At 36.8% G+C, this 57,671-nt stretch carries 61 protein-coding genes (1 of these 61 running past the window's edge); 26 read left to right on the top strand and 35 right to left on the bottom strand.

What is annotated here, in order from left to right; all coding sequences use genetic code 11:
• Positions 1–313: 313 nt before the first annotated feature.
• From AQF98_RS14240 to AQF98_RS14250, 3 genes are read right to left on the bottom strand one after another with little or no spacing between them, the layout of a single operon-like run.
• The gene (locus tag AQF98_RS14240) at positions 314–673 is read right to left on the bottom strand and encodes a CoA-binding protein (protein WP_055132638.1); all 360 of its coding nucleotides are present in this window, start codon (positions 671–673) and stop codon (positions 314–316) included.
• Between the two features lie 43 nt (positions 674–716).
• The gene (locus AQF98_RS14245) at positions 717–1,184 is read right to left on the bottom strand and encodes a DinB family protein (protein WP_055132639.1); all 468 of its coding nucleotides are present in this window, start codon (positions 1,182–1,184) and stop codon (positions 717–719) included.
• A 37-nt stretch (positions 1,185–1,221) separates the two neighbouring features.
• Entirely contained in the window at positions 1,222–2,760 is a 1,539-nt protein-coding gene (locus AQF98_RS14250) for an NAD(P)/FAD-dependent oxidoreductase (RefSeq protein ID WP_055132640.1), read from the bottom strand.
• Between the two features lie 208 nt (positions 2,761–2,968).
• Here AQF98_RS14250 and AQF98_RS14255 point away from each other — a divergent pair, with 208 nt between their 5' ends.
• The 5 genes from AQF98_RS14255 (at position 2,969) to AQF98_RS14275 (ending at position 5,880) form a co-directional block, all read left to right on the top strand.
• A complete protein-coding gene (locus AQF98_RS14255; RefSeq protein WP_055132641.1) occupies positions 2,969–3,553 on the top strand; it encodes a LemA family protein in 585 nt (194 codons plus the stop codon).
• Between the two features lie 77 nt (positions 3,554–3,630).
• Positions 3,631–4,074, top strand: coding sequence for a TPM domain-containing protein (locus AQF98_RS14260; protein WP_055132642.1), 444 nt, complete (start codon positions 3,631–3,633; stop codon positions 4,072–4,074).
• A 3-nt stretch (positions 4,075–4,077) separates the two neighbouring features.
• Positions 4,078–4,857, top strand: a complete 780-nt coding sequence (locus AQF98_RS14265) for a YgcG family protein (protein ID WP_055132643.1) — start codon at positions 4,078–4,080, stop codon at positions 4,855–4,857.
• An 85-nt stretch (positions 4,858–4,942) separates the two neighbouring features.
• On the top strand, positions 4,943–5,329 hold the full coding sequence (locus tag AQF98_RS14270) for a hypothetical protein (protein WP_055132644.1): 387 nt from the start codon (positions 4,943–4,945) through the stop codon (positions 5,327–5,329).
• Positions 5,330–5,337: 8 nt separating this feature from the next.
• Entirely contained in the window at positions 5,338–5,880 is a 543-nt protein-coding gene (locus AQF98_RS14275; RefSeq protein WP_082435082.1) for an NUDIX hydrolase, read from the top strand.
• On the opposite strand, the gene AQF98_RS14280 is transcribed toward AQF98_RS14275, so the two are convergent.
• Complete coding sequence (locus AQF98_RS14280; protein WP_055132645.1) at positions 5,877–6,935, bottom strand: DUF4932 domain-containing protein; 1,059 nt, start codon at positions 6,933–6,935, stop codon at positions 5,877–5,879. The genes AQF98_RS14275 and AQF98_RS14280 overlap by 4 nt on opposite strands.
• 205 nt (positions 6,936–7,140) lie before the next feature.
• Here AQF98_RS14280 and AQF98_RS14285 point away from each other — a divergent pair, with 205 nt between their 5' ends.
• Together AQF98_RS14285 and AQF98_RS14290 are read left to right on the top strand one after the other, a co-directional pair.
• Positions 7,141–8,193, top strand: coding sequence for a sensor histidine kinase (locus AQF98_RS14285; protein ID WP_055132646.1), 1,053 nt, complete (start codon positions 7,141–7,143; stop codon positions 8,191–8,193).
• On the top strand, positions 8,190–8,909 hold the full coding sequence (locus AQF98_RS14290; RefSeq protein ID WP_055132984.1) for a LytTR family DNA-binding domain-containing protein: 720 nt from the start codon (positions 8,190–8,192) through the stop codon (positions 8,907–8,909). Before AQF98_RS14285 ends, AQF98_RS14290 begins: the two co-directional genes overlap by 4 nt.
• A 55-nt stretch (positions 8,910–8,964) precedes the next feature.
• Here the strand turns inward: AQF98_RS14290 and dnaA are convergent, their stop codons facing one another.
• From dnaA to AQF98_RS14305, 3 genes are all read right to left on the bottom strand, one after another.
• Positions 8,965–10,395 (bottom strand): chromosomal replication initiator protein DnaA, encoded by a 1,431-nt coding sequence (gene dnaA, locus AQF98_RS14295; protein WP_055132647.1) that lies wholly within the window; start codon positions 10,393–10,395, stop codon positions 8,965–8,967.
• 194 nt (positions 10,396–10,589) lie between these two features.
• Positions 10,590–12,137: a methylmalonyl-CoA mutase gene (locus AQF98_RS14300; RefSeq protein ID WP_055132648.1), complete on the bottom strand. Its 1,548-nt coding sequence runs from the start codon at positions 12,135–12,137 to the stop codon at positions 10,590–10,592.
• Between the two features lie 116 nt (positions 12,138–12,253).
• Positions 12,254–12,784, bottom strand: a complete 531-nt coding sequence (locus AQF98_RS14305; protein WP_055132649.1) for a hypothetical protein — start codon at positions 12,782–12,784, stop codon at positions 12,254–12,256.
• Positions 12,785–12,874: 90 nt separating this feature from the next.
• Between AQF98_RS14305 and AQF98_RS14310 the strand changes: the two genes are divergently transcribed.
• Entirely contained in the window at positions 12,875–13,228 is a 354-nt protein-coding gene (locus AQF98_RS14310; protein WP_055132650.1) for an iron-sulfur cluster assembly accessory protein, read from the top strand.
• A gap of 90 nt (positions 13,229–13,318) precedes the next feature.
• Complete coding sequence (locus tag AQF98_RS14315) at positions 13,319–14,551, top strand: ABC transporter permease (protein ID WP_152969724.1); 1,233 nt, start codon at positions 13,319–13,321, stop codon at positions 14,549–14,551.
• 329 nt (positions 14,552–14,880) lie between these two features.
• On the opposite strand, the gene AQF98_RS14320 is transcribed toward AQF98_RS14315, so the two are convergent.
• From AQF98_RS14320 to AQF98_RS14345, 6 genes are read right to left on the bottom strand one after another with little or no spacing between them, the layout of a single operon-like run.
• Complete coding sequence (locus AQF98_RS14320) at positions 14,881–15,615, bottom strand: tyrosine-protein phosphatase (RefSeq protein ID WP_055132652.1); 735 nt, start codon at positions 15,613–15,615, stop codon at positions 14,881–14,883.
• A gap of 2 nt (positions 15,616–15,617) precedes the next feature.
• Positions 15,618–16,670 (bottom strand): dTDP-glucose 4,6-dehydratase, encoded by a 1,053-nt coding sequence (rfbB, locus tag AQF98_RS14325; RefSeq protein ID WP_055132653.1) that lies wholly within the window; start codon positions 16,668–16,670, stop codon positions 15,618–15,620.
• Between the two features lie 3 nt (positions 16,671–16,673).
• On the bottom strand, positions 16,674–17,240 hold the full coding sequence (locus tag AQF98_RS14330) for a hypothetical protein (RefSeq protein ID WP_055132654.1): 567 nt from the start codon (positions 17,238–17,240) through the stop codon (positions 16,674–16,676).
• Positions 17,241–18,260 (bottom strand): UDP-glucose 4-epimerase GalE, encoded by a 1,020-nt coding sequence (gene galE / locus AQF98_RS14335; RefSeq protein ID WP_055132655.1) that lies wholly within the window; start codon positions 18,258–18,260, stop codon positions 17,241–17,243. It lies immediately after the preceding gene.
• Positions 18,260–19,249: a UDP-glucuronic acid decarboxylase family protein gene (locus tag AQF98_RS14340; protein WP_055132656.1), complete on the bottom strand. Its 990-nt coding sequence runs from the start codon at positions 19,247–19,249 to the stop codon at positions 18,260–18,262. Before AQF98_RS14340 ends, galE begins: the two co-directional genes overlap by 1 nt.
• Positions 19,250–19,252: 3 nt before the next feature.
• Positions 19,253–20,563, bottom strand: a complete 1,311-nt coding sequence (locus tag AQF98_RS14345; RefSeq protein ID WP_055132657.1) for a UDP-glucose/GDP-mannose dehydrogenase family protein — start codon at positions 20,561–20,563, stop codon at positions 19,253–19,255.
• A 64-nt stretch (positions 20,564–20,627) separates the two neighbouring features.
• Here AQF98_RS14345 and AQF98_RS14350 point away from each other — a divergent pair, with 64 nt between their 5' ends.
• Positions 20,628–21,863: a 3-deoxy-D-manno-octulosonic acid transferase gene (locus AQF98_RS14350; RefSeq protein WP_055132658.1), complete on the top strand. Its 1,236-nt coding sequence runs from the start codon at positions 20,628–20,630 to the stop codon at positions 21,861–21,863.
• On the opposite strand, the gene hemH is transcribed toward AQF98_RS14350, so the two are convergent.
• From hemH to AQF98_RS14380, 6 genes are all read right to left on the bottom strand, one after another.
• The gene (gene hemH, locus AQF98_RS14355; RefSeq protein ID WP_055132659.1) at positions 21,860–22,873 is read right to left on the bottom strand and encodes a ferrochelatase; all 1,014 of its coding nucleotides are present in this window, start codon (positions 22,871–22,873) and stop codon (positions 21,860–21,862) included. The two genes, AQF98_RS14350 and hemH, sit on opposite strands and share 4 nt — an antisense overlap.
• A gap of 155 nt (positions 22,874–23,028) precedes the next feature.
• Positions 23,029–23,877, bottom strand: a complete 849-nt coding sequence (locus AQF98_RS14360) for a 4-hydroxy-3-methylbut-2-enyl diphosphate reductase (RefSeq protein WP_055132660.1) — start codon at positions 23,875–23,877, stop codon at positions 23,029–23,031.
• A 58-nt stretch (positions 23,878–23,935) separates the two neighbouring features.
• Positions 23,936–24,559 (bottom strand): 1-acyl-sn-glycerol-3-phosphate acyltransferase, encoded by a 624-nt coding sequence (locus tag AQF98_RS14365; RefSeq protein WP_055132661.1) that lies wholly within the window; start codon positions 24,557–24,559, stop codon positions 23,936–23,938.
• Positions 24,560–25,022: 463 nt separating this feature from the next.
• Positions 25,023–25,235: a hypothetical protein gene (locus AQF98_RS14370; RefSeq protein ID WP_152969725.1), complete on the bottom strand. Its 213-nt coding sequence runs from the start codon at positions 25,233–25,235 to the stop codon at positions 25,023–25,025.
• A gap of 83 nt (positions 25,236–25,318) precedes the next feature.
• Positions 25,319–25,531 carry a hypothetical protein gene (locus AQF98_RS22050; protein ID WP_152969726.1) on the bottom strand — a complete coding sequence of 71 codons (213 nt, stop codon included), beginning with the start codon at positions 25,529–25,531 and terminating at the stop codon, positions 25,319–25,321.
• Positions 25,532–25,594: 63 nt separating this feature from the next.
• Entirely contained in the window at positions 25,595–26,104 is a 510-nt protein-coding gene (locus AQF98_RS14380) for a phosphoribosyltransferase family protein (protein WP_055132664.1), read from the bottom strand.
• A gap of 137 nt (positions 26,105–26,241) precedes the next feature.
• On the opposite strand from AQF98_RS14380, the gene AQF98_RS14385 reads away from it, so the two are divergent.
• Complete coding sequence (locus AQF98_RS14385; protein ID WP_152969727.1) at positions 26,242–26,958, top strand: head GIN domain-containing protein; 717 nt, start codon at positions 26,242–26,244, stop codon at positions 26,956–26,958.
• A gap of 84 nt (positions 26,959–27,042) precedes the next feature.
• Here the strand turns inward: AQF98_RS14385 and AQF98_RS14390 are convergent, their stop codons facing one another.
• The 3 genes from AQF98_RS14390 to AQF98_RS14400 form a co-directional block, all read right to left on the bottom strand.
• Positions 27,043–28,494, bottom strand: coding sequence for a M28 family peptidase (locus tag AQF98_RS14390; protein WP_055132665.1), 1,452 nt, complete (start codon positions 28,492–28,494; stop codon positions 27,043–27,045).
• A gap of 112 nt (positions 28,495–28,606) precedes the next feature.
• Complete coding sequence (locus AQF98_RS14395; protein ID WP_055132666.1) at positions 28,607–29,662, bottom strand: TerC/Alx family metal homeostasis membrane protein; 1,056 nt, start codon at positions 29,660–29,662, stop codon at positions 28,607–28,609.
• The gene (locus AQF98_RS14400) at positions 29,662–30,633 is read right to left on the bottom strand and encodes a polyprenyl synthetase family protein (RefSeq protein WP_055132667.1); all 972 of its coding nucleotides are present in this window, start codon (positions 30,631–30,633) and stop codon (positions 29,662–29,664) included. Before AQF98_RS14400 ends, AQF98_RS14395 begins: the two co-directional genes overlap by 1 nt.
• Before the next feature lie 69 nt (positions 30,634–30,702).
• Between AQF98_RS14400 and AQF98_RS14405 the strand changes: the two genes are divergently transcribed.
• Both AQF98_RS14405 and AQF98_RS14410 read left to right on the top strand, forming a co-directional pair.
• Positions 30,703–31,692 carry a carboxylesterase gene (locus AQF98_RS14405; RefSeq protein WP_055132668.1) on the top strand — a complete coding sequence of 330 codons (990 nt, stop codon included), beginning with the start codon at positions 30,703–30,705 and terminating at the stop codon, positions 31,690–31,692.
• Between the two features lie 4 nt (positions 31,693–31,696).
• Complete coding sequence (locus AQF98_RS14410) at positions 31,697–32,170, top strand: DUF1905 domain-containing protein (RefSeq protein WP_055132669.1); 474 nt, start codon at positions 31,697–31,699, stop codon at positions 32,168–32,170.
• A 13-nt stretch (positions 32,171–32,183) separates the two neighbouring features.
• Here the strand turns inward: AQF98_RS14410 and AQF98_RS14415 are convergent, their stop codons facing one another.
• Positions 32,184–32,867 (bottom strand): LytTR family DNA-binding domain-containing protein, encoded by a 684-nt coding sequence (locus AQF98_RS14415; protein ID WP_055132670.1) that lies wholly within the window; start codon positions 32,865–32,867, stop codon positions 32,184–32,186.
• The gene (locus tag AQF98_RS14420) at positions 32,864–33,940 is read right to left on the bottom strand and encodes a sensor histidine kinase (protein ID WP_055132671.1); all 1,077 of its coding nucleotides are present in this window, start codon (positions 33,938–33,940) and stop codon (positions 32,864–32,866) included. Before AQF98_RS14420 ends, AQF98_RS14415 begins: the two co-directional genes overlap by 4 nt.
• Positions 33,941–34,123: 183 nt before the next feature.
• On the opposite strand from AQF98_RS14420, the gene AQF98_RS14425 reads away from it, so the two are divergent.
• On the top strand, positions 34,124–35,290 hold the full coding sequence (locus AQF98_RS14425; protein WP_055132672.1) for a TlpA disulfide reductase family protein: 1,167 nt from the start codon (positions 34,124–34,126) through the stop codon (positions 35,288–35,290).
• Between the two features lie 66 nt (positions 35,291–35,356).
• On the opposite strand, the gene AQF98_RS14430 is transcribed toward AQF98_RS14425, so the two are convergent.
• The 6 genes from AQF98_RS14430 to AQF98_RS14455 form a co-directional block, all read right to left on the bottom strand.
• On the bottom strand, positions 35,357–36,772 hold the full coding sequence (locus AQF98_RS14430; RefSeq protein ID WP_055132673.1) for a rhodanese-like domain-containing protein: 1,416 nt from the start codon (positions 36,770–36,772) through the stop codon (positions 35,357–35,359).
• Between the two features lie 180 nt (positions 36,773–36,952).
• Positions 36,953–37,969, bottom strand: a complete 1,017-nt coding sequence (locus AQF98_RS14435) for an asparaginase (RefSeq protein ID WP_055132986.1) — start codon at positions 37,967–37,969, stop codon at positions 36,953–36,955.
• Between the two features lie 13 nt (positions 37,970–37,982).
• Positions 37,983–38,750, bottom strand: a complete 768-nt coding sequence (locus AQF98_RS14440; RefSeq protein WP_200911893.1) for a TatD family hydrolase — start codon at positions 38,748–38,750, stop codon at positions 37,983–37,985.
• Between the two features lie 100 nt (positions 38,751–38,850).
• The gene (locus AQF98_RS14445; protein WP_055132988.1) at positions 38,851–39,840 is read right to left on the bottom strand and encodes an FKBP-type peptidyl-prolyl cis-trans isomerase; all 990 of its coding nucleotides are present in this window, start codon (positions 39,838–39,840) and stop codon (positions 38,851–38,853) included.
• Positions 39,841–40,047: 207 nt separating this feature from the next.
• Complete coding sequence (locus AQF98_RS14450) at positions 40,048–41,034, bottom strand: FKBP-type peptidyl-prolyl cis-trans isomerase (protein ID WP_055132674.1); 987 nt, start codon at positions 41,032–41,034, stop codon at positions 40,048–40,050.
• 31 nt (positions 41,035–41,065) lie between these two features.
• Positions 41,066–42,076 carry a bifunctional oligoribonuclease/PAP phosphatase NrnA gene (locus tag AQF98_RS14455; RefSeq protein WP_055132675.1) on the bottom strand — a complete coding sequence of 337 codons (1,011 nt, stop codon included), beginning with the start codon at positions 42,074–42,076 and terminating at the stop codon, positions 41,066–41,068.
• 118 nt (positions 42,077–42,194) lie between these two features.
• Between AQF98_RS14455 and AQF98_RS14460 the strand changes: the two genes are divergently transcribed.
• From AQF98_RS14460 to AQF98_RS22235, 3 genes are all read left to right on the top strand, one after another.
• A complete protein-coding gene (locus tag AQF98_RS14460) occupies positions 42,195–42,614 on the top strand; it encodes a nucleoside-diphosphate kinase (protein WP_055132676.1) in 420 nt (139 codons plus the stop codon).
• Between the two features lie 134 nt (positions 42,615–42,748).
• Positions 42,749–43,519, top strand: a complete 771-nt coding sequence (locus AQF98_RS14465) for an FKBP-type peptidyl-prolyl cis-trans isomerase (RefSeq protein WP_055132677.1) — start codon at positions 42,749–42,751, stop codon at positions 43,517–43,519.
• A gap of 55 nt (positions 43,520–43,574) precedes the next feature.
• Entirely contained in the window at positions 43,575–43,748 is a 174-nt protein-coding gene (locus AQF98_RS22235) for a hypothetical protein (protein WP_200911895.1), read from the top strand.
• 35 nt (positions 43,749–43,783) lie between these two features.
• Here the strand turns inward: AQF98_RS22235 and AQF98_RS14470 are convergent, their stop codons facing one another.
• Together AQF98_RS14470 and AQF98_RS14475 are read right to left on the bottom strand one after the other, a co-directional pair.
• Complete coding sequence (locus tag AQF98_RS14470; protein ID WP_055132678.1) at positions 43,784–44,074, bottom strand: DUF721 domain-containing protein; 291 nt, start codon at positions 44,072–44,074, stop codon at positions 43,784–43,786.
• On the bottom strand, positions 44,067–45,170 hold the full coding sequence (locus AQF98_RS14475) for a DNA replication/repair protein RecF (protein WP_055132679.1): 1,104 nt from the start codon (positions 45,168–45,170) through the stop codon (positions 44,067–44,069). Before AQF98_RS14475 ends, AQF98_RS14470 begins: the two co-directional genes overlap by 8 nt.
• A gap of 125 nt (positions 45,171–45,295) precedes the next feature.
• Between AQF98_RS14475 and AQF98_RS14480 the strand changes: the two genes are divergently transcribed.
• The 3 genes from AQF98_RS14480 to ytxJ all read left to right on the top strand — a co-directional run bounded on the left by AQF98_RS14480 (position 45,296) and on the right by ytxJ (position 47,104).
• Positions 45,296–45,964, top strand: coding sequence for a tol-pal system YbgF family protein (locus AQF98_RS14480; protein WP_055132680.1), 669 nt, complete (start codon positions 45,296–45,298; stop codon positions 45,962–45,964).
• Positions 45,965–46,087: 123 nt separating this feature from the next.
• A complete protein-coding gene (gene ribH, locus AQF98_RS14485) occupies positions 46,088–46,579 on the top strand; it encodes a 6,7-dimethyl-8-ribityllumazine synthase (RefSeq protein ID WP_055132681.1) in 492 nt (163 codons plus the stop codon).
• 192 nt (positions 46,580–46,771) lie between these two features.
• Complete coding sequence (gene ytxJ / locus AQF98_RS14490) at positions 46,772–47,104, top strand: bacillithiol system redox-active protein YtxJ (RefSeq protein WP_055132682.1); 333 nt, start codon at positions 46,772–46,774, stop codon at positions 47,102–47,104.
• Between the two features lie 76 nt (positions 47,105–47,180).
• On the opposite strand, the gene AQF98_RS14495 is transcribed toward ytxJ, so the two are convergent.
• Positions 47,181–48,698, bottom strand: coding sequence for a malate:quinone oxidoreductase (locus AQF98_RS14495; protein WP_055132683.1), 1,518 nt, complete (start codon positions 48,696–48,698; stop codon positions 47,181–47,183).
• Positions 48,699–48,970: 272 nt separating this feature from the next.
• On the opposite strand from AQF98_RS14495, the gene AQF98_RS14500 reads away from it, so the two are divergent.
• The 4 genes from AQF98_RS14500 (at position 48,971) to AQF98_RS14515 (ending at position 51,828) form a co-directional block, all read left to right on the top strand.
• The gene (locus AQF98_RS14500; protein WP_055132684.1) at positions 48,971–49,405 is read left to right on the top strand and encodes a GNAT family N-acetyltransferase; all 435 of its coding nucleotides are present in this window, start codon (positions 48,971–48,973) and stop codon (positions 49,403–49,405) included.
• Positions 49,406–49,484: 79 nt separating this feature from the next.
• Positions 49,485–50,366, top strand: a complete 882-nt coding sequence (gene lipA, locus AQF98_RS14505) for a lipoyl synthase (RefSeq protein ID WP_055132685.1) — start codon at positions 49,485–49,487, stop codon at positions 50,364–50,366.
• Between the two features lie 63 nt (positions 50,367–50,429).
• A complete protein-coding gene (locus AQF98_RS14510) occupies positions 50,430–50,981 on the top strand; it encodes an RNA polymerase sigma factor (RefSeq protein ID WP_055132686.1) in 552 nt (183 codons plus the stop codon).
• Between the two features lies 1 nt (position 50,982).
• Complete coding sequence (locus AQF98_RS14515; RefSeq protein ID WP_235524233.1) at positions 50,983–51,828, top strand: anti-sigma factor domain-containing protein; 846 nt, start codon at positions 50,983–50,985, stop codon at positions 51,826–51,828.
• On the opposite strand, the gene AQF98_RS14520 is transcribed toward AQF98_RS14515, so the two are convergent.
• Positions 51,825–53,318: a bifunctional ADP-dependent NAD(P)H-hydrate dehydratase/NAD(P)H-hydrate epimerase gene (locus tag AQF98_RS14520; protein WP_055132687.1), complete on the bottom strand. Its 1,494-nt coding sequence runs from the start codon at positions 53,316–53,318 to the stop codon at positions 51,825–51,827. The two genes, AQF98_RS14515 and AQF98_RS14520, sit on opposite strands and share 4 nt — an antisense overlap.
• 125 nt (positions 53,319–53,443) lie before the next feature.
• On the opposite strand from AQF98_RS14520, the gene yiaA reads away from it, so the two are divergent.
• A complete protein-coding gene (gene yiaA / locus AQF98_RS14525) occupies positions 53,444–53,851 on the top strand; it encodes an inner membrane protein YiaA (RefSeq protein ID WP_055132688.1) in 408 nt (135 codons plus the stop codon).
• Between the two features lie 87 nt (positions 53,852–53,938).
• Here yiaA and uvrA read toward each other — a convergent pair whose 3' ends face one another.
• Complete coding sequence (gene uvrA / locus AQF98_RS14530) at positions 53,939–56,782, bottom strand: excinuclease ABC subunit UvrA (RefSeq protein ID WP_055132689.1); 2,844 nt, start codon at positions 56,780–56,782, stop codon at positions 53,939–53,941.
• Positions 56,783–57,433: 651 nt separating this feature from the next.
• On the opposite strand from uvrA, the gene fabV reads away from it, so the two are divergent.
• Positions 57,434–57,671, top strand: partial view of an enoyl-ACP reductase FabV gene (gene fabV, locus AQF98_RS14535; RefSeq protein WP_055132690.1) — the 5' portion only. 977 nt of this gene lie beyond the right edge of the window; 238 of the gene's 1,215 nt are visible here — the first part of the coding sequence; its start codon is at positions 57,434–57,436; its stop codon lies off the right edge, out of view.

Consider the following 57,671-nt stretch of genomic DNA (forward strand, 5'->3'; position numbering starts at 1 on the left):
GAAGTTTTTTTCTGCTTTCCCGTAAACCGCTGATGCTCAGCTAATCTATCCTTTTTACCCCTTTTCAATATCCTAAACTCACTTTCCGACTGCCCCCATACTTCCTCCGAAGCGGGATGCAAAGGTAGCAATCATTCCCATAATCACAAACACTAACCACCTTTTTTATACTACAAATAACCTAACTCTATGATCATCAATAAGAAAAAGTTCAAAAGAAATGATGAAAGGGGAGAAATAGCCAATCTATATCGTTATTTACAGTTATAGATGAACTGCTTTTACCCCTCTATTTAAGGAAAAACCTAACTGATTAGAATTGACCCGTACTTAATAAAACCAATGTGCAAGCCTCTATAGGTTCAATATTATTCTTTTCAAGCATTTGTTCGAAGACCGGATTCTCCGTACCTGGATTAAAAATAACTCGTTTGGGCTGAGTTGCTATTATATAATCGTAGTAATTTGATTGTAGATCTGTACCTATATATAAGGTAATGGTATCGATATCGTGGTAAGGAGTACCTGGCTTTTCAATTTTCACACCAGCAACCTCTCCTTGTTTAATTCCAATATTAACAATAGGATGTCCTTTGGTGGTAAGCATATGCGCAGCTTTATAAGCATAACGCTCTGGGTTTGGGCTTGCGCCTATAATTAATGTCTTTTTCATATTCATTTAATTACACCAATCTAAATGATCTGGCCGCTTGGCTTTAAAATTTCAGGAGCAAGGCAATTTGCCCAGCATGATAAGCATGATGCTGTATCAACCCATTAATCAATTGAGCATTGTTTACACCTGTTCCCAATTCACGGTTTCGTTCATCCTTAACCTCGTTCAACCAACCAGAAGATTCGAAATCATCAATCATTTCAATTAATTTTTCATTAACCAGTTTAAAGTCTGCTACCAACCTATGCCATTCTTCTGCCGTTTTTTCTATTGGTAAAGGCCAATCTCCTCTTGAGGGTTCTTTAGCCGTTTGTCCTGCTATCCTATCTATCACCTCTTCGGTCCACGCTGTTAAGTGTAACACCAGTTCTGCAATTGAATGTGCATTCGGAATGGGGTGTGTAAATACCTTTTGAGGATTTGCCGCTTGTATGAGGCTTAATACATTACCTCCATGCCAGGTATCCCCATTGTATGCTTTATTCAGTTCGTCTCCTAAATTGATCATAAAAGAAATATATACTTATGATAACATTTCGATTTTCTTAATTGTTTAGAATTGCATTGGCACAATTCGCACCATCAATGGCTGCCGAAACAATGCCCCCTGCGTAACCTGCTCCTTCGGCACAAGGATACAAGCCTGTAATTTGTGGGTGCTGATAGGTTTCTTTATCTCTGGGGATACGTACCGGCGAAGAGGTTCTGCTCTCTACCCCTACTAGAATTGCCTCATTGGTATAGTAGCCTTTCATTTTCTTGCCAAATAAAGGTAGCGCTGCTTTTAAGCTTGTCGCAACAAAATCTGGTAGGATATTATCTAACATTACACTTTTTGTGCCGGGCAAATAAGAGTTTTTAGGCAAATCAATAGATAGTCTGTTTTCTACAAAGTCAATCATCCGCTGTGCGGGAGCAACCAAGTTGCCTCCACCGGCTTCAAACGCCAGTTGTTCTATCTCCGATTGGAAATTGAGCATTCTCAATGGATCATAGCCCTGAACATCGTCTAAAGTAACCTGCACTACTGTTCCGGAGTTGGCAAATGGGTTATTTCGCTTAGATGGCGACCATCCATTTACCACAATTTCATCCTGACCAGTGGCACAAGGCGCAATAATCCCCCCTGGGCACATACAAAAAGAAAATACTCCTCTTGTTTTAACCTGTTCTACCATACTATAATAGGCTGGTGGCAAAAATTCACTCCTCATATCGCAATGGTATTGTGCACTATCAATAATTTGTTGTGGATGTTCTATACGTACACCCAGGGCAAAGGGCTTTGCTTCGATTAAAATATTCTTGTGGTGAAGCAGTTCATAAATATCTCTTGCCGAATGTCCGGTTGCCAAAATCACAGCATCGGCCAAAATTTCTTGCTCTTGATTAACAACTATCCCTTTAATTTTACTGCCCGAAATGATCAGGTCCGTAAGTTTTGCATCAAACAGCACTTCACCACCAGCATTTTGAATGGTTTCTCTAATGGCAGTAATGATATGCGGCAATTTATTGGTACCAATATGCGGGCGGGCATCAATTAGGATATCTTCGTCGGCACCATGCTGTACAAACAGTTGCAATACCTTATTGATATCTCCTCGTTTATTTGATCTGGTATATAATTTACCATCAGAATAGGTACCTGCCCCACCTTCACCATAACAATAATTGGATTCTGTATTAACTACACCTTGTTTATTGATAGCTGCCAAATCTCTACGGCGCTGTTTTACATCTTTTCCACGTTCAACAACTATAGGTTTAAAGCCATTTTCAATACATTGCAATGCGGCAAACAATCCGGCTGGTCCGGCCCCTACAATAATTACAGTTTTGGCCGCACTTACTTTTGGGTAGTTAAATATCGTTTGTTCAACAGTTGGAACTTCATCAATATAAGCTCTAACCTGCATCCGATAAATCACCTTTCGCGAACGGGCGTCTATAGAACGTTTTAAAATCTGGTGGTGTTTAATGGTAGATAACTCTACTTTTAGCGCTCTTGCCAGGTTTTGGAGGATCACCAGTTCATTGGAAACATGTTCTGGCGCAATGGTAATCTCTATTTCTTTCTGCATAATCAACGTCGAGTTTTTATCCCGAATAAACAAAATTACAGTTTTCCATTCACAGTTCTAGTTTTTGACTTGATTTGTGCTTTGTCCATTATTTAGTATCTTAGGGTAATTGTTATGGCAACTTGTCAGTATTTTGTCTGTTTTAGTAACAAGGTATGAATATTGATATCTAATTTGAAATAGAAACCTAAAAAACAAAAAAAACAAAATGAAAAAAATAGTAATTGGAGTAATTGCACTTGTAGTTTTATTAGCCGTAGTAAGTGGATGTAATGGCTACAATAAATTAGTTACATTAGATGTTGATGTACAAACTAAATGGAGCCAGGTTGAAGCTCAATATCAACGCAGGGCTGATTTGATCCCTAACTTGGTGAGTACTGTTAAAGGAGCTGCCAAATTTGAGCAAGGTACTTTAACTGCTGTAATTGAAGCTCGTGCTAGTGCAAGCAAAATTACAATTGACCCAACTAAGCTAAATGCTGAGAATATTGAAAAATATCAAGCTGCTCAGGGTCAGATTACTCAAGCCTTAGGTAAATTAATGGTATTGACCGAGAATTATCCAGAGTTAAAAGCAACACAACAGTTTAGCGATCTTTCTGCACAATTAGAAGGAACTGAAAATCGCATTACCGTTGCACGTAAAGATTTCAACGAATCTGTTCAAGCATATAATGTTAAGGTTAGATCTTTCCCTAACAATTTAACAGCTGGCATGTTTGGCTTTAGTCCTAAAGCAGCCTTTAAAGCTGATGCTGGTGCTCAAAATGCACCTAAAGTAGAATTTTAGTGATATTCCAACATTTTGGGGTAATGTGTGTTTAATCTTTAAACATACATTACCCTTTAATTTATAAAACAAAAAGCATGTCTCTTTTCACAACACAAGAACAAGAATTAATAGCCAATGCCATTGCCGAAGCCGAAAAAGCAACCTCAGGAGAAATTAGAATTGCTGTAGAGAAACACTGTCATGGCAGTGCATTCGAAAGAGCGACCCAATATTTTGCCGAGTTAGGAATGGATAAAACTGCTCAACATAACGGCGTTCTCATTTACTTAGCCCATGAAGATCATAAATTTGCTATTATTGGCGACCGCGGTATCAACCAGGTTGTTCCAGAAGACTTTTGGGAGACAACACAAGTGGCCATGAAAGCTCATTTTTTAAGTGGCAATTTGGCCGACGGGATTATTGCGGGCGTTTCATTAGCTGGCGAAAAGTTGGCTTTATTTTTCCCTTACCAAAATGGAGATGTGAATGAATTGCCAAACGACATTGTATTTATGGATCAAGCTGAACCCAAATAACTGATGAAAAAATTAATCATCTTATTTCTTTTAACGCTGAGTTACAGTTTTGGCTTTGCGCAAGATTTTCCACCAAAATCAAATACCCTTGTAAATGATTTTACACAAACCCTTACCGCCAGTCAGAAACAACAATTAGAGCAGAAACTGGTTGCCTTTGACGATTCTACCTCCAATCAGGTTGCTGTAGTGATCTTAAAATCTGTAGGCGACTACGACATTAATGAATACGCACTTGAATTGGGTAGAAAATGGGGTGTTGGCGGTAAAGGGAAAAACAATGGTGTAATTTTATTGATTGCCATTGGCGATAGAAAAATGTCTATTCAAACTGGCTATGGATTAGAAGGTGCTTTGCCAGATATCTATACCAAAAGGATTATTGAAAACGATATTAAGCCTTTTTTTAAAGAAGGAGATTATTATTCAGGCATAGAAGCCGGAACAAATTCCATTATCTCTTTAATTAAAGGTGAATACAAAAGTGATAAACCGAAAGCAAAATCGGGAGGTGGCAAAGGAAGTGCAGGCTTTATTGTGATCATTATAGTAATTATTATTGCCATTATTTTAAGGAAAGGTGGCGGTGGTGGCGGAAACCAAGTAATTGGTGGACGTGGTGTTGCTGATGCACTTTTCTGGAGTATGTTGTTAGGTGGTGGTCGTAACTCTGGCGGAGGTGGATTTGGCGGTGGTTTTGGAGGAGGAAGCGGCGGCGGAGGTGGATTTGGCGGCTTCGGTGGTGGTAGTTTCGGTGGTGGTGGAAGTAGCGGAAGTTGGTAGGCCCGGTAATAGGTAATAGGTAATAGGTAATAGGTAATAGTTTGAATTGGATTGACTTGTGATGTTACCACCTAATTATATTTAAATGTACAGACGAGATTTAATTACAGCAGAAATTGAAAGGCTTGCGCAGGTTTTAGCAAGGATTATGGGCTTAAAAGTAGAACTGAAATTAGAAGAAGCTGGATTACTTTTTAACGAAACCATGGCCAATAGTTTTGGTTTGCCTATTGAGCTACTAGCAGAACCTAACTTATCTTTATTTGAAAACTGGTTGCAAGAAAGCAATCTACCAGCAGAGAAACTAGACTCGCTCAGTGAGTTTTTATATTATGAATTAGGTGTTAGTCAAAGTAGAAACGAAATGATTGCACCTAAACTTAACCTCATTTACGAGGAGCTTTCTAACAAACATAAAATTGTACACTTGGTTAACCTACATCGCCAAAAGGTTATTCAACAATACCTATAAGTCAAGCTATGGAAATTTTAAAATGGCAAAAATTAGCCTCCAAATATTTAGTGCAAGAAAAGTGGGCTACTTTAAGAGTAGACACTTGCAAATTGCAAAATGGGGCAATTAAGGATGACTATTATGTATTGGAATATCCAAATTGGGTAAATGCTGTTGCACTGACCAAAGAAAATAAAATCATTCTGGTAAGACAATATCGTTTTGCTGCCGACATTATTTCTTTAGAAATCCCTGGTGGTGTAATTGACGATGGTGAAACACCTGAAGTTGCCATTGTACGTGAGCTACAGGAAGAAACAGGCTACAGCTTTGACAGTTGCGAGCTCATTGCCACGCTTTACCCCAATCCAGCTACCTCTACAAATAGAACTTTTACCTATCTATTAAAAGGAGGAATAAAATCTCATGCTCAACATTTAGATGAGCATGAGATTTTAAATGTTGAAGAATATACAATTGAAGAGGTTAAGCAATTGTTAAAAGACAACAAGATAGATCAGGCTTTACATGTTGCCGGTTTGCATTACGGCTTAATGAGATTATCTTAATTAGTTTTAGGATGTTTGGTTTTCAACATCTTTAGCATTGTTGGGAAAAACTCATCAAATTTTTTATACTTTTTGTCTGGGCCATAGTTTGCGATGATATAAGGCACTAAATCTTCAACATAAATAAAATCACTTGCAGTTTCTTTGGCTACCTGTCTTTTAAACTCTCTTTCTGTACGGTATTTGTAATACATGTTCCCTACAATTGAACGGACCATATTTTCATTCAAACAATATTCCCAACTCCCAATCCCATTTCTTTTCATACCGTCATCATCTTTGTTGTATAAATAAGCAAGCTCATCAATCTCTTTTTTATACTTTTTAAACGCTGGATCCAAAAAGATATGGCTCCCTTCGTGCCAAACCAAATAATCAAATCCTTGATATTCAAAAATCGGTTCATCTTTTTCGGTTGATTTTCTGTTGAAATAACCTGTATTGTAAACTACAATATGGCTAAATTGTGGATTTAAATTCTTTGTAGTAATGGCATGAGAACCCCAACTATTGAGCGGGTCTATACAGATGTACCATTTCACATCTGCATTGAAACCGTAAAATTTTTGGAGCTGATCCATTACTCCACTTTTTTTCACTTCTGCTTTAATGGCCTCACCCCATTTCTCATACTTCGCAGTATGCGCCTGATAGAAATCCCAGAATTTGGTATCGTTAAAAAAATCACGACACAATTTGATGTACTCCAATGTATTTTCTTTTCCATTGTGTTTATACCAATTGAGATCTGCAGTGGGTTCATAAATCTTAATGTTTGGAAAATCAGACATGGTCCAACCCAATTCTGTCAGGTCTGTAAATACTTTCTTAAAGCCTTTCACTTTCAATACTGCTGGGTGGTCTTTGTACTTGCCAAAATATTCCATCACTTCTTTACTATAGGTAGAAGGATTTGGGTCAGGAAATTGATCGGCTAAAATTTGAACAATGGTAAAAAGTTCAACTCCTGGATGAACATTAACGGTGAGCTTCTCTTGTGCTTTTGTATTCAAAAACAACAGTGCGAGCAATGCAACTAAAACTGTTTTTTTCATGATTATGTGTTTGTTTATTTAACCAAAGCTTCAACTAAAAGCGGAAAACATTCTGCACCAATTGACCAAAGCCCTATAAGCATTGATGAATGTGCCTAAACTTTAGCTAACCTACTTATACTTTAAATAATGGCTTTGATGGATGAGAATTGCCCATTGATGTATTTTTAACTTCAATTGATGAAATTGCTGATATCTTTGGTTGATGAAAAAGAAATATAGAATAGGACTGCATGTTTTGGTATGGATTCTCGTCTTCCTGAACGATTTCTTGCCAAAATACCTCAACAATAATTTCCGTTCTTATTCAAACCACGGCTCTTCTCCCTTATTTCTCAATTATTTTTTGATCTGCTTGGGGTATTTGGCTTCTGGCATGGTTTCTTTTTATACCACAGCCAATCTCATTGCTCCTTCTTTTTTAAGCAAAAAATGGTTAAAGGGTCTTTTGTTTACATTTTTACTCATCGTTTTTATCCCTAGTTATAGATATTTAATAGAATTTCATTTCTTTTTACCTTATCTGGGGTTCAACAACTACTATAACGGTAAGCCAGAAATTACTTGGTACATACAGAATAGTATTTTGTATACCTTTTATAGTTATTTCATTTATGGCTTCCTTTATTTTATTGTAACAGAGTGGTACAACAACTATAGGAAACAAAAAGAGCTGGAAAAAGAAAAGATTACTGCAGAGCTTGCCTTTTTAAAATCGCAAATCAATCCTCATTTTTTGTTCAATACTTTAAACGATATTTATGCACTCACCTATCGCAAATCTGATGAAGCACCAAGTGCAGTTTTAAAATTATCTGATCTGCTGCGTTACATGCTTAAAGAAAGCGACGATAAATTTGCCGACCTCAAAAAAGAAATTGATTACTTAAAAAATGTAATCGATCTTTTTCAGATTGGACAAAAAGGAACAGCACATATTCAATTTGATGTAGAGGGCGAAGTAAATAAACAACAGATTGCTCCATTGATATTGATCAACTTTGTAGAAAATGCATTTAAACATGGCGTTATCGATAACCCTAGCCATCCCATTCAGATCAAAATCAGCATAGACCTTAATGGAATGGACTTTCTAATCAGCAATCAAAAAAACCAGGACTATAAAGATAAAACAGTAGGCATTGGCTTATCCAATGTGAAAAGAAGGCTTGAATTGATCTATCCAGACCAACATTGGCTTGAAATTAAAGATGAAACAGATACTTTTACAGTAGAGCTAAAAATAAAATGGATATGATTCGTTGCGTAATTGTTGATGATAAACCACTCGCTATAGATATCTTAAGTGATTATGTGGACAAACTTCCATTTTTAGAACTGATTTTTAGTTCTACCAACCCGCTATTGGCATTAAACTTAATTATGGAAGGTAAGGCCGATCTGGTTTTTCTGGATATACAAATGCCCCAGCTCAATGGGCTGCAGTTTATGAAAATTGTACAAGGCAAATGCAAGGTAATCTTAACTACCGCCTATGCCGAATATGCCTTGGAAGGCTTTGAGCATGATGCCATAGATTATTTATTAAAACCTATTTCTTTTGAGCGTTTTTATAAAGCGGTACAAAAGGCAATGCATTATTTTAATGTACTAGATGTTAAACCTCAAATTGTTGTTGAAGCCCATAGTGCTAAAGAAGTTGATTTTATTTTCGTGAAAAACGAGTATAAGTTAACGAAAGTGAACATTGCAGACATCTTATATATTGAGGGCATGCAAAACTATGTGGCCATTCATACCAAAAAAGAAAAGATCATTTCTTTGCAGAACATCAAAAAAACAGAAGAACAATTACCTCGAAGTCAGTTTGCCCGTGTACATAAATCATATTTAGTGGCCTTAAACAAAATCGACAATATCGAACGTAGTCGAATCTATATTGAAAACCATGTGATCCCTCTGGGCGATTTTTATAGAGAAGCATTTTACAAAATGATAGATCCAACTAGCTAACAAAAGAAAAGCCTCGATAATTGTCGAGGCTTTTCTTTTTTGATCCAAATTTTGATTAGCTCATTTTCAGTTTTTTCTGAATATCATTAACGTAAGCTTTGAACTTTTTATCTGTTTCAATCAAATCTTCTACAGTTTGACAAGCGTAGATTACTGTAGAGTGGTCTCTTCCACCGAAGAAAGCACCGATAGTTTTCAATGAAGATTTGGTATGGCTTTTTGACAAATACATAGAAATTTGACGAGCCTGTACAATTTCGCGTTTACGTGTTTGAGATTTAACCATGTCAACCGGAACTTCAAAATACTCGCACACCAATTTCTGGATGTATTCCATTGAAATTTCTTTCGATGTATTTTTTATAAAGTTCTTCAACATCTGTTTAGCCAAAGCCAAATCGATATCTTTTTTGTTTAAGGTAGATTGTGCCAAAAGCGACACCATTGCTCCTTCTAACTCACGTACATTATTATCAATGTTGTGTGCTACATATTCAACTACCTCTCCCGGTAATTCAATACCATCGGCATACATTTTTTTCTTTAAGATGGCAATACGAGTTTCCAAATCTGGAATCTGTAGATCTGCAGACAATCCCCATTTGAAACGGCTCAATAATCTTTCTTCTAAACCTGCTAAATCTTTTGGTGCTTTATCAGAGGTTAAGATCACCTGCTTGCCAGATTGGTGCAAGTGGTTAAAAATATGGAAGAAGATATCCTGAGTTTTTTCTTTACCAGCGAAGTTATGTACATCATCCATAATGATCACATCCATTGCCTGATAGAAATTCACAAAATCATTAATGGTATTGTTCTTTAATGAATCAACAAATTGTTGACAGAATTTCTCACAAGAAACATAGATCACCAGTTTATCTGGCATGCTTCTTTTAATCTCGTTACCAATGGCCTGCGCCAAGTGTGTTTTACCTAAGCCTACACCACCATAAATCATTAATGGATTAAATGATGTGCCTCCTGGTTTTGCAGCCACAGCATAACCCGCAGAGCGAGCTAAACGGTTACAATCTCCTTCAATATAATTCTCGAATGTATAGTTTGGATTTAACTGTGGATCAACGTTTAATTTTTTCAGCCCCGGTATAATAAACGGATTTTTGATATCCTTATTTATTGATACAGGAATTGGCATTGATTGCATTTTTGCTTCTGCCCCATTTCCGTTAGAGGGCATGTTTGTTGTATACGGAGACCCACTGTTTGACGACTTGTCAACCACTATATTGTATTCTAATCTTCCTTCGTCTCCCAATTGCTTTTTTACCGTTTTACGAAGCAGACCAACATAGTGTTCTTCTAGCCATTCGTAAAAAAATAAACTCGGCACCTGGATGGTCAAAACTTTCCCCTCTAATTTAAGTGCAGATATCGGCTCGAACCAAGTCTTAAAACTTTGGTTCGGGATGTTATCCTTAATAATTTGGAGACAGTTCTTCCATACTTCGGTACAAGTTTTTTCCATTGTTATTATATAATTTGTTGGTTTTCAGTTCTAATAAGGACATTACGGACGTGCCCTTTTGGAACATCGAATATTCAAAAAATTATCAACAAAAAGAACAAATTTTTCATTTAATTTGTAAGTCGTTCAGGAGCAGTAGCATACCCTGCTTAACCTAAATTTTTTATGTTGATAACTATTTATTAACATAGTTTTTAATATTCTCCGAACACATTTCGCATACAATCGGCTATTTCCCCAAGTGTAGCATATTCCTCTACAGCAGTGAGAATATAGGGCATCAAATTCTCATTTGTCTTTGCCGCTGAAGAAAGCGCTGTTAACGCTAACTTAACAGCTTCATTGTTCCGTTCTGTCTTTAGTTTTATTAATTTTTCTGTTTGTATTGTCCTAATCGATTCATCAATGTTCAATACATCTGTAATCCCTTCTGTTTCCTGTGTAAATTTGTTTACCCCAACAATAATCCGTTCTGCCGATTCGATCTCTTTTTGATACTGATAAGCAGAGCTAGCAATTTCTTGTTGAATGTACCCATTCTCTATTGCATTAACCGAACCACCCATAGCATCTATCTTTTCAATATAGGCCTGTGCCGCAGCTTCGATTTCGTCTGTTAATGTTTCTACAAAAAACGAGCCAGCTAATGGATCAACAGTATCTGTTACTCCACTTTCGAAAGCAATAACTTGTTGCGTACGCAGAGCGATCTTAGCCGCAGCTTCTGTGGGCAAAGACAAAGCCTCATCGTAACCATTGGTATGTAGCGATTGTGTACCACCCAACACGGCTGCCATAGCTTGGTTGGCTACCCTAATTACATTATTTAAGGGTTGCTGTGCTGTTAGTGTAGAACCACCTGTCTGCGTATGGAAACGCAACATCATTGCTTTTTCGTCTGTAGCCCCTAGCGACTTGGTGATATGCGCCCACATTCTTCTGGCTGCTCTAAATTTGGCAATTTCTTCGAAAAAGTTATTGTGGCAATTAAAGAAAAAAGACAGTCGTTTTGCAAATACATTGATATCTAATCCTTTTTCTAGCGCTGCATTGAGGTATGCCTTACCATTGGCCAACGTAAAGGCCAATTCTTGTACCGCAGTTGAACCTGCTTCACGAATGTGGTAACCAGAAATAGAGATCGTATTCCATTTAGGCACCTCTTTACTACAATATTCAAAAATATCGGTAATGATACGCATAGATGGTTTTGGTGGATAAATATAAGTTCCCCTAGCGGCATATTCCTTTAAGATATCATTTTGGATGGTTCCGGAAATTTCCTTTAAATCTGCTCCCTGTTTTTTTGCCAAGGCAATATACATAGCTAGTAAGATAGAGGCCGTGGCGTTAATAGTCATGGAGGTGGTAATCTTCTTCAACTCAATCCCATCAAACAAAATCTCTATATCTTTCAGCGAATCGATCGCTACGCCAACCTTCCCTACTTCTCCCTCGGCCATATCATGATCAGAATCATAACCAATCTGTGTAGGCAAATCAAAAGCTACAGACAAACCCATGGTACCTTGGGCCAATAGGTAATGGTAACGTTTATTAGACTCTTCGGCTGTTGAAAACCCCGCATATTGACGCATGGTCCACAAACGACCTCGATACATATCTTTCTGTATCCCTCTGGTAAACGGAAATTGGCCTGGAGTTTCTGTTAACGGCTTTGCAGTAGTATACAGGTCTTTTATTTCAATGCCCGATGTAGTTGTAAATTTTTTATCACTCATAATTAGCTTTCATTGTATAAACATTGTGCAAGTGGCTAAACGAAGTTTATACCTTATGTAAATAATGTACAGTTAACCGATTTAAACAATTAACCAGTTTAAACAGTTAACCCCAATCAAAACAATTGGTGTATATCTTTTTTAAGTAGATTAATAGTTAGTTCGTAAGGATTTTCTTCTATCCCACTCATGTGCTGTAATACTTTTTTACTCAAGTCTACCCCACTTGCTGTTTCAGGCAAACCTTGTACCACATTATTGATCATGGCAATGGTATCGTCTTTCAATTTGCGTACTACATTCCAACTTACAGAATCTACGTAAAGCTGCTGTGTAATATTGTGCTGGTATTCTGCTTTTATTTCGTTCAGTACCAGATTTTGCAATTCTCTAATTCCAATTCCTTGTTGATGTAAACGTACCAAAAGGTTAGCTGGATTAATCCGTTCTATAAAAACGATCAAACGCTCATGTGCCTGCAAGCGCAAAGGGAACAATGAGGCTCTATTGTCTTTATTTGTTTCGAGCGATTTAAACCTGAAGTAATTTTGGATATCATTTTTGATCAAAAAATAAGCGGCAACAACCGTGACAATACCACCAGCTGCAAGTATGGCCACTTGTGTTAAAAAATGTGTAATGTTCATTCTATTTTGTTTGGATACCGTAATATTAATCAGTACAGCGAACAAAAATGTACATAAATATTTATATTTGTTCTTCTAAATTTTAAAAACATGAGTAGCACTGTAGAAACAACTTTTGCGCCGGTATCATTTACCGAAACTGCCGTTAAAGAACTTTTCAAATTAAAAGACCAACAAGAAATTGCCGAAGATTTCGGATTACGTGTTGGAGTAGAAGGTGGTGGTTGCTCTGGAATGAGCTATGTTTTAGGTTTCGATCAAAAAAAGGATGGAGATCAGGAATTTATGATAGACGGCATTAAAATATTTATGCATAAAGCACACCAAATGTATTTATTAGGGATGCAGATTGATTGGCAAGACGGCTTAAACTCTAGAGGTTTTACCTTTAGCAATCCGAATGCAACTAGCTCTTGCGGTTGCGGAACAAGTTTCTCGGTTTAAGCATATTATATTTGTAACATTTTAACAGGTCTCGTTGTCTTAACAGCGGGACTTTTTATTTTTACCCCAATTAGCATTTATTTTCATCAAATGACTTATACCGAAAACGTAAGACTTGCGCTGCAATCTATTAAAAGCAACCGACTCCGTACCATGCTTACAGCATTAATTATTGCGATAGGCTTGTCGGCCTTGGTTGGCATTTTAACCACTATAGATGCCATTAAGAAGAGTATGACGGAAGCTTTTTCGAGTATGGGAGCTAATTCTTTTAACATTAGAAATAGAGGAACCGGTATTAGAATTGGAGGATCTGGGAAAAGGCCTAAACCTTTCAAATCTATCCGCTACGAGGATGCCATTAATTTTAAAAAACGCTTAAATGCACCTGCAACAGTTTCTGTTAGTGTGTTTGCCAGTGGTGGTTCTACAGTTAAATACGAACAAGAAAAAACCAATCCGAATATCAACGTACAAGGATTAGATGAAAATGGTTTAGCTTCATTAGGGCTGGAATTGGCTCAAGGTAGAAATTTCAATGCCGCCGAAGCTTTAGCAGGCAATAATGTTTGTATTATTGGTAATGAAATTGCAACCACCTTATTTAAGAAAGAATCTCCATTAGATAAAATTGTTACGGCCGGCAACAATAGGCTTAGGGTAATTGGCGTACTGGCTTCAAAAGGCTCTAGCATGGGTCCAAGCAGCGATAGGGCAGTTTATGTTCCTTTGTTTAAGGCCAAATTAATTAACTCTAATAACAATCCGTCTTATACCATTACGGTAATGGTGCCTAATAACGACATGATGGACAATATTATTGGCGAGGCTACTTCTGAATTTAGGAACATTAGGAAAGTTAAAATTGGTGAACCCAATAACTTTGAAGTAACCAAAAGTGATGCTGTTGCACAGACTTTATTTGAAAACTTAGCCTACGTAGTAATTGGAGGTGTAGCTATTGGGGTAATTACCCTTTTAGGAGCTTCTATTGGCTTAATGAACATTATGCTGGTATCGGTAACTGAAAGAACCCGAGAAATTGGAATTAGAAAAGCAATCGGGGCAAACCCAGCAGTTATCCGTAAACAGTTTTTGATTGAAGCAGTTGTAATTTGTTTAATGGGTGGTGCCTTAGGTATATTATTAGGTATTGGTATTGGCAACTTAATTTCTTTCTCTATGGGAGGTTCCTTTATTATCCCTTGGTTATTTATTTTGGGTGGTTTTATACTTTGTGTTGTTGTTGGAATTGTATCTGGTTATTATCCAGCCAAAAAAGCATCAAAACTAGATCCAGTAGAAGCACTTCGTTACGAATAGTCCTATTTAGACCTATCGGGATAAGGAAATGCACTTTAGTATTTTGAGCAATGACTTATCTTCAAATCAATCATTTTTTGTTATTATTTGAAGGTTCTATCGCTTCGCGGACAAACTTTTTTCCTATAGATGAAAAAAGTATGCAAAAAAATCCACGGCTGCGCCCTGTTCTATTAAAGTAAATACTTAGGCTTATTACTGCATTCCGAACAGGCCAAGGCCGCTTTTAGCTGAACGTTGAGTGAGTGCTTGGGCTTGACATAATTCCCAAAAAAAGTCCCTTTAATCAGAACCCATATGATCTAAGACAGCAAAAAAATATTGAGCAATTACAATAAAAGATTATTGATTTGAGGCGCAGCTAAGATCTTTTGTAAACGATCTAGATTTAAGCTTTCTTTTAATGCATCGGCATGACGAAGATGGTGCATATCAGTACCTAAGAAATCGACACAATAATTATCTATCAGTTCTTCGGCAGTTTGCTTGCTACTTTTACCATAATATCCGGTTAAAGAAATGGTATTTAACTGTAAGAAACACCCTGTATCTCTAATTTGTTGGTGGCTTTCTATAGAGTTATAGTAATAAGGATATCTTTCGGGGTGAGCCAAAACAGGCTGGTAGCCCGCATCTTGAATTTTGGCAATTACCTCAAATAAGTTGTGTGGAGCGTTAATGTATGACAATTCAAATAGCAAAAAGTTCTGTCCAAAGGTTAGCACTTCTTTTTTGGCAATTTTACTCTCAAAAGTTTCATCAAGGTAATATTCTGCAGCTGCATCTACCTCTAGATCGATGTTGTTTTGCAACAAACCTTCTCTTAAAGTATCTAATGCTCTATTTACGGTATCTGGCGTATTGCGAAAATAATCGGCCATGATGTGAGGTGTAGCCACGAGTTTTCTAAAACCCAGCGACTTGAATCGTTTGGCAAGCATTAAAGAATCATTCAATGTTTTGGCTCCATCGTCTATTCCCGGAAGGATATGCGAGTGCATATCGGCTCCGATAGCCGAGAAATCAAAACCTGGTTCTTTTTTTTTCTTAAATAGACCAAACAAAATTACCTCCCTTTATATTGATTGTCATAATAAGCCTGATAATTGCCCGAAGTAACATTGTTTAACCATTCTTCGTTTTCCAAATACCAATCTACAGTTTTTGCTAATCCTTCTTCAAATTTTAAACTAGGAATCCAGTTTAATTCCTGCTGAAGTTTTGTTGAATCTATAGCATAACGTAAATCATGGCCAGCCCTATCTGTTACAAATGTAATTAACTTTGCCGATTCTCCATTTGCTCTTCCCAATTTTTGGTCCATTATATTACACAATAACTGAATAAGATCGATATTTTTCCATTCGTTATGTCCACCAATGTTATAGGTTTGCCCAGTTTTTGCTTGATGAAAAATTACATCAATAGCCCTAGCATGGTCTTCAACCCATAACCAATCTCTAACATTTTCGCCTTTACCATAAACTGGCACAGGTTTGTTATTTTTAATATTGTTAATGGCCAAAGGAATTAATTTCTCTGGAAAATGGTGTGATCCATAATTGTTTGAGCAGTTAGAAATTACAATATCCAACCCATAAGTATCATGATAAGCCCTAACAAAATGGTCTGAACTTGCTTTTGAAGCAGAATAAGGACTATGTGGATCGTAATTCGTAGTTTCAGTAAACATTCCTGTTTCGCCTAATGCACCATATACTTCGTCTGTAGAAATGTGATAAAAACGTTTTTGATCATAATCACCTTTCCAATATTCTCTGGCAGCATTTAAAAGGTTTACGGTTCCAATCACATTGGTCATTACAAAAGCACTCGGATCTGCAATAGAACGATCAACATGCGATTCTGCAGCCAAATGGATTACTGCATCAAAATTTTCTGTCTTAAAAAGATGATTGATTGCTGAAGCTTCAGTAATATCTGCTTTTACGAACCTATAATTACTTTTTCCTTCTACATCGGTAAGATTTGCCAAATTCCCAGCATAGGTCAATGCATCAAGATTAACTATTTCATAGTCTGGATAGTGATTTACAAATCTACGTACCACATGAGACCCAATAAAACCTGCTCCTCCTGTAATTAAAATCTTCTTCATAATTTATATTTGTTCAGGTAAACCAAGGTCTTTTGCAACATCGGCCATGTTTCCCTTATCTATTGTTTTTAGTAATCTGTTTAGTCCTTCTTGTAAATCAAACTGAAGATCTTCGTGCAATTTATCAAATTTACGCAAAGTAACTAACGTTGATTTGATAAAATAAGTTGCGAATACTTGCTCGTAATTTTTAACCGATGAAAAAACCCTTGATTTGAATTGAGTAATGGTGTTGTTAAAAAGGAATATCCTTAGTTCAACATCTTCAAAGTTAGCTTTGGTTACTCTTAAATTATGATTGACCAATTTGGCCAACCTACGCAAGGCCGTAAGCACATCTTTAGCATTCAGGTTCTTAGATTCTTCCAATTTTTGCATTGTTAGCAGAATCTCTCCTTTGATATTGGCAATCCTGTCTCTCAGGTTACTCTCATCTTCCAGCAGTAAAAAATGCAAATGTTCAGTAAGCACCTTATCTTTTGCCACCAAGCGAAGTAAGAGTTTGTCTTTTTCTTTGGGTGGCAAAGCTAAAATCTCTATTTTAAGATCTTTGTGCTCACTTAATTTCATTTAAAAAGGGTTATCTCTTAAATATTTTTCCCAGTTCCAGGCAGAACTCATCATTTCTTCTAAGCCTAATTCAGCTTTCCAACCTAGCACTTCGTTAGAATGGCTCACATTGCCATAGATCTGCTCTATATCTCCTTCTCTTCGGGCACCAATCACATAATTCAGTTTTTCGCCAGTAGATTGCTCAAATGCATGGATAATTTCCAATACTGAAGAGCCTTTACCCGTACCTACATTGAATACTTCGTAATTGGCAGCTGTACTGTTTTCTAATCTTTTGATGGCTGCTACATGGGCTTTGGCCAAATCAACCACATGAATGTAATCTCTTATAGCAGAGCCATCTGCAGTATTATAGTCATTGCCATATACCGTAATTGCGCCTCGTTTACCAATGGCAGATTGTGTAATAAAAGGAACCAGATTTTGTGGCACCCCAATTGGCAACTCTCCGATCAATGCAGAAGCATGTGCTCCAACTGGATTAAAATAACGCAAGGCAATTACTTTTAAGTCTGGTGTTACCGCACAAGTTTCTTGTAAAATCTCTTCTGCTATTTGTTTGGTATTGCCATAAGGCGATTCTGCTTTTTTTACTGGTGCAACTTCGGTTACTGGCAACTGATCTGGTTGACCATAAACTGTGCAAGACGATGAAAACACCAATTGAATACGACTATTAAATGCAGTTAAAATATTAATGAGCGAATAAAAGTTATTGCGGTAGTATTTCAATGGGTTTTGTACCGATTCGCCAACAGCTTTAAACGCAGCGAAATGGATAATCCCCTCAATGTCTTGATGAGCTTGTGCAAATAAATTTACCTCTTGTTCATTGCAAAGATCTAATTGTACAAATACAGGTTTTTGACCACTGATTTGCTCAATCTGATCTAATATCTTAGGGTCTGAGTTAGAAAAATCATCCACAACCACTACCTCATAACCTGCATTGAAAAGTTCTACAACGGTATGCGAACCGATATATCCTGTACCACCAGTAACTAATATTTTTGCCATTATTTATTATAGGTATTAAAATTTTTATGCTCTTTATTTACTAGTGCTTCTTTTGGGAGCGATTTAAAATAATCGTACGTGATCCTTAAACCTTCTGCCCTATCTATTTTGGGTTCCCAATTCAATAATTCCCTTGCTTTTGTAATATCTGGCCTGCGTTGTTTGGGATCATCAGTTGGCAACTCCTTGCAAATAATTTTTTGAGTAGTTCCAGTTAGTTTGATAATTTCTTCTGCAAAGTCCATCATTGTAATTTCATCTGGATTGCCAATATTAACCGGAAAGGCATAATCGCTTAACAATAAACGGTAGATCCCTTCGATCAGATCGTCTACATAACAAAAAGAACGAGTCTGACTACCATCACCAAATACGGTAAGGTCCTCTCCTCTTAAGGCCTGTCCAATAAATGCTGGCAACACCCGTCCATCATTTAATCGCATTCTTGGCCCATAAGTATTAAAGATCCTCACAATTCTAGTCTCCAGACCATGAAAGGTATGGTAAGCCATGGTCATTGCTTCTTGAAAGCGTTTGGCCTCATCGTATACTCCACGTGGACCAACTGGATTTACATTGCCCCAATATTCTTCTGGCTGTGGATTTACTGTAGGATCGCCATACACCTCAGAAGTTGAAGCAATTAACAATCGGGCTTTTTTTGATCTTGCTAAACCCAATAGGTTATGAATTCCTAAAGAGCCAACCTTTAAAGTCTGGATGGGAATCTTTAAGTAATCGATCGGGCTTGCTGGAGAAGCGAAATGTAAGATGTAATCTAGGTTACCAGGTACATATACAAATTTGGATACATCATGATGGTAGAACTCAAAATTCTCCAATTTAAAAAGATGCGCTATATTTTGCAGATCACCTGTAATCAGGTTGTCCATAGCAATCACATGGTAATCTTCCTTAATGAACCTATCGCAAAGATGCGAACCTAAAAAACCAGCTGCCCCTGTAATTAATACCCTTTTCCTCTCCATTATTTAGTTAATTAACTTACGACCAACACTGTTATAGTAATAGCCTAAATCTATCATTTTTTGAAGATCGAACAAATTACGACCATCAAAAATCACTTTATTGCTCAATAACTCATCCATCTTCTCAAAATCAGGATTACGGAATACAGACCATTCTGTTGCAATTAACAAAGCATCTGCATTTTTTAAAGCATCGTATTGATTGTCGGCAAAACTAATTTGATCGCCTAAAATCTCTTTTACATTATTGATTGCTTCAGGATCAAATGCACTTACTGTTGCTCCATTTTTAAGTAGCGCGTCAATAATATATAAGGCTGGAGCTTCTCTAATGTCATCCGTTTCTGGCTTAAATGCCAAGCCCCATATCGCAAAATGTTTGCCTTTGATATCGTTTTTATAATATTTTAGCAGTTTATCTACAAGAACTGTCTTTTGTTTTTCATTTACAGTCATCACTGCCTTCAGGATCTGAAAATCATATTGATGCGCATCAGCAGCAATGGCTAATGCCTGTACATCTTTAGGAAAACAACTTCCTCCGTAGCCTATACCTGGGAAAAGGAAACGTTTGCCAATACGGTCGTCAGAACCAATGCCTTTACGTACCGCATCTACATCTGCCCCAACAATTTCGCACAGGTTGGCAATTTCGTTCATAAAGGTAATCTTGGTAGCCAAGAAAGAATTTGCAGCATATTTTGTCAATTCCGAAGAACGTTCATCCATAAAGAAAATTGGGTTCCCCTGACGTACGTATGGCGCATATAACTCGGCCATTAGCTTCTGGGCTTTTTCACTTTTGGTGCCAATTACTACACGATCTGGCTTCATAAAATCATCAACAGCTACACCCTCACGTAAAAATTCTGGGTTCGAAACCACATCAATTTCTACAGTAGTATTTGCTGCAAAAACGGCCTGAACCTGATCTGCCGTACCTACAGGAACAGTAGATTTATTCACGATGACCTTATACTCTGTAACTAGTTTTGAAATGTCTTTTGCCGCACCTAAAATATAAGAAAGATCGGCGGCACCATCGCCTCCTGGAGGGGTTGGCAATGCCATAAAGATAATCTGTGCTTCCTTTACAGCTTGTGCAAGGTCTGTAGTAAAAGACAAACGACCTTGGGCAATATTACGATGAAATAAAACGTCTAAGCCAGGTTCATAGATCGGGACTTCTCCAGCAATCATTTTAGCAATCTTCGCTTCGTTTATATCAACACAAATTACATTATTCCCTGTTTCAGCTAAACATGTTCCAGTTACCAGGCCCACATATCCTGTTCCAATTACAGCTATCTTCATATATTAATAGGAGGATTTAAATTTATTCATTTATCTTCGACGAAGATAATAAATTAGACGCAAAATGCTTTGGATTTATAACATTGGGATCGCAATGTATGGCTTACTTTTAAGGTTCGCTTCACTTTTTAATGCTAAGGCAAAGCTTTTTGTTGAAGGAAGACAACATATTTTTGAAAAAATTGCTCAAAAATTGAATCCTGATGACCAACCAGTATGGTTTCATTTTGCTTCTTTGGGCGAATTTGAGCAGGGACGTCCTGTTTTAGAAAAACTAAAAGCTGCTGATCCGCAACAAAAAATTGTGGTTACTTTTTTTTCTCCATCTGGTTACGAAATTAGAAAGAACTATGCATTGGCAGATGTTTTCTATTTGCCTTTAGATACAGCGGCTAATGCAAAAAAATTCATCGACATTGTCAATCCAAAGCTGACCATATTTACAAAATACGAATTCTGGTTCCATTATTTTAAAGCACTACATACTAGGGCAATCCCACTTTATTTAATTTCGGGCATTTTCAGACCCCATCAAGCTTTTTTTAAAGGATATGGAGGCTTTTACAGAGGGATCTTAAAATTTGTCACTCATTTTTTTGTTCAAAATGAAGAAAGTTTGGCACTTTTAAAAGACATTGGGATCAATCAGGTAAGTTTAAGTGGCGATACCCGTTTTGATCGGGTTTATGAAAATGCAAAACATCCAAAAAAACTACCTGAAATTGAAGCTTTTTGCGAAGGTTCTCCAATTTTTATCGCTGGCAGCACCTGGCCAGAAGACGAAAAACTGTTGGTTGCCCTAACCGCAAAATATCCAGATTGGAAATTCATCATCGCTCCACACGAAATCGGCCCATCACATATTCAAGAAATTGAAAGTTTGTTTCCACAAGCGATCAAGTTTTCAGTTTTCAGCTCACAGTTTGCAGCAGATCAAGCTCAAAGCCAAAAGCTCAAAGCCCAAAGCTTAATTATAGACAATATCGGCATGCTTTCTTCACTCTATCAGTATGCAAAAGTAGCTTATATTGGAGGTGGGTTTGGTGCAGGTATTCACAATACTCTAGAAGCTGCTGCTTTTGGCTTACCTGTTATTTTTGGACCCAAATATGATAAGTTTCAAGAGGCAAAAGACCTCATCAGCATTGGCGCGGCTAAAAGTATTAATACCTCAGGTGAATTGTTAGAAGCTACTGCACATTTCATAGCCAATGAAAAAGCAGCTACCGCTGCTCAAAATTATGTAAACGAGAAAAAGGGCGCTACCGAAATGATCATCAACACCTTACATCAACATTAAGAAATTGCCATTTCTTCTAACGCTTCAATAAACTTTGGATGATCGTTTAAGCTTTCTACCAATTGTACGTGCTCTCCGCCCAAGGCTCTAAATTCTTCGTGGTATTCTACCGTAATTTCGTAGATGGTTTCTAAACAATCAGCAACAAATGCCGGACTAAAAACCAATAACCTTTTCTTTCCTTCGGCAGCCAATCTCTTTAATACATCTGTGGTATAAGGTTGTACCCATGGCTCTTTGCCTAAGCGTGATTGGAAACAAACGGTATATTTTTCTCTTGGCAAACCTAGTTCTTTGGCCAATAACCTGGCCGTATCATGCCCTTGGGCAGAATAACAGAACTTGTTGGTGTCATTAAGCTTTTGGCAACAATCGGCAGTTTTTAAGCAGTACCCACTAGTATGGTCGCATTTGAGCAATTGTCTTTCTGGCAAACCATGAAAACTAAACAACACATGATCATAAGTTTCTGGTTGATGTTTTCTTGCATTTTCTGCAAAAATCTCAATCATCTGTTTGTTATCATGAAACGAGTTGATAAACGAGATAGGTGGAATGGTTTGCCATTTACCCACCAACTCCATTACCAATTGCATAACCGAACCTGTACTGGCCGATGCATATTGCGGAAACAATGGAATAACTTTGATACTTTCTACCAAACCCGCTTTAAGTTTAGCTAAAGCTTGCTCAATAGAAGGGCTTTGGTAACGCATGGCCAACTCAACCTGATAATCGCTTCCTAGTTTTTCTTGCAACAACTTAGCCTGGATCTCACTATAATATAACAAGGGAGAGCCATTTTCATTCCATATTTCTTTATACAGCTTTGAAGTTTTAGGACTGCGAAAAGGAACAATAATTCCTTTAACCAATAAAGTACGGTTCAACTTAGGGATATCAATTACTCTTTCATCCATTAAAAATTGGTCGAGATATTTTCTTACATCTGCAACTTCTGGACTATCTGGTGTACCTAAATTAACTAATAAAACTCCTTTTTTTCCCATAATTATATGTTGAAGTGCAAACTACTCAGTTCTACTTCAGATTGATGCTCAATTTTTGAATGGCAAATATACGTTAACCATAAATTTCTTAAAAGGATAGCCCTAAAGTCTACCTGTTTTAATGGAATAATTACTTTTTAATGATTGAGAGTGGCTTAATAGGATTCAAGTTCTGCTTTTACTTTTTCCATTAACCACATTGGTGTAGATGTTGCCCCACAGATGCCTACTTTATCATTTTGGTTAAACCAACTTTGATCAAGTTCTTCTACATTAGAGATAAAGTAAGAATTGGTGTTGTACTTTTTACAAACATCGTATAATACCTTTCCATTAGACGATTTTTTGCCAGACACAAAAACAATCTGATCATAATCTGCTACAAAATTTTCTAATTCTTCATAACGGTTAGATACTTGCCTGCAAATGGTATCATTAGCCTTTACATCATAACCCCTACTCAACAACTCGCTCTTGATCTGATAAAACTTATCTGTGCTTTTTGTAGTTTGACTGTACAGGGTGAATTTACTTGGCAACTCCATTTGGTCTAGCTCTGCCAAATCTTGAAAAACAACAGCCTTGCCATCAGTTTGTCCTTGTAAGCCAATTACCTCTGCATGGCCATGTTTCCCGAAAATGAAGATCTTCTCCTCATCATCATGCGAGTTCTTGATCCTGTTCTGCAATTTTAAAACTACCGGACAAGAGGCGTCAATTAAAGTCAAATTGTTATTTAAAGCCAATTCGTAGGTAGATGGTGCTTCACCATGTGCCCTAATCAGCACTTTTTCATTAGAAAGTTCTTGCAGTTTTTCATGATCAATAATTCGAAGTCCTTTGGCTTTTAAACGCTCTACTTCTTCATCATTATGTACAATATCTCCTAAACAATATAGATATTCTTCATGATCTAAGATATCCTCAGCCATGTCTATGGCATATACTACACCAAAGCAAAAGCCCGAAGATTTATCTATTGTTACGTTTAAATTGTATCCCATTTTAAATTGCTCCAATTATTATACAAAAATACGCAAAAAGAGTTTCAGAATTTAACGCTTACGATGCTTTTTGCGTTTGTTTTAAAATCGCTTTGTCATAATGTTTGTTGTATTCACTTTTAAGGAGTTGCAAACTCACATATTCTTCTGCCTTCCATGCAGCTAGGTAAGCCTTGGCTTTTGGCTTACGGTAATTAAAATAATCGACCAACACCACCGAGAATATGGTTTGGAATTTCTTTTTAGAAGCATTAACCACCTGCATTACCCCTTTCTCGAAAGCAATATCATCTACGTGGGCCGACTTGATTTTCCCTTGTGGAAAAATGAGCACGAGATTTTTAGGATCATCGAGTAAAGTACCTGCATAAATTAAGGTTTCTAATACATCTTTCCCTTTTTTCTGTGGGGCAAAACCACCAAAATATTTCAGATAACCCAATTGTTCATAATCATCGGTAGTAACCAATGCATGAAACTGTTTTTTAAATACCTTTTTATTAAGTTGAAAAAGCATAAAACCATCCCACCAACTGAAACGGTTGGCCAAAAGCAGTACGGCCTCATCTTCTTTAATGTTTAGCTCGTTATGGGTAAAAGCGGAGAAATCCCGCTTCAGGATATAGCCAATATACCATGAATAACATTTAAAGATCAGACCATTCTTTTGGGGGAGATACATTTAGGAAAATTGCAAAAAAATAGGCTCATTTGCAAATGGCATTTTTTAGCTAAACCAGATTGGAAGCGTTAACAATGTTTTCCAAAAACTCAATAAGTAGAATTTCTTTACATCGGGCAAAGGTTTAGGAAAGCAGGTTTCTGTGTGCTTTTTAAAGTTAGCCTGGCTTTACATTCCAATCTTTTTGTACTTCACAACAAACAGGATTTTCATTTCAATCCCGTTTATAGAACACAGGCCTATCCTACTATTTAAGGCTTCTTTTGCCAAGAACTACTGGCTTTGTAATATAAACCTGATTGAAGTGGATGCCGATTTTTCTTCGGCAGCAGCGGAAAGTGGGACTGAATAGACCGAAGAACCACTAACCATGTTTTCCAAAAACTCAAAAAGTAGGATTTATTGTATTACGTAAAGGTTTAGGAAAGCAGGTTGCTAGTCTCTTTTTAAAGTGACTCGGGCTTTACATTCCAATCTTTTTCTGCTGCGCAACAAAAAGGATTTTCATTTCAATCCCGTTTAACCAACGCAGGTCTATACAACTATTTAAGGCTGTTTTTGCCAAGAGCAACTGGCTTTGTAATATAAACCTGATTGAAGTGGATGCCGATTTTTCTTCGGCAGAAACGAAAAGCAGGACTGAAAAGGCCGAAGAACCACTAACCATGTTTTCCAAAAACTCAATAAGTAGAATTTCCGTGCGTTGGGCAAGGATTTAGGAAAGCAGGTTGCTATGCTCTTTTTACCGTCAGCCGGGCTTTACATTCCAATCTTTTTCTGCTTCGCAACAAAAAGGATTTTCATTTCAATCCCGTTTAGCCAACGCAGGTCTATGCAACTATTTAAGGCTGTTTTTGCCAAGAACCACTGGCTTTGTAATATAAACCTGATTGAAGTGAATGCCAATTTTTCTTCGACAGGAACGAAAAGCAGGACTGTACTAGCCGAAGAACCACTAGCAATGTTTTCCAAAAACTCAATAAGTAAAACTTTTATGTTTGCTAAGGATATACTGCTTTTTGTTTTTTAAGGAACCTAGCTTAAATAAACCCGATCTTCTTCCCCATCTACATCCATTACCACATCTACGTGTTCTTTCAAAATGGTAGAGAGTTCTAAACCTACAAAATCTGTAGCAATAGGGAAAATTTTATGGCTTCGGTCTACCAGCACAACGGTTCTGATTTTTTTATGTGGTGTATTGAGGAAAACACCCAAGCCATAGGCCAAAGTTTTACCACTGTTCAGCACATCATCTACCAATATAATCACCTTATTTTTCCACTCGCTTTCTTGCAGATCTGTTTTGGCCACCAGCTTACTGTTTTGCTTTTCGAGATCTACTCGAAGCAGCGTTACCTTAAAACTGGCAATTTCTTTTAAAACTGCGCTTAAACGCAAAGCTAGTTTATAACCCCTATCCCAGATTCCTGCCAAAACAATTTCCTTTTCGTCTAAATTATCTTCCAAAATCTGGTAGGCAATCCTGTTGATCTTTTGAGCAATCTGCTGTTTATTTAAAATCAGTACTTGAGTTTCGGGCATGGTAAACAAATTAATTCTGCTCTACAAAAGAACGACTTTAAGCCTCAAAAACAAACACAAAAAAATATTTTACTTTTCTTGCAACATTTACGTCCTTACCTGCGTCTTATGAATATTAACTTAAATGAAACCGACTTATGAGAATCAACCAAACCATTAAAGCAAGCATCTTCTCCCTCTTCATTATTGGGCTAAGCATTACTAATGTAAATGCACAAAATAGCAAAAATGTGGGTGTAAAAAATTTCAATAGCATTGCGGTAAGAAGTGGTATTGATTTGTATTTAACACAAGGTACAAGTGAAACGCTAACCATTAAAGGTGACGCAGACTTGATTAAAGATGTAATTGTTGAGCAAAATGGTGCTGATGTGACCATTAGATATAAAGAAGGTGTAAACTGGGGAAGGTTATTTAAAAACCAAAGCATTAAAGTTTATGTAAACTACAAAAACCTGAAAGGATTAACCGCAAGCGGTGGTTCTGATGTTTATACTGAGAACACTTTAAAAACCGACCTGCTTAATGTAAGGGCCAGTGGTGGTTCTGATGTTAAATTGACCTTGGCCTGTAAAGACCTGAACTTAGAAATAAGTGGCGGTAGTGATGCCAATTTATCGGGAAGTGGCGAAAATATGACCTTAACCGCTAGTGGAGGCAGTGATGTTGATGCTTATGGTTATACCGTAAATTATGCTAAAGTAAACGTAAGTGGCGGTTCTGATGCCAATATTTTTGTAAACAAAGGACTAGAAGCTGGTGCCAGTGGCGGCAGTGATGTTAGTTATAAAGGCAATGCGTCGTTAAAGAAAACCACTTCTTCAAAAAGTGGCGACATAAGACGCGTTAATTAGTAAATTTTAGTTTAGTTTTTAGTTAAAACGCCTGTATTGTGGATGCAATACAGGCTTTTACATTTCTAAACGTTTAGTTATTTACTAATCTTTCCATCTCCATTCTCCAGCAATTTTCAAAGGCTCTTTTAATCTTTGCGCCAATAAAAAGCGCTCTAATTCTTCTTCATTCTGTTTTTTAACAGGAATTTTTGGTGTATTTGCCAACGCATAAGTTAAAATGGCGCCATAACGGACAGTGTTTTTTAAACCTTGCTCATCTACCAATTTAAACACATCGCCATCTGAATGGTAATATGGGCCTGAGTTATTTGGCAACCTACCACCTGCACCACCACCAGTTGGAATACCTTCTAGCATAAATGGCTGATGATCGCTATGTAAACCTGCCCCGGCCAAAAACATGTTTTTAAAGTTGGTATCAATTTTAACCACGTCTGCTCCCCAGCCTTTAAAAAGAGGCTCTAACTCTTCTCTAGTAGTAGAAAATCCTTTCGGATCGTTTGTCATATCGTAGTTAAGCATAAAGCTAACCTGATCTAAAGTTTTGTTCTGTTTGGCTTGTTGCACATAAGCTTTAGAGCCCAAAAGCCCTTGCTCTTCGCCCATAAAAAGCACAAACTCTACTGTTCTCTTTGTTTTAAGGTTAAGTTTTTTGAAAGTTCTGGCCATATCAATTACCGAAAAAGAGCCAATACCATTATCAATGGCGCCAGTTGCTAAATCCCAACTATCTAAGTGGCCACCTACTACTATTTTTTCTTTCGGGAATTCGGTTCCTTTAAATGTTGCAATTACATTGCGTGCTTTGATCAATCCAGAAAAATTGGTCATCTCAATGGAAGCAATCTGATCACCTGCTTTCAATTTTTCTTTTAATGCCATTCCACTTTCTAAACCAATACATACTGCCGGAATAGGAATCAATTTACCAGTAACTGAAGCTGTACCTGTTAATAACACTCCATTTTTTACCGTATTGATAATAATTACCCCAATAGCCCCATTTTTTGTTGCTATCGCTGTTTTTTCCGAACGGTGTAAGGAAGGTGTTCCTTTTGGCGAACCTGGCAAAACACCTAAATAGATCAATGCAATTTTGCCTTTCACTTTATCGCCTAATGCTTGATAATCGGCTTCTAAACCATTGCCTACATCAATAATAGCTGCAGTTACATTAGCGGCTACCGGAGAGTGGGCTAAAGTAACAGCCCTTACTGGTGCCAATTCTGTTGCAGAAGCACCTACTTTTACTGCTATTGTTTTTCTGTTCCAACTTTCTACCTCAAATGGTTGAAATTTAACATCGCAACCATACGATTTTAGTAAATTATAGGCATATTCTTCGGCTTTAGCTCCATTTGCTGAACCCGTTAAGCGATGTCCAATAGTGGCAGATGCATCTTTTAGGTTAGCATAAGCATTGGATTGTGATTGTACCTCGTCGCTTATTTTTTTAAATACAGGACCAAAGCTATCTTGTGCATTTACAGATAAGCTTAAGCTGGCAAAGGCCAGGATAAAGAGTTTTTTCATCAGAATATTCAGATTAATTTTCGATGAAATTAATATTTTTTACGATGAACTCTCTTAACTCTTTGAATTTTTACAATTAAAGCCCACTAATGATAAGCCTGCAATCTACAGCTTAATGAGCCTGGGTCGTCTTCTTTTTTGGGAAAACCAATGAAGCTACAATGCTGCTTGTAAGAATAAATAGGATAATCAATAAAGAATGTTCTGTGGTAAAACCCCACGATTTCAGGTAATCATGCGCCAACATTTTCACACCTATAAAGGTCAACAAAAATGCCAATCCTGTTTTTAAATAGTGGAATTTATGGATAATGTTAACCAATAAAAAGAACATCGATCTGAGCCCCATAATGGCGAATATGTTAGAGAAAAAAACAATATAGGCATCTTTGGTTACCACAAAAATCGCTGGAATTGAATCTACTGCAAAAATGAGATCTGTAAACTCTACAATTAACAAGACCAAAAACAAAGGTGTAAGCAATGTCTTTCCATCTATTTTTAAGAAAAACTTATTCCCTTCATATTTTGGATGGATTTTAAAGAACCTAGCGGCAAATTTTACCACTTTGTGGTTTGCAGGATCGATGGCATCATCTTCCTCTTTAGAGAAAAACATCCTTACCCCGGTAAAGACTAAGAAAGCCCCAAATACATACAAGATCCAAGCAAACTGATTAATGAGCGCTGCACCTGCAAAAATGAAGATGAAACGCATAATAATTGCACCTAAAATACCCCAGAACAATACCCTGTGGTAATACTTTTCTGGTACGGCAAAGGCCGAAAAAATAAGTACAATTACAAAGATATTATCAACAGAAAGTGCATATTCTATCACGTAACCTGTTAAAAACTCTATCCCTAGGTTTTGTTTATAGATTCGAAGGCTCTCTTCAAAATGCCCCGGAATTAAGGTAATTGGATGTTTATGTGCTTTAACAATCTGTTCGAGCTTGGCATAGTTTTCTATGCCATGCAAATATTCGCCCTTTAAGATCAATAACAGGTAAAAGCTCAATGCCAAAATTACCATGATAAAACTCATGATCCCAGCTTGCTTTAAACTGATGGTATGGTCTCGTTTGCTAAAAAGGCCTAAGTCTAGTGCCAAAATAAGCACAATAAAGAGCAAAAAGCCACCAATGAATAATAATTCGTTCGACATTATTTTTTACGTTCTGTAGTATATCTCACCAATTGCTCTAATCCTATTCGTGCATCACTTTCTTCAAACTGATATAAAATATCAAAAGCTTCTTTCTGGTACTCCAACATTTTCTGGTTTGCATAATGCACTCCTTCTTTTTGGTTTACAAAATCGATAATCTCCTGTATTTTTTTAGGATCATCCTGATGGTTTTTAACCAAGTTGATTATTCTTTTTCGCTCTGCTTTTTCTACCCTATTTAAGGCATAAATTAACGGGAGCGTCACTTTCTTTTCTTTAATGTCTATACCCAAAGGTTTGCCCACGTCATCCGTTCCAAAATCAAATGTATCATCTTTGATCTGGAAAGCAATGCCCACCTTTTCTCCAAACAAACGCATTTTTTCGATGGTTTCTTCATCAGCTCCCGCCGATGCTGCTCCACATGCGCAACAAGAAGCAATTAAAGAGGCCGTTTTTTGACGGATCACATCAAAATACAATTCCTCGCTAATATCCATCCTCCTCACCTTCTCAATCTGCAACAGTTCGCCTTCGCTCATTTGCTGCACTGCTTCCGATACAATCTTCAACAAAGCAAACTCGCTATTGTTTACCGAAAGCAACAAACCCTTGGCCAATAAATAATCACCTACCAAAACAGCTATCTTATTTTTCCATAAAGCATTGATCGAGAAGAACCCACGTCGTTCGTAAGCATTGTCAACCACATCATCATGGACCAAAGTAGCGGTATGCAGCAATTCTACCAATGCAGCACCTCTATGTGTAGATTCTATAATTCCGCCACACAATTTGGCCGCAAAAAAAACAAACATCGGGCGCATTTGCTTACCCTTCCTCTTTACAATGTAGTGGGTAATGCGATTAAGTAATGGCGCTTCACTATGCATCGAATCTTTGAATTTTGCTTCAAATGCATCAATTTCTGCAGCTATAGGTTGTTTGATCTGATTTATTCCTGGCATTCAGCTAAAAATGTGTCTGCAAACTTAGTTAAATTCCATTAAAAGCGTATTTTTAATCAAACTATTCATATGAAAATATTTTTAAGCTTCGTATTTATTCTTCTAGCGGCCTTGGCCATCGTTTATTTTGTTGGTCCTAAGCCTGCTCAACCTAAATATAACACCGTACTCCCAACAGTACCAGCATTAACAGACCTCACAACTTATGTTGCGCAGCAAGAGGCTAAACACAAAGTAAAGCCCGGTAATGAAGCAGAAATTGTTTGGGCTGATAGCACCAAAAGTCAGAGTGAGTATGCCATTGTTTACTTGCATGGGTTTTCTGCTTCTAAAGAAGAAGGAAATCCGGCTTATAATTATTTAGCAAAGGCTCTACATGCCAACCTCTATCTTGCTCGCTTGGCAGACCATGGTTTGGATACCATCGCTCCTATGCAATATTTTACTGCAGACCGACTGTGGGAAAGTGCCAAACTGGCTTATGCAATTGGAAAAAAATTGGGCAAGAAGGTAATTTTGGTGGGTACCTCTACTGGCGGAACCTTGGCTTTACAATTGGCGGCTACTTATCCAGAAGTAAATAGTTTAGTACTCATGTCACCAAATATTGCCATTAACGATCCAAATGCTTGGTTATTAAATAACCCTTGGGGCTTACAAATTGCCCGTAAAGTTACCGGTGGCGATGAGCGTAAAGTTGATGGTAAAAAACCGGAGTATCAAAAATTCTGGTATACCAATTATAGATTGGAATCTGTAGTACAACTGGAAGAGTTACTTGAAACCAGTATGAACAAACAGTTATTTGAAAAAGTAAAACAACCTGTATTGTTACTTTACTATTTTAAAAACGAAAAAGAGCAAGATCCTGTGGTAAAAGTAGATGCCATGCTTAAAATGTTTGATGAATTGGGTACACCTGCTGCACAAAAACAAAAGATCGCTATTCCAAATGCAGGGAACCATGTAATTGGATCTTCCATCACTTCTAAAGATGTTGCGGGTGTAGAAAAAGCGATGGATGGTTTTATCAGTACCCGACTCATCGACCTAAAGTAATGTTATGACCCACCATTTCAAGGCAAAAATCTATAAAATTGGGATCAATTGGGCGGTTGATGTACCCGCTTCAATTGTGCAGGAGATGATACCAGAAAAAGGCTACATCAGGATAAAGGGACAAATTAATGGTTTTGAGTTTATACAGACCTTGGTGCCTGTAAAAAATGCACCTTATCGACTGTTTGTGAACCTGATTATGATGAAGGGTGGAAAAACCGCCCTTGGTGAAACCGCAGCATTTACCATTGCTCAAAACCATACCATAGTAGAACAAATCTACCCAATGCCAGCAATTTTGGACCAAGAATTGACCAAACACCAGCTCCACGATCAATTTAACCTGCTCAGCGCCTCTAGAAGAAAAGATGTGTTTAAATATCTCAGCTATTTAAAAACTGAAGAAACGATTAAGAAAAATATTGATAAATTAATGGTTCAATTGCACAATAAGGACAAAAATGCTCGAATACCTTAAACTGAACGCAGAATTATAATTTCGCCTTTTTCCGTAGTAAAATTTCTTTATAGTGCTCTCCTATCGGGATTTCTACCTCGTTAATTTGAATTTGATTTTTGCCAATGCTATTGATATGAGATTGATTGACCAAATAAGAGCGATGTACCCTCATAAACTGATGTTCTGGCAAAAGCTCATTTAAATATTTCATGGTCATGTGTACAATTAAATTCCCAGAAGATGTATACAACATGAGGTAGTCTTTAATAGATTGTGCATAAAGGATATTAACATGCTCCACCTTAACGAGTTTGCCCGAAACCTTAAAATAGGTGTAATCCTTTTCTTCGTTTACAGCTACGGGTTGTAATTTAAAAAACTTGTCGAGGCTTTTATTGAAACGCTCCAATGTAATGGGTTTAAGCAGGTAATCAACAGCTTCTAAGTCATAACTAGCTGCTGCATACTCAGAAAAAGCCGTTGTAAAGATAACCGCAGGTGGATTTTTTAATGATTTGATAAAATCAATCCCATTCAAACCCGGCATCTTGATATCTAAAAACAGCAAGTCGATTTCTATATGATGCAAAACCTCAAAAGCCTCAAAGGCGGTATTGCATTTCTTGATCAGACACAATTGCTCATTGCCATTTACATAACTTTCAATTATATCTAGGGCTAAAGGTTCATCATCAACAATCAGGCAGTTTTTCATTTCATCGTTAAAGTTAAGCTTACCTGATAAACTTTCCCATCATTTTGGGTTGTTAATTGATATTGATCAGGATACAGAATCTCTAATCGCTTAGCTACATTTACTAATCCTATGCCTCCTGTTTTAGGTTCTTGTTGCATGGCAATGCTGTTGCTCACCTCCATAATAAATTCTTCCTCGTTTTTACAGATCACAATCGTTACAAACCCCGTGCTTATCTCTTCCGCTATTCCATGTTTAAAGGCATTCTCTACAAAAGGCAGTAACAACAACGGACTAATTGTACTATGGCTATCAATACCCTGTATGTCTAAATTGATTGTTATTGCAGAACGATACCTTATGTTTTCAACCTCCACATAGTTACGGATAAATGCAATCTCATCTTTTAACAAGACCATTTTTTGATCTGATTGATATAAAATGTAACGCATCATTTCTGACAATTTAGCTACTAAAGGAGCTGTATCTTTTGATTGTTTAAGGGCCAGTGCATAAATATTATTTAAGGTATTGAAAAAGAAATGCGGCTGCAATTGGGCTTTCAGGTAGGTCAGCTCAGCAATTAATTGTTGTTCTTTTAATACTTTCAGCTGTTCATCCTGTTGTAAAGACCGGAGTAAGAAAGCAAAGCCAATAATGGTAAAAAGAATACGATTGAGAGTATAACTGATGATAAAGAACAGTGTTGTTCTATTATAGTCTTTCAATGCCCTCGCCTTGAGTTCATCAGAAATAAACGACATCTTGGGAATAGACCAGTTCATTACATATTTATCGTACAGATGACTTAAAATAATGAAACAGGCTATACTGATTACAATTGGGATCACTTTTTTTTTAAAGACATACCCCTTTAAAAACACCCAATAATAAACGGAATAAAACAGTAGGTAAAAAGTCCCAACAACTAGTCTGTATTCTAACGCATCAGTAAATTTCCATACATCATGCTGCTCGTAGAAACTATATTCTATGTCGCTTATGATTGACCCGATGTAACAGATAAAGATAAAGAAGAACAATTCTATCTTGAAGTATTTCCAATCGGTTTTGGTCTGCAGCTTGAACATAAGGCCAAGGTAAATAATATTTGTTTAGCTCTTTTTCAATTGGTTTTGATTTTCGACTAAAACCCTTATTTTTTAGACTAAAATTAATTTTGGCCTTTCTGTCGAATTAATCGAATACCCTGTCTAATTCAAAAAAAAGGGATAATCTTAAGGCATAGATTTGGGGAACACAAACTTAAAATCATGAAATACAGCTTAACCTTTTTAATTTTATTATGTACTGCGTTACTGGCATCGGCCGAAAATGTAACCACAGCAGAAAACGTAATCAGCAAAACGAGTGAAACGCTCAACAATCTAAAATCTATCTCCTATAGTAGTTATAGAGAGATCAACAATTTCAAGGACAATTACTTTTCAAAGAATAGTGGCAATAGTTACTATGAATATAATGCTACAACGGAAGGAAAAATGAGCAGGTTCCAGCTTGAAACTGACGACAGTAAGCAGATTTATAATGGAACAGAATATTTCTTTTTAGACAATACCGACAAAACCGTAGAACTGGAAAAACGAACTGCCAAACAAATGGGTAGCATTTCTTTACTCTACAATTCCATTACAACAATCAGAATCGTTTTGCCCTTATTGTTAAAAGACCAAAGTATTCCAAAATCGTTAAAAGACACTTTAATTGAAGGCAAGAGTTATCACCTTGTACAATTTGCATTGCATAAAAAATCGATGGAATTTCCAAGCGGTTTTACCTCTTTTGACTCCGAAGTAACCAAATATTATAAATTGATCATTGATAAGACAACAGCCTTACCCTATATGGTATTTGATGGAAACAGCATCTCTAAAGACCAATATTATACCAAAACAATTTTCACGAATATCAATACTAACCCAACAACGCCGGCTGAAAATACCTGGTATTATTCGAGCTATGCTGGTTACGAACCAAAAAAGAAAGTTACTCAAAAACCAATGATTACGGTTGGTAGCTTTCTCCAAAATTGGTCGTTGCCTAAATACGACCAAAAAAAATCAGATACGCTAAAATCTGCCGACCTGAATGGCAAAATTGTTTTGATGGAATTTTGGATTAAGAACTGTGGTTATTGCATGTTAGCTTTTCCTGAAATCAAAGAATTACAAGAAAAATACGGCAAAAAGATCGAAATTATTAGCATTAATGCCTATGAAAAGAAAGCGGAAATTGATTTTTTTTACAACCGGGAGAAACCAAAGTATCAGATGTTATATAATGGTGAAAAGTTTGCCAATAGTTTAGGTATTTACGCCTATCCTGCCTCCATTATATTGGATAAGAGCGGAAAAGTCATTTATACCTCGAGGGGCTTTGACAAAGAAGGACTAGAACAATTCCTTAAGGGAGCACTGTAATTGATCTACAGCAGAAAGGGTTCGTTAAACACGAACCCTTTCTATTTTTCCAATATGAATATGCTGTTATACTTTCATTGCTTTGCTTGGGCAAGCAAAATCTGTACGTTTTAAATTTGTTGTCTTAATTGCAGCATAACCTCCTGCAATATCAATTACATTGTTGATGCCACGTGCTTTTAAAATAGAAGCAGCAATCATAGAACGATAACCACCGGCACAATGGATATAATAGCTCTCGTTTGGATTAACTTCTGTAGTCCACTCGTTAATGTAATCTAGAGGACGCGTTAAAGTGGCCTCTAAATGTTCCGATTCATATTCACCTGGTTTACGTACATCAAGCGCATTGACGTGATTGTTGGTATTTAATATCGTTTCAAATGTTTCGGCAGAAATAGACTCAATCTGGTCAATATCTTTACCAGAATCTTCCCAGGCAGCCATTCCACCTTCCAAATAGCCAATAGTATTGTCGTATCCAACCCTCGCTAAACGGGTAATGGTTTCTTGTGCTTTTCCATCCTCAGTTACCAGCAGAATTTCTTGCTTTAAATCTGGCACCAAAGCACCAACCCATGGTGCAAACTGACCATTTAATCCAATATTTATTGAATTTGGAATAAATGCCTTTGCAAAAACCTGTGGGTCTCTAGTATCTAAAATTAAGGCGTTGGTTTGGTTGGCCTTGTCTTCAAATGCTTGAGGATCTAGCGCCACTAAACCTTTTTCATAAACATCATCAATGCTTTCATAGCCACCTTTGTTCATGGCTGCATTTTTAGCAAAATATTGTGGTGGAGGTAAAATACCATCCGTTACTTCTTTAATAAATTGTTCCTTTGAACTCGCTTTTAGTGCATAATTTACCTCTTTTTGGTGACCTAAAGTATCGAAGGTTTCTTTGCTCATATTTTTACCACAAGCAGAGCCTGCACCATGTGCTGGATATACAATTACATCATCAGCTAAGGTTAAAATCTTGTTGTGCAACGAATCATAAAGCGTAGCTGCCATATCCTCCATCGTTAGCTCACCTTGTTGTGCTAAATCTGGTCTACCCACATCACCAATAAATAAAGTATCGCCAGAAAAAATACAATAATCTTTACCGTCTGCGTCTTTAAGCAGATAAGTTGTCGATTCTGGGGTGTGCCCTGGGGTATGTAAGGTAGTTATGGTAATTTCACCTATTTTAAATACCTCATTATCTTTTGCAATATGGGTTTCAAAATTGGTTTTCGCCGTTGGGCCATATACAATAGTGGCTCCAGATTTTTCTGCTAAATCTACGTGACCAGAAACAAAATCTGCATGAAAGTGGGTTTCAAAAATATATTTGATCTTGACGTTGTTCTGCTCTGCTTTTTTTAAATATGGGCTAACTTCGCGTAGCGGATCAATAATAGCTGCTTCACCATTACTTTCAATATAATAAGCCGCTTCGGCTAAACATCCTGTATAGATTTGTTCAATTTTCATTGGAGTATGTTTTTTTCAAAGGTGAAGAGATCTTCTTGATCTTGCATCAATCTACAAAGACTAATACCAAGATTTAACCCTTATACACAAAAGTAAGGGTTAATATTTAGAAGCAGAATGATTTTGATCATAATTGCAGAAGTTTTACTTAAGCGAATTAATTCCCAGAAGCAAATCCTTTTAAACAGTTAATTCACCTGCAATAGCAACTTCTAACAGTTGTTTAATTTCAGTTGTATTTAAACCCTGTCCTAAAAGGTACATCAATTTGGTAACCGCAGCCTCGAAAGTCAGATCATAACCACTTACTATCCCCATTTGCTGCAATTCTCTACTCGTTTCGTATAAGCCCAATTGTACTGCGCCACCTTTACATTGTGAGATATCTATAATTACCTTATCATTTGCAACTGCTTTTTGCAAACAAGCGATAAACCAGGGAGCAGTTGTGGTGTTTCCAGAACCAAAAGCCTCTAAAACAATCGCATCTACATCAGATTCTGTAATAGCCTTTACTGCATTTTCGGTTATGCCGGGATACATTTTTAGCACACCAATGTTCGAATTAAATGTGGTATGGATTTCAAATGGTTTTTCAGGTATTGGGAGAATATAATTAGGATAAAAAGTTAAATTCACTCCAGCTTCTGCTAAGATTGGGTAATTTGGTGAAGCAAAAGCTTCAAACTTCTCAGAATTATATTTAATAGAACGATTACCTCTAAACAACTGATAATCAAAATACACACAAACCTCTGGCACCATTGCCCTTCCATTCTTTTTGGTTGCTGCAATTTCCAATGCGGTAATTAAATTTTCCTTGGCATCAGTCCTAATTTCGCCTATTGGCAGTTGAGAACCCGTTAAAACTACTGGTTTAGCCAAATTTTGCAACATAAAACTTAAGGCTGCAGCCGTAAATGACATCGTATCTGAACCGTGTAGAATGACAAAGCCATCAAAATGTTCGTATTCTTGTTTGATCAGCTCAGCCAATGCTTTCCAGATTTCTGGATCCATGTTCGATGAATCTAAAATAGGATCGAAAGAATGAACAGATAATTGATAATCTAACCTAGCCAATTCTGGAACATTTTCTTTGATCTGTTCAAAGTCAAAAGGAATAAGTGTACCTGTTTTGGCATCATTTACCATTCCAATGGTTCCGCCAGTATAGATGATTAAAATTTTGGTCATGTTATATTTTAAATTAGAGGCTGAAGATTTTATTGGCATTTGCAGTAGTAATTTCAGCAACTTCTGCCAAACTGATCTGGTAAATATCTGCAACTTTTTGAGCAATATGTATCAAGTAACTACTTTCATTTGGCTTACCACGATAAGGAACCGGAGCCAGGTAAGGAGAATCTGTTTCCAAAACGATATGTTGAATAGGTACATCAGCTAAAACTAAATCCAACCCCGCCTTTTTATAAGTGACTACCCCACCAATGCCTAAATAAAACCCTAGATTGATGGCACGTTGAGCCTGTACTAAATTGCCAGTAAAACAATGAAAAATTCCTTTTAGCTTTTCATCATTCAATTCTTCCAGTATTTCAAAAACCTCATCAAATGCTTCTCTACAATGGATAACAAAAGGCAAATTGAGATTTTTTGCCCAATTGATCTGTTGTTTAAATGCATCTTGTTGTATGCCCAAGGTCGATTTATCCCAATACAGATCAATCCCTATTTCTCCAATGGCATAAATTTTTCGCTGTGCAATGCTCTGATAAATAGTTGAAAGTTGGGTTTCATAATCCTCTTTTACATCACAAGGGTGTAGACCTGCCATTGCGAAGCAATTTTCTGGATAACGGCTCACCAGATCATCAATCATTTTAATAGAAGCCACATCAACATTAGGCAAAAAGAGTCGTTTCACATCAAAGGCCAAACAACGCTCCATTAATTGTGCTTGTTTGGTTAAATCTTGTTCGTAATATAAATGGGTATGGGTATCGGTTAGCAACATATACAAAGGTATTTTATTATTTGCTAATACAGAGAAATGAACCATAAAAAAAGCCCTGCTCATCAACTGAACAGGGCTAATATCTTAAAATGGTTTTATCCTATTTTTTAGGAGCTACAACTGGAGCCGTTACAGGAGCTGCGCCAGCTTTTTGTTTTTTAATATCAACCAATTCAATATCGAAAACTACTGGAGAGTATGGACCTATTCTACCACCTCCTTGTGGGCCATAAGCTAAAGCAGAAGGCAATACAGCAGTAATTTTACCACCTTTACCAATTAACAATGCTGCCTCAACAAATCCTTTAAAAACACCTTCACTCAATGGAATTGGACGAGGACCATAAGTAGCTCCTGGTGCTTGTGGCATTGTTTTTTTAGCTATACTCTCTACGCTGGTATCAAATACGTTATCATTACCATCAGATTTTTTGGTGGTAAATTTACCTGTATAGTTTACCATTACTGTATCGCCCATTACTGGCTTCTCAGCACTACCAGGAGCTGTAATTACATATTGTAAGCCACTTGGAGTAGTAGTTGTTTTAAGCTTGTTATCAGCTATATATTTTTTAATTAAACCTGCTTCACTATTTTTTTTCTTCTCCGAAACTTCTTTGTAATCATTTTGGAAAAAATCATTTGCTCTTTTCTGGAAAGTAGAATCTGCCTCGTTAGCTTTTTTAGCAAATACTTTGTGGAATACAACGGTATAGTTTAGGTATTTGTCCTTTTTAAAACTTTCTAGTCGCGGTTGTTTAGTATAGTGATCCATTGTGTCAGCATTTAATTTGAAAGAAACACTATCTCCTTCACCAAACTGTGATAAGATGTCATTCATATCTCCACCGTACATTTTTTTAGCTACAGGAAATATTTGAGCCATCCCTGTATCATAACTACTAAACTCTACCGAATCGTTGTCATGTCTTAAAATAAAATCAACCTTTACAATATCACCTTCTTTAATTTTATCTTTTCCTCCGGCTTTATATATTGTATATAGTGTACCACCAGCACCTTTTTTCTCACTTTTACATGCAGCCAAACCTAAAGTTGCGGCTATAAGAATCACTAAACTTTTTTTCATTATCTTTTTTCGTTTTTTTAATAGTTTATTTTTCCAAATATATCTCATTACTTGGAAATCTTTTACCAAATGCAAAGATAATTTAAGTTATCAATTTTTAAGAAAATTAAATTGCAGCCATAGTACTTTTTATAAAAGAAGAATAGGCTCAATAAAAAGCCCTGTTTAATGTTTTAAACAGGGCTTTTTATTTTAAACTAACTACTTTTATTTTTTCGGAACAGTAACTGGAGCAGGCACAGTTGTTGGCGCCACTCCTTTTTTGATATCTTTTAATTCAACATCAAAAACCAAAGGTGAATAAGGACCTATCGGACCTCCACCTTGTGGTCCATAGCCTAATTTTGAGGGTAATATCACAGTAATTTTGCCTCCTTTAGCAAGCATTAAAACAGCTTCAGAAAAACCTTTGGCAACATTTTCGGTTAATGGAATAGGTCTAGGGCCATAAACAGCCATAGGGTTAGCAGGCATTGTTTTCTTAGCTATACTCTCTACGCTAGTATCGAATACATTATCATTACCATCAGATTTTTTGGTGGTAAACTTACCAGTATAGTCAACCATCACTGTATCGCCCATATTAGGTCGAGGCCCACTACCTGGTGCAGTAATTACATAATTTAGACCACTTTTGGTAGTTGTAACTTTTAGCTTATTGTCTGCAATATATTTTTTAATCGCTGCGTCTTCGCCTTTTTTTCTTTTCTCAACATAGGTTTTATAGTCTGCTTCAAAATATTCATTCACTCTTTTTCTGAAAGAACTATCGGCTTCATTTGCTTTCTTTGGAAATACTTTGGCGATTTTAACAGTAAAGTTCAAATATTTATCATTTTTATCATTTTCAGGTCTCGGCTGTTTGGTACGATTAACCATTGTATCAATATTTAATTTAAATGTTACACTATCTCCTTCGCCAAAAAGCAGTAGTACATCATTCATATCTCCAGCGTAACTCTTTTTACCAACAGGAAATATTTTAGACATCGATGCATCATAAGTACTATATATAATAGAATCTTTATCATTGGTCTGAATATAATCTACTTTAATATAATCACCTTCTTTAATTTTTTCTTTCCCTTCAGATTTGTGAATAGTATATAACAACCCTCCAGGACCTTTTTTCTCATTTTTACAAGCTGTTAACCCTAAAGTTGCTGCTAAAAGAATTACTAAACCTTTTTTCATTGTATTTTTTTATGATTTGTTGATTAAATATTTATTGTAATAGCTGAGATTTATACTCAGGTAAAATTGATTTAAATTGAGCAACGGTATCCATTAAATTTTTATCAGATGCGCCACCAGCGGCATTTCTATGCCCTCCTCCGTTAAAATATTTTTTACAGATCTCATTTGCCGGAAAATCTCCGGTTGAACGTAAAGATAGTTTAACCTTATCTGTTCTTTCTATAATAAATGCGGCTAATTTAATTCCGTTTATAGACAATGCATAGTTTACTATTCCTTCGGTATCACCTGTAGCAATATTATAGGCTTTAAGCTCTTCTGCAGTAACGGTAATAATAGCCGTATTAAACTCTCTTAATATGTCTAACTTATTAGATAAACAATGTCCTAGAAAGCGTAAACGGTTTTCTGAGGCATTGTCATACACCAATTGATGAATACGCCAGTGCTCAGCCCCCAGATCAATTAAATCTGCTGCAATGCGGTATACTGTAGAGGTAGCTGAGGGGAAGCGGAATGAACCAGAATCTGTCATGATACCCGTATATAAACACGTAGCTACATCTTTATTGATCAATCCACCATCATTAAGTTCATTTACGATAAAATCATAAACCAATTGAGCTGCAGCACAAGCATTGATATTCCAATGACGGTAATCATCAAAATCCTCTGGCTCTAAATGATGATCGATCATCAATTTCAGACCCGGGGCATTACGAATGTGCTCTCCTAATTCGTTGATTCTATTTAAAGTATTAAAATCACAGCAAAAAATAAGCTGCGCATCGTTTACCAATTGTACAGCCTGCTCTTCTGCTTCGGTATATATAATTACATTAGAATTATTAGGCAACCAATGTAAAAAATCTGGATAATCTGTAGGTGTAATTACAGTTACATGATGCCCTTTTTGAATTAGATAAGCATATAAGCCCAAAGAAGAGCCCATCGCATCACCATCTGGTTTATGATGCGTTGTAATTACAATCTTTTGAGGTGTAGCTAATACTGTTTTTAATTCCGAAATTGATATCATATTATTTTTGCGCCTGCAAAGCTAACGATTTTAGGTTTAATTGATTGCTTTTATTCACTTAGCTTTTAATATTAAATAAAGAAAGCGTATTTTTGCAAAAAATTTCAATTAAATAGAGATGAGTACGAATAGAACATTTACAATGATTAAGCCTGATGCAGTTGCAAACGGGCACATTGGCGCAATCATTAACGATATTACAAATGCTGGTTTTAAAATCATTGCATTAAAATACACTAAATTAACTGCAGAAACTGCTGGCGAATTTTATGCTGTGCATAAAGCACGTCCATTTTATGGCGATTTAGTAAGCTTTATGTCTTCTGGACCTATCGTTGCTGCTATCTTAGAAAAAGATAATGCAATTGAAGATTTCAGAAACTTAATTGGTGCTACTAATCCTGCTGAAGCAGCTGAAGGAACTATCCGTCAGAAATATGCAAAATCAATTGATGCAAATGCTGTACACGGTTCTGATTCTGATGAGAATGCACAAATTGAAGGCGACTTCTTTTTTACAGCTGCTGAGCGTTTCTAAACCAGCATCACCTTATTTACAGAACGTCATTTCGAACGGAAATCAGAGAATATCTTTTCTCTTAACCTCTATTTCGAAATGACGTTTTTTTATGGGGATTTTTATTTTGTATATTTCGACCTTAAAATTGATAAATGAAGAAAATATTTTTTGCCGCTTTAATCACTGTTGTTGGTTTTAGCGCTAATGCACAAACAAAAAGCAAAACAACCATTGCTAAAAAACCTACTTCTACCACAAAAACCAGTACCAACTCAAAACCTATTGCCAAAGTATCAACCTTTAAGAACAATCTGGATTCTGCTTGTTATGCCTTAGGATTAAGTGTAGCCAGCAGTTTTAAATCTGGCGGTTTAACTACCATCAATTACGAATCGTTTAACAAAGGACTAACTGATGCCTTAACTGGAGCTAATCCAAGCTTAAGTCAGGAAAAAGCACAAGAAGCGATTGCCAAACTTTTCGAAAGTTTCAGCAAACAAAGAGAAGAAGTTGAAAAACAAAAATATTCGGCTAACGTAAATGAAGGAGCTAATTTTTTAGCACAGAATAAGAATAAACCTGGCGTTAAAACAACTGCAAGTGGTTTACAATACGAGGTAATTACTGCTGGAACTGGAGCTAAGCCTAAAGATACAGATAATGTAACTGTACATTACAAAGGTACTTTACTTAATGGAACCCAATTTGACAGCTCTTATGATCGTGGCGAGCCTGCAAAATTTGGCCTAAATCAAGTGATTAAAGGCTGGACTGAAGGTGTGCAATTAATGCCTGAAGGCTCAAAATATCGCTTTTTTATTCCTTATCATTTAGCTTATGGATCAAGAGCTACGCCAGATGGAAGTATCCCTCCTTTTAGTACTTTAATTTTCGAAGTAGAATTGATTAAGGTAGGTCAATAAGTAAAAATCAAACTATTCATGTGTTCATGTGTTTTATCAACCAAAACATAGGATCATGAAAAAATATAGTACGCTAACAGTTATTGCCATTTTGGTTACAACTTTAACCAGTTGCCAATTGGTTGAAGGCATATTTAAGGCTGGTGTTTGGACCGGGATAATTGTTGTTGTAGTTGTGTTAGCCTTAATTATCTGGCTAATTGCTAAAGTTTTTGGCGGAAGAGATTAAAATAAGGCCATTTGGTAAATACCGAATGGCTTTTTTTATAAAAACACAATTTCTGTGATTACTTCTGAACCTGCTCTTTCATTCAATTTTTGGATAATACCTGTTCTTACCATCAATAATTCATTTTTAATTACGGATGATTCTATTCTAACAAAGAGTTTTTTCTGACTTACATAAATCTGGGTAGTCCTGTTGGCAACTGCGGTACCCATCAACTCTGGCCAATGTGCCACCACACCAGTTTCATCGTACTTACCACGCAAACGGTAAACCGAGAGCATTTTGGTAATTGCATCTTTAAGGGTAATATCGTTTGGTTTACGCATGTTTAATTACTCCATTGTCTACTTCAAACAAAGTTACATCAACTTTAATCTCATTAAAAACAGAAAGTACTCTTTCTCTACCCGTATCTGTAATAAATATTTGTCCAAAATCATGATGAGAAACCATCTTCATTAATTTATGAACTCGCAGGTCATCCAATTTATCAAAAATATCATCCAATAAGAGCAAAGGTTTAAAACCTTTAAATTTTTGCAGATAGCTATATTGTGCCAATTTCAAGGCTATTAGAAAAGATTTTTGCTGCCCTTGCGAGCCAAATTTTTTCAATGCCATATCACTAATAGTAAACTGCAGCTCGTCTTTATGTATGCCAGTAGTAGTTCTTTCTAATATCCTATCCTTTTCTATAGATTGAGCCAACAAATCTTCAAAGCTTTGCTCATTTAGCTGCGATTGGTAACTTAAAGAAACCTGTTCTGCATTATTGGTAATGTAACTGTAATGCTCATTAAAAAGCGGAATAAAATCTAATAGAAACTGTTTTCTCTTTTCAAAAATCTTCACCCCAGAAGCAATCAGCTGCTCATCTAAAATCTGCAATAAAGTTACATCTAACTTCCTGGTAGCCGCTATTTGTTTCAATAAAGCATTGCGATTTAAAAGGTGTTTGTTATAAACAATCAGCTCATCGAGGTAATTGGAATCAGTTTGAGAGATGACATTGTCAATAAACCTACGTCGTTCTTCACTTCCATCCATAATCAGGTTAACATCATATGGAGAAATCATTACCAATGGAAAAAGTCCAATATGATTAGCCAGCTTGTCGTATTCTTTTTTATTACGCTTAAACTGCTTTTTTTGATTACGTTTTAACCCACAGGTGATCTTTTCATTTTTCTCTTTTCTATCAAAATCTCCTTGCACCAAAAAAAGATCTTCATTTGCTTTAATCTGCTGGCTATCAATAGGATTAAAATAGCTTTTGCAAAGACATAAATAGTGGATTGCATCCAATAAATTTGTTTTACCAGCCCCATTATTCCCTACAAAAGCATTTACAGTTTTAGAAAAACCAAGCTCGGCCGATGAATAATTTTTAAAATTGAGAAGTGTAATGTTTTTTAACCACATAGTTTATAGCTTCAAAGTTACCTTTTTTACGGCTGCTAATTCATTAAAGTTTAATTAAATAGTTAAAAAAGGGGTTGATACTTTGATTGAAAAATGTATTTTTGCAATCTCAATTTTTTAAATAAATGTCTACAACAGATAAAACGATAACGCAACCCGTTAGAAAAGGTGGTTTTTTAGAAGAGAATGGTAAAAGCTTATTATTTATAGCCATTGCTATTTTAGCTTTAGCAGCAATAGCTGTTTATTATTTTTACTCTTACTTGCCAAACAGAGCAGAATTAGCTGCTGGCCAGATGTATAAATCAGAGCAATACGTAGGTGTAGACTCTTTAGCTAACAAAGCAATCAATGGCGAAGGTGGTTATCCTGGTCTTGAAAAAATTGCAGCAGAATACGACAATACCAAATCTGCTAATTTAGCTAACCTTTATTTAGGTGGTATCTATTTGCGTAAAGGCGAATATAAAAAAGCAACAGAAGCTTTAGGAAAATATACAGCTACTGGTAGCCCAGTTGCAGATCCATTGGCTTTAGGTTTATTAGGCGATGCTTATAGCGAACTGAAAGACTACAAACAAGCAGCTACTTATTATCAAAAAGCTGCAGACAAAGCAAGCAACAAATTCACTTCGCCAATGTTCTTAAAAAAACTAGGTCTAGTTAATGAGACTTTGAAAGATTTTAAAGCAGCAGTAGATGCTTATACCAAAATCAAAACCCAATATCCTGCAAGTCAAGAAGCGGCTATGATTGACGAGTACATTGCACGTGCAGAAGCTCAAGTAAAATAGTTCTCCATTTATAATGGATTAAAAATATAAAGACTCTGTTAGCGCAGGGTCTTTTTTTGTTTCCTAACACTATTCAAACATTTCAACTTTAAAACCTTTCGGCAGAAAGCTTATCTTTGCAACATGGCAACACATCTTAAAAACCTTTCAGACTTTTCACATACCACTATTCCAAACGGGGCTACTTATAAAATTGCAATTGTAGTAGCAGAATGGAATGCTAAAATTACTGGTGCACTTTACCAAGGTGCTTATGATACATTAATCAAACATGGGGTAAAGGAAGAAAATATCATTTCTATGCCTGTACCCGGAAGTTTTGAGCTTACAGGTGCTGCAGAAATTTTATTGACAAAACGAAACGATTTAGATGCTGTAATTTGTTTAGGCTGTGTGATACAGGGAGACACCAAACATTTTGATTTCATTTGCGAGGCAGTTGCAAATGGAGTGACGAATGTTGGTATTAAACACAGTAAACCTGTAATTTTTGGTGTATTAACTACTAACGATGAGCAGCAAGCGATAGATAGAGCAGGCGGCAAACATGGTAACAAAGGTGATGAAGCAGCTATAACCGCCTTAAAAATGGCTTATTTTTCTGCAACAATTTAATAAAGCCATACGTTATTCATAAAAAATTGTAATTTAGGGCATTAGCAAAATTCTTTAATACCAAACACGAATGAAAAAAATAGCCATTCTATTATTATTTATGTTTTGTGCTATTGCGATATTAGAATCTTGTTCTTCTAAGGTATGCCCTGCTTACAGCACTTATCCAGAAGGAAGAAAAAGAAGATAAAAATGCAGTGGATTGACATTACGGATCTTGAACAGATCAACAACATTAAAAAAGCGGAAGGTTACAGTGTTATTTTTAAACACAGTACCCGTTGTTCAATTAGCTTAATGGCTAAAAAACATTTTGAGTTAGACTGGGATGCTATTCCAGCCAATACACCGCTCTACTTTTTAGATTTAATTAGCCATAGAGACATCTCTGCTTATATTGCAGAGGTCTTCCAGGTTCATCACGAATCGCCTCAAATGCTTTTGATCAAAGATGGCGAATGTATTTTAGATACTTCACACGGTGAAATTTCTGCAGAGGAGATTGTAGAATCAATTTTAGCCTAAGTATAATATTTAAAGGTAACTCTTACTGAAAGCATCCTAACTTGTAACAAAGTATAGGATGCTTTTAATTTAAATGTTAGTTTGCCACTAAACTATTTAATTTCAATACCGCAGAAGTCCTTTCTCTGGTTTCATTGCATAGCGTTTCACTATCGGCCAATTTCTCGCCATAAGTTGGAATCATTGTTCTAATTTTTGTTTGCCATTGCGCAGTCTGTAATTTCTTTTTAAAACAACGATCTAATAAATCGAGCATAATAGAAACAGCTGTTGACGCTCCAGGCGAAGCACCTAATAATGCCGCTATTGAACCATCAGCTGCACTTACTACCTCAGTCCCAAATTCTAAAATTCCACCTTCTTTTTCATCTTTTTTAATTACCTGCACTCTTTGTCCTGCTGTTTCCAGCTCCCAATCTTTGATATCTGCATTAGGTAGGTATTCTTTTAATGCTTCAAATCTATCTTCTGGCGATTGACGCACCTGATCAATCAGGTATTTTGTTAAGTCCAGGTTATGCAACCCTGCCGAAATCATTGGACGGATGTTATTGAATTTAATAGACAAGGGCAAATCCAAAAATGATCCGTTTTTCAAAAACTTGGTAGAAAAACCAGCATAAGGGCCAAACAATAAAGCCTGTTTACCATTAATGATTCTTGTATCTAAATGTGGCACAGACATCGGTGGTGCACCAACAGCTGCCTTACCATAAACCTTTGCATGGTGACGGGCAATTACTGCTTCGTTGGTACATTTTAGCCATTGTCCACTTACCGGAAAACCACCAAAACCTCTTCCCTCTGGAATACCTGATTTTTCTAACAGTGGCAACGAACCCCCACCCGCACCAATAAATACAAATTTGGCCAAGCGATTACTCTTTTCGCCTGTTTCTAAATTTTTAACTTTGATTTTCCAGTCGCCATTATCCATTTTATCTAGCTCACGTATTTCGTGATGAAAATGCAAGCTTACCTTTGGTTGTTTACTTAAATAGCTAAACATTTCACGAGTTAAAGAACCGAAATTCACATCTGTTCCTAAATCCATTTTTGTTGCCGCCACTTTTTCCTTTTTTGACCTGCCTTCCATTACCAATGGTGCCCAGTCTTTAATGGTTACAAAGTCTTCGCTATACTGCATATCTTCAAAAAGATTGCATTTTTGCAAAGCTTCGTACCTTGTTTTTAAAAAATCGACATTATCCTTACCCCAAACAAAACTCATGTGGGGAATATTTCTAATAAATAAATGAGGATCTGATAGGATTTCTTTTTCTACCAAATAAGTCCAGAATTGTTTAGATACCTCGAAAGACTCAGCTATTTGCGTGGCCTTTTTAATTTCTACTGCACCACTTTCATTTTGTGGCGTGTAATTTAATTCGCAAAAAGCCGAATGCCCCGTACCTGCATTATTCCAAGCGTCAGAACTTTCTGCCGCAGCAATATCTAAGCGCTCATAAATTTCGATACTCAAATCTGGTTCTAATTCTTTTAAAATTAAACCAAGCGTGGCACTCATGATACCTGCACCAATTAAAATCACATCTGCGTCGGTTTCAACAACCGTCTTTCTTTTTCTGCCCATTACTAAACAACCAATATAAATATCTGCTATTCTAAAGCAGAATCAATGCCAAGAATCTTACCAAATCGTCAAAATATTCTAATATTTTAACGCTACAAATTTAAAGGTTTGAGAGAAAATATTTTGATTTTAACAACATAATTTTACCTAAAAAAGAAAAACATAGAAAAATAACATCCTTTTCAACTTTAAAATGCGATAAAATAAAAAAATCATTAGATTTTAAACCAAAATCATCAATTTTACAACACATTAAACACAAATGCTATAAAATGGAGATATTTAAACTGCAATCTTTAAATCTAAGCGATGCTGAACAACTTACTGCATTATCCGTTCAGCTTGGCTATGGAAATGACTTCAACTTGCTTTTTGAACGCACAAAAAAAATTATCGAAACAGCAGACAATTGCGTGTTTGTTGCAAAATCAGGAGATAAAATTGTAGGGTGGATCCATGGCTTTATTGCATTGAGGATCGAAACCCCACTTTTTGTAGAAATTGCAGGACTAGTTGTATCGCAAGACTTCAGAAAACAGCACATTGGTAAAAATTTGATTAATGCCGTAAAAGAATGGAGTATTTCAGTAGGTATTTACAAAGTGAGGCTAAGGTGTAATGTGATTAGAACAGAGAGCCATAAATTTTATAAGAATCTCGGTTTTGAACAAAACAAGCAACAGATGGTGTTCGAAATGGACATTTAATCCAGCCTAGCCAAAAACATTACAAGTGCTAAACATTTAAGGATTGCAACATTTCAATCCTATTGCTTAACTTTGTATCATGATAGAACTTCCTGTAGTTCCTGCTGTAACAGAAAAGCCACGCAAACCAGATTGGTTAAGGGTTAAATTACCGGTTGGTAAAGAATATGCACAAGTAAGAAGCCTTGTTGACACCCATAAACTGCATACGATTTGCGAAAGTGGCAATTGCCCGAATATGGGCGAGTGTTGGGGTGCCGGCACAGCTACTTTTATGATTTTAGGCAACATCTGTACCCGTTCCTGCTCTTTTTGCGCTGTAGCCACAGGAAGGCCTTTAGCAGTTGATATTGATGAGCCTGCTCGTGTAGCAAATTCAGTAAAACTGATGAACGTAAAACATTGCGTGATTACCTCTGTAGACCGTGATGACCTAAAAGACGGTGGTTCTATTATTTGGGCCGAAACCTTACAAGCCATTAGAAGAGAAAGCCCTCAAACAACTCTAGAAACTTTAATTCCAGATTTTAAAGGTCAATGGGATAATTTATACCGTGTACTGGAAGAAAGACCAGAAGTAATGTCGCACAATGTTGAAACAGTGAGACGATTAACCAAACAAGTACGTATCCAGGCTAAATACGACAGAAGTTTAGAGGCTTTGAAAAGAATTTCGGAATTTGGCCTAAGAACAAAAACAGGAATTATGTTGGGTTTGGGCGAAACGGAAGACGATGTTTTAGAGGCAATGGATGATTTGGTAGCCAATGGTGTACATATTTTAACTTTAGGCCAATATTTACAGCCTACAAGAAACCACCATCCTGTTGTTGATTGGATACATCCAGATCAATTTGCTAAATACAAAGAAATAGGCTTGTCCAAAGGTTTAAGATATGTAGAAAGTGGACCATTGGTACGTTCTTCTTATCATGCAGAAAAACATTTATTCGATTTCTAGTGTTTTAATCATTAATTAAAGAAATCATTTTCAATTGGTATAAGTTTCTGTATATTAGTAACCTTGGCAACAACAAAAAAAATATCTCTTTCTGAAGAAGAATTGGTTAACGCCCTCAAAAGACAGGATACGGTAGCAATCAAGGCACTGTACGACATGTATTCGGGTGCTTTGCTGGGTGTAATTTCGCGTATTATACAACATACAGAGGTAGCCGAAGATTTATTACAAGAAACTTTCGTTAAAATATGGAACTCTGCTGGTAGTTACGATGCTTCTAAAGGTCGTTTATTTACATGGATGATGAATGTTGCCCGTAATTTAGCCATTGACAAATTGCGCTCGAAAGACTTTAAAAATGCCAATAAAAACCAAGACATAGAAAATAACGTAGATTTCATTGACCAGCAAAAGAAGGTCAGTTTTAATGCCGATGTTTTGGGACTAAAAGACATGGTAATTAACCTTAAACCCGAGTTTAAAGATGTTTTAGACATGGTTTATTTTAAAGGTTACACCCATGTTGAAGCAGCAGAAGAACTGAACCTACCTTTGGGCACTGTAAAAACACGTGTTCGGATGGCCATATTAGAATTGAGGAAAAAATTTAATTGAGGTGGAAGTGGAAGAAGTAAAAGCATATATCGAATCAGGCATACTTGAACTTTACGTTTTAGGGCAGTTAAACACCCAAGAATGTAGTGAAGTTGAAGCTATGGCCAATAAGTATCCAGAGGTTAAAGCAGAACTTTCTGCTATTGAGCTTGCTTTGGAATCTTATGCACTTGAAAATGCTGTTGCCCCATCAAGTGCACTTGAAGAGAAAATACTAGCCCAGTTCAATACCAACACAATTACTGAAAAATTACCTGAACCAAAAGTTGTGCCTTTATACGAAGGACAAAAAGATGGAACCGTAAGAACATTACGCTTTGCATTAATTGCCTGTAGTATTTTATTGGTAGTAAGCTTAGGCGCTTTATTTTCTGCACATAACGATTTGAGCCAGGCCAACGAGCAAATTGCTACATTAAGCCTCGACAAAGAAAAGTTTGCATCTACTGTTTCTAAACTACAGTTTGATAAAAGTGGAATGGAAAACAGAATTGCCATGACGGAAACTAACGAGTGGGCAACTGTAAAATTGGCTGGTGTGAAAGATTCTCCAAAAGCAAAAATGTTGGTGTACTGGAATAAAAATAACAAAAACATTTTGATCAATTACGCTGCTATGGATTTGCCTAAAACAGATCAGGCACACGAATATCAGTTATGGGCACTTGTTGATGGCAAACCAGTAAGTTTAGGTGTATTTGGCAATACCGACAATGCTAAAGAAGCTGTTAAACAAATGGAAACGATAGCAAAAGCACAGGCCTTTGCTGTAACCATTGAGCCTACAGGTGGAAGCCAAAATCCTACCATGGAAAAAATGGTAGTAATGGGTGGCGTTACCATCTAATCTAAAATCTTTTGTATTGTTTTTGGAATCTGTAAAGCTAAGGCTGATGCATTGACCGTAAACCTAGTTTTCGCCAACTCGTCTCCGGCTTGGCCATGTAAATACACCGCTAAAATTGCCGCATTTGCTGCTGTATAGGATTGTGCCGCTAAACCAACAATTAATCCTGTTAATACATCGCCCATGCCTCCAGAGGCCATAGCAGGGTTTCCGGTAGGATTAACGTGAACCTCACCATTAGGCAAACAAATAAAAGTATATTGATTTTTAAGAATGATGACCAAGCTTCTTTGCTTCGCTTCTTTCTGAGCTGTCTTTATCCTTTGCCACCAATTTTGGTGTAAACCAAAAAGCCGATCAAACTCTTTTACATGTGGCGTTAAAATACTTTGAGGTGGCAAGGCATCAAACAGTTCTTTCCTTTTGGATAAAATAGTCAATGCATCGGCATCAACAATTAAAGGCTTTTTAAGTTCAATTAATCTTGCCAATAGCATTTCATTCTCTTCTTCGAGCCCCATTCCAGGACCAATGGCTATGGCATTAAATTTTTCAAAAGCTTCTATAGCTAGCTGCTCATTCCTGGGCAAGGCCATTACTTCTGGCAAAGCTGTATTTAAAGCAATTAATCCGCTCTGTGGCAAACAAACTGTGGTTAATCCGGCACCAACATGCAAACAAGCACTTGCGGCTAAAAGTGCTGCACCCATTGTGGTATAATTGCCCGCTACTAACAAAGCATGTCCATAAGTACCTTTATGACTAAAATTTGCTCTTGGCTTAATCCGATTTTGGATATCAGATTCTGTTGTTAACTTCCAATCGCTTTGTTGATTTGCAATAAAACCCTCATCCAAACCAATGTCCACAACCTTAAACTTAGTCAATGCTTTTACAGATTCTGGAAAGAAAAAATTCAACTTTGGTTGCTGAAAACAGATTACTAGATCGGCTTTAATACCATTGTATACTTCTGGCAGCTCACCTTCTGGGGGCATGCCCGTAGGCACATCTACACTAATCACTTTCTGGCTTAAACGATTAATTATATCTGCCAATGCAGCATATTCACCTGCTAAGGGTTGATTTAAACCTGAGCCTAAAACGGCATCAATAACAATATCTGCCTTAAGTTCGTTAAGTTCTTCAGCTTTTGAGATAGGAATTGGATTGATTTTCCTCTTCGTTAATCGCTCTAGGTTCTTGGTATAATCTTCACTTTGTTTCGTAGAAAAGTTAATCAGGTATACCTTCACACGCATATATCCCCCTTGCGTTAACAGCCGTGCAATAGCCAATCCATCTCCTCCATTATTCCCTTGTCCACATAAAATGGCAATATGATTTTTCCGCTCAAAAAACGCTTCACTAAATGTTTCTACAAATGCCAATGCGGCTCTTTCCATCAGCTCAACAGAAGAAATAGACTGCTTTTGAATGGTAAAAACATCTGCCATTTTTAACTGCGCTGATGTTAACAGGTTTTGCATAAAGCTAAGTTAATGTAATCTGTTTATTAAATGCAATAGCGGGCAGTTTTGTTTGATTTAGTAACATTTTGTATGATATGGCATCTCATTATCAATAATTAAATCGCTAACCAAATTTTAAAACGATGATTCAAAAACCATCAAACGCATTCATAGCAGCCGCATGGATTGCACTTGGAATTGGCATGATTGGCTTTATTGTAGGGCTTTGGCGCTCCGATATGCTATTGAACGAAAAGGGTTATTATTTTACCGTATTGATGTTCGGCCTTTTTGCCGTAATATCCTTACAAAAAGCAGTAAGAGACAAATTAGAAAGTATTCCGGTTACGGAACTCTATTATGGCATTAGCTGGTTTGCTACCATTTTAACCATTACCCTATTGGTGATTGGTTTATGGAATGCCGACCTTTTGCCCAGCGAAAAGGGGTTTTATTCCTTTGGATTTTTACTCGCTTTATTTGGCGCTATTGCAGTGCAGAAAAACACGAGAGACCTTCAGCTTTTTAAAAAAGGCCAAAACCTAGACTAATTGATGCTGAAACTATTTTACAGCCATTCCGTTAAAACGGAATGGCTTTTTTATGGGCTAAACTTACTTTATAGAAACAGTAAATGACTAAGCCATTTCTTTCTTTAAGAATTTTCCGGTTAAGCTAATTGGGTTTTGGATCAATCCTTCTGGGGTACCTTCAAATATAATCCGACCACCACCGGCACCACCCTCTTCTCCCAGGTCAATTACCCAATCGGCCACTTTTACCACATCTAAATTATGTTCGATAACCAGCACTGTATTTCCTTTCTCAACCAATTCGTTCAGCACGCCTAACAATACGTTAATGTCTTCAAAATGAAGACCTGTTGTAGGTTCATCCAAAATATAGAAGGTTTTGCCCGTATCCTTTTTAGATAACTCGGTAGCCAATTTAACCCGTTGCGCCTCTCCGCCTGATAATGTAGTAGAAGATTGACCCAACCTAATGTAGCCCAAACCAACATCATTTAAAGTTTTAATCTTGCGGTAAATTGCCGGCATGTGTTCAAAGAAAGCACAAGCTTCCTCAATACTCATGTCCAACACATCGCTGATAGATTTACCGCGATAACGCACTTCTAAGGTTTCTCGGTTATATCTTCTGCCTCCACACTCTTCGCAAGGAACAGCCACATCTGGCAAGAAGTTCATTTCAATCACCTTCATCCCAGCACCTTGGCAAGTTTCGCAACGACCACCTTTCACATTAAATGAAAAGCGACCAGGTTTGTAACCACGAATCTTCGCCTCTGGCAACAATACAAATAGGTTACGGATATCAGAGAAAACTCCGGTATAGGTTGAAGGGTTTGATCGTGGTGTACGGCCAATTGGTGCCTGATCAATCTCAATTACTTTATCAATCTCTTTTAAGCCATTGATCTTTTCGTACGGAAGTGGTTGTTTCTTGGCTCTGAAAAAATGATGATTCAAGATCGGATACAACGTTTCGGTAATTAAACTCGATTTACCACTACCAGAAACACCTGTAACAGCTATAAATTTACCCAAAGGGAAATCAACTGACACCTCTTTTAAATTATGGCCAGTAGCTTTAACAATGGATAATTTATGTCCATTTCCTTTGCGGCGTTCTTTAGGCACTTCAATTCCCTTTTTACCATTCAGGTAAGCTGCCGTTAAAGTTCCAGATTTTAAAATTTGTGCTGGTGTTCCCTGAGCCACAACTTCACCACCGTGTACACCTGCTGCCGGGCCAATATCAATTACATGATCTGCTTCTAAAATCATGTCTTTATCATGTTCTACTACCAGAACCGTATTCCCTAAATCGCGTAAATTTTTTAAAGCCCCAATCAAACGCTCGTTATCTCTTTGGTGCAGACCGATACTTGGCTCATCCAAAATATACATGACGTTCATTAATTGAGAGCCGATTTGCGTAGCCAAACGAATACGTTGTGCCTCGCCACCTGAAAGTGTACGTGCAGTACGGTCTAATGCAAAATAGGTTAAACCTACATCTGTTAAAAACCCGATACGGGCCCTGATCTCTTTTAAAATCTCTTTGGCAATGGTATTTTGTCGATCATTTAAACGGCTTTCTACATCCGTAAACCAGGCTTTTAAACCCAATATATCCATTGCAGCCAATTCGAAAATGTTCTTTCCATCTACCTTAAAATGCAGACTCTCCTTTTTTAAACGAGCGCCATTACATTCCGGGCAGGTTTTCAATTTTCTGAAATTGTCCATGTCATCAGCCGCAGCGGTATCGCTTTTTTTCTCCTGTTGCTCTTCTAACAGTTTAATGATCCCATCAAAAGTGATCTGATAGTTCTGAACATTCCATTTATTGTATTCAACAGCCACACTTAACAATTCGTGTGTACCATTTAAAATGATATCTATATTTTCATCTCCTAATTTTTCCAATGGCGTAGAAAGGGAGAAATTGTATTTTTTTGCCAATGCTTTTAGCACTTGGAACATCCACACATCTCGGTATTCGCCCAGTGGTGCCAAACCACCATTAATAATGCTCAACTTCATATTCGGCATTACCGATTCCTTATCCACTACAAAAATATAGCCCAAACCATCGCAACGCTCGCATGCACCATAAGGCGAGTTAAAAGAGAAACTGTTCGGTTGTGGTTCATCATAAGAAATCCCTGTGGTTGGGCACATTAAAAACTTACTGAAATGGGCCACATTATTGTCCTTATCACTAATTTTAATAATCCCTTTACCTAAACGCATGGCTGTTTGAATGCTATCCAATAAACGTTTATGATCTTTTTCATCAATAATCAAACGATCTACTACAATTTCTATATCGTGAATTTTATAGCGATCTACCTGCATTTTGGCAGTGATGTCTTTAATTTCACCATCGATACGAACTTTTACATAACCTTGCTTGCGGATCTGTTCAAATAGTTCTCTGTAATGACCTTTACGACCTTTAACTACTGGTGCCAATATATTTACCGCAATCGTATCAAATTTTTTGTAAATGTTTTTGAGGATCTGATCTTCGCTCATGCGCTCCATTTTCTCTCCAGTATTGTAAGAAAAAGCTTCGGCAACACGGGCATACAGCAAACGCATGAAATCGTAAATTTCCGTAATCGTCCCTACCGTAGAACGTGGATTTTTACTGGTCGTTTTTTGTTCTATAGCAATTACCGGACTAAGGCCAGAAACCTTATCTACATCCGGGCGCTCCATGCCCCCCATAAATTGACGAGAATAAGCACTAAAGGTTTCCATGTAGCGGCGTTGGCCCTCAGCATAAATGGTATCGAAAGCCAAAGACGACTTGCCACTACCACTTAAACCAGTAATTACAACCAGTTGGTTACGTGGAAAGCTAACATCAATATTTTTAAGATTATGCACCCTGCCACCATACACTTCTACATCTTTTTGTTCGCCTAGGTCAACGTTCTTTTTGCTCATAAATTTATGAATTCTCGGTATTAAAAAACAGCCTGCAAAAATAGCGAATAATAAGGAGAAAAGCTATTGATTTACAAAGCTTAAAATGTAGTTTGTTTGTCATTAGGCCGAAAGCTTTTTTAGCCATTTTGCTAACATTTTGGTCGAGATTACACATCCCAACAAATAATGATTCAGGAAAGCATGTTTCTACCCTCTTTTAACGTTAGTCTGGCTTTACATTCCAATCTTTTTGGGCTTCGATACTTCGGTAAACTCAGCTCAGCAATACAAAAAGGATTTCCATTTCAATCCCGTTTAGCGAACATAGGTTTGTACAACTATTTACGGTTGTAACCTTGTCTAGAGCCATTGCCTTTGTTAAATAAACCTGATTGCAGTGGATGCCGAATTTTCTTCAGCAGCAACGGAAAGCGGGGCTACACCATCCGAAGAACCACGAGCAATGTTTTCCTGAAATTTTTAGAAATAGCTGTTAAACTGTTGGTTGCGTTTGAATAGTTAAGCAATAAAAATGTCGTGATTACAAATCTCGACCAAGCCCAACAATAAAACATTTGGAATGGAAAGAAATTAAGGATAGTTTTGAAGGATAAAACGTGGACTAATTTAAACCCACATCGATTATTAAAGGATTAGCTAAAGAAAATTATGATTATTGAACCTAGAATGCGAGGATTTATATGTTTAACTGCACATCCAAAAGGTTGTGAGCAGAACATAATTAATCAAATTAACTATATTAAATCTAAAGGGCCTATTGATGGTCCAAAAAAAGTACTGGTTATTGGTGCTTCAACTGGTTTCGGATTGGCGTCTAGAATTACAAGTGCCTTTGGCTCTGAGGCCGCTACTATCGGTGTTTATTTCGAAAAACCACCAAAAGAAG

The organism is Pedobacter sp. Hv1 (assembly GCF_001412215.1).
In the GTDB taxonomy this organism is placed as follows: domain Bacteria; phylum Bacteroidota; class Bacteroidia; order Sphingobacteriales; family Sphingobacteriaceae; genus Pedobacter.

Coding starts and splice junctions, on each gene's coding strand:
- AQF98_RS14365 (WP_055132661.1), bottom strand. CDS start 24,559: ATGTATCTCCCCCAAAAGAATGGTCTGATCTTTAAATGTTATTCATGG.
- AQF98_RS14245 (WP_055132639.1), bottom strand. CDS start 1,184: ATGATCAATTTAGGAGACGAACTGAATAAAGCATACAATGGGGATACC.
- AQF98_RS14315 (WP_152969724.1), top strand. CDS start 13,319: ATGACTTATACCGAAAACGTAAGACTTGCGCTGCAATCTATTAAAAGC.
- AQF98_RS14350 (WP_055132658.1), top strand. CDS start 20,628: ATGCTTTGGATTTATAACATTGGGATCGCAATGTATGGCTTACTTTTA.
- AQF98_RS14450 (WP_055132674.1), bottom strand. CDS start 41,034: ATGAAAAAAGGTTTAGTAATTCTTTTAGCAGCAACTTTAGGGTTAACA.
- AQF98_RS14265 (WP_055132643.1), top strand. CDS start 4,078: ATGAAAAAATTAATCATCTTATTTCTTTTAACGCTGAGTTACAGTTTT.
- ribH (WP_055132681.1), top strand. CDS start 46,088: ATGGCAACACATCTTAAAAACCTTTCAGACTTTTCACATACCACTATT.
- AQF98_RS14410 (WP_055132669.1), top strand. CDS start 31,697: ATGACCCACCATTTCAAGGCAAAAATCTATAAAATTGGGATCAATTGG.
- AQF98_RS14445 (WP_055132988.1), bottom strand. CDS start 39,840: ATGAAAAAAAGTTTAGTGATTCTTATAGCCGCAACTTTAGGTTTGGCT.
- AQF98_RS14240 (WP_055132638.1), bottom strand. CDS start 673: ATGAAAAAGACATTAATTATAGGCGCAAGCCCAAACCCAGAGCGTTAT.
- AQF98_RS14285 (WP_055132646.1), top strand. CDS start 7,141: ATGAAAAAGAAATATAGAATAGGACTGCATGTTTTGGTATGGATTCTC.
- AQF98_RS14270 (WP_055132644.1), top strand. CDS start 4,943: ATGTACAGACGAGATTTAATTACAGCAGAAATTGAAAGGCTTGCGCAG.
- AQF98_RS14435 (WP_055132986.1), bottom strand. CDS start 37,969: ATGACCAAAATTTTAATCATCTATACTGGCGGAACCATTGGAATGGTA.
- AQF98_RS14290 (WP_055132984.1), top strand. CDS start 8,190: ATGATTCGTTGCGTAATTGTTGATGATAAACCACTCGCTATAGATATC.
- galE (WP_055132655.1), bottom strand. CDS start 18,260: ATGGCAAAAATATTAGTTACTGGTGGTACAGGATATATCGGTTCGCAT.
- yiaA (WP_055132688.1), top strand. CDS start 53,444: ATGATTCAAAAACCATCAAACGCATTCATAGCAGCCGCATGGATTGCA.
- AQF98_RS14500 (WP_055132684.1), top strand. CDS start 48,971: ATGGAGATATTTAAACTGCAATCTTTAAATCTAAGCGATGCTGAACAA.
- AQF98_RS14460 (WP_055132676.1), top strand. CDS start 42,195: ATGAGTACGAATAGAACATTTACAATGATTAAGCCTGATGCAGTTGCA.
- dnaA (WP_055132647.1), bottom strand. CDS start 10,395: ATGGAAAAAACTTGTACCGAAGTATGGAAGAACTGTCTCCAAATTATT.
- AQF98_RS14260 (WP_055132642.1), top strand. CDS start 3,631: ATGTCTCTTTTCACAACACAAGAACAAGAATTAATAGCCAATGCCATT.
- AQF98_RS22235 (WP_200911895.1), top strand. CDS start 43,575: ATGAAAAAATATAGTACGCTAACAGTTATTGCCATTTTGGTTACAACT.
- AQF98_RS14415 (WP_055132670.1), bottom strand. CDS start 32,867: ATGAAAAACTGCCTGATTGTTGATGATGAACCTTTAGCCCTAGATATA.
- AQF98_RS14330 (WP_055132654.1), bottom strand. CDS start 17,240: ATGAAATTAAGTGAGCACAAAGATCTTAAAATAGAGATTTTAGCTTTG.
- rfbB (WP_055132653.1), bottom strand. CDS start 16,670: ATGAAGAAGATTTTAATTACAGGAGGAGCAGGTTTTATTGGGTCTCAT.
- AQF98_RS14420 (WP_055132671.1), bottom strand. CDS start 33,940: ATGTTCAAGCTGCAGACCAAAACCGATTGGAAATACTTCAAGATAGAA.
- AQF98_RS14380 (WP_055132664.1), bottom strand. CDS start 26,104: ATGCCCGAAACTCAAGTACTGATTTTAAATAAACAGCAGATTGCTCAA.
- ytxJ (WP_055132682.1), top strand. CDS start 46,772: ATGCAGTGGATTGACATTACGGATCTTGAACAGATCAACAACATTAAA.
- AQF98_RS14430 (WP_055132673.1), bottom strand. CDS start 36,772: ATGAAAATTGAACAAATCTATACAGGATGTTTAGCCGAAGCGGCTTAT.
- AQF98_RS14340 (WP_055132656.1), bottom strand. CDS start 19,249: ATGGAGAGGAAAAGGGTATTAATTACAGGGGCAGCTGGTTTTTTAGGT.
- lipA (WP_055132685.1), top strand. CDS start 49,485: ATGATAGAACTTCCTGTAGTTCCTGCTGTAACAGAAAAGCCACGCAAA.
- AQF98_RS14390 (WP_055132665.1), bottom strand. CDS start 28,494: ATGAAAAAACTCTTTATCCTGGCCTTTGCCAGCTTAAGCTTATCTGTA.
- AQF98_RS14360 (WP_055132660.1), bottom strand. CDS start 23,877: ATGGGATACAATTTAAACGTAACAATAGATAAATCTTCGGGCTTTTGC.
- AQF98_RS14520 (WP_055132687.1), bottom strand. CDS start 53,318: ATGCAAAACCTGTTAACATCAGCGCAGTTAAAAATGGCAGATGTTTTT.
- AQF98_RS14495 (WP_055132683.1), bottom strand. CDS start 48,698: ATGGGCAGAAAAAGAAAGACGGTTGTTGAAACCGACGCAGATGTGATT.
- AQF98_RS14275 (WP_082435082.1), top strand. CDS start 5,338: ATGGAAATTTTAAAATGGCAAAAATTAGCCTCCAAATATTTAGTGCAA.
- AQF98_RS14470 (WP_055132678.1), bottom strand. CDS start 44,074: ATGCGTAAACCAAACGATATTACCCTTAAAGATGCAATTACCAAAATG.
- AQF98_RS14425 (WP_055132672.1), top strand. CDS start 34,124: ATGAAATACAGCTTAACCTTTTTAATTTTATTATGTACTGCGTTACTG.
- hemH (WP_055132659.1), bottom strand. CDS start 22,873: ATGGGAAAAAAAGGAGTTTTATTAGTTAATTTAGGTACACCAGATAGT.
- AQF98_RS14465 (WP_055132677.1), top strand. CDS start 42,749: ATGAAGAAAATATTTTTTGCCGCTTTAATCACTGTTGTTGGTTTTAGC.
- AQF98_RS14475 (WP_055132679.1), bottom strand. CDS start 45,170: ATGTGGTTAAAAAACATTACACTTCTCAATTTTAAAAATTATTCATCG.
- AQF98_RS14480 (WP_055132680.1), top strand. CDS start 45,296: ATGTCTACAACAGATAAAACGATAACGCAACCCGTTAGAAAAGGTGGT.
- AQF98_RS14400 (WP_055132667.1), bottom strand. CDS start 30,633: ATGCCAGGAATAAATCAGATCAAACAACCTATAGCTGCAGAAATTGAT.
- AQF98_RS14310 (WP_055132650.1), top strand. CDS start 12,875: ATGAGTAGCACTGTAGAAACAACTTTTGCGCCGGTATCATTTACCGAA.
- AQF98_RS14305 (WP_055132649.1), bottom strand. CDS start 12,784: ATGAACATTACACATTTTTTAACACAAGTGGCCATACTTGCAGCTGGT.
- AQF98_RS14455 (WP_055132675.1), bottom strand. CDS start 42,076: ATGATATCAATTTCGGAATTAAAAACAGTATTAGCTACACCTCAAAAG.
- AQF98_RS14395 (WP_055132666.1), bottom strand. CDS start 29,662: ATGTCGAACGAATTATTATTCATTGGTGGCTTTTTGCTCTTTATTGTG.
- AQF98_RS14345 (WP_055132657.1), bottom strand. CDS start 20,563: ATGAAGATAGCTGTAATTGGAACAGGATATGTGGGCCTGGTAACTGGA.
- AQF98_RS14440 (WP_200911893.1), bottom strand. CDS start 38,750: ATGTTGCTAACCGATACCCATACCCATTTATATTACGAACAAGATTTA.
- AQF98_RS14255 (WP_055132641.1), top strand. CDS start 2,969: ATGAAAAAAATAGTAATTGGAGTAATTGCACTTGTAGTTTTATTAGCC.
- AQF98_RS14250 (WP_055132640.1), bottom strand. CDS start 2,760: ATGCAGAAAGAAATAGAGATTACCATTGCGCCAGAACATGTTTCCAAT.
- AQF98_RS14405 (WP_055132668.1), top strand. CDS start 30,703: ATGAAAATATTTTTAAGCTTCGTATTTATTCTTCTAGCGGCCTTGGCC.
- uvrA (WP_055132689.1), bottom strand. CDS start 56,782: ATGAGCAAAAAGAACGTTGACCTAGGCGAACAAAAAGATGTAGAAGTG.
- AQF98_RS14385 (WP_152969727.1), top strand. CDS start 26,242: ATGAGAATCAACCAAACCATTAAAGCAAGCATCTTCTCCCTCTTCATT.
- AQF98_RS14280 (WP_055132645.1), bottom strand. CDS start 6,935: ATGAAAAAAACAGTTTTAGTTGCATTGCTCGCACTGTTGTTTTTGAAT.
- AQF98_RS14300 (WP_055132648.1), bottom strand. CDS start 12,137: ATGAGTGATAAAAAATTTACAACTACATCGGGCATTGAAATAAAAGAC.